The organism is Luteolibacter rhizosphaerae (assembly GCF_025950095.1).
Taxonomy (GTDB): Bacteria; Verrucomicrobiota; Verrucomicrobiia; order Verrucomicrobiales; family Akkermansiaceae; genus Haloferula; species Haloferula rhizosphaerae.
In genome coordinates this window covers 114591-172261 of the sequence record NZ_JAPDDR010000009.1, presented here as the reverse complement: position 1 = coordinate 172261, position 57671 = coordinate 114591, and the positions used below count along the sequence as shown (strand labels likewise).

49 protein-coding genes and 1 riboswitch (2 of these 50 cut by a window edge) are annotated in these 57671 nt (G+C 62.1%); of the genes, 25 read left to right on the top strand and 24 right to left on the bottom strand.

Annotation, left to right across the window (positions count from 1 at the left end):
* A protein-coding gene (locus OJ996_RS17790) for a glycoside hydrolase family 32 protein (protein ID WP_264514991.1) crosses the window boundary here: on the top strand, positions 1 to 3603 show its 3' portion. 195 nt of this gene lie to the left of the window's left edge; the window shows 3603 of its 3798 coding nt (coding positions 196-3798); the start codon falls outside the window, past its left edge; the stop codon is at positions 3601 to 3603.
* 65 nt (positions 3604 to 3668) lie between these two features.
* Here the strand turns inward: OJ996_RS17790 and OJ996_RS17785 are convergent, their stop codons facing one another.
* The gene (locus OJ996_RS17785; protein ID WP_264514990.1) at positions 3669 to 4892 is read right to left on the bottom strand and encodes a saccharopine dehydrogenase family protein; all 1224 of its coding nucleotides are present in this window, start codon (positions 4890 to 4892) and stop codon (positions 3669 to 3671) included.
* 150 nt (positions 4893 to 5042) lie between these two features.
* Here OJ996_RS17785 and gspG point away from each other — a divergent pair, with 150 nt between their 5' ends.
* From gspG to OJ996_RS17735, 10 genes are all read left to right on the top strand, one after another.
* The gene (gspG, locus tag OJ996_RS17780; protein ID WP_264514989.1) at positions 5043 to 5483 is read left to right on the top strand and encodes a type II secretion system major pseudopilin GspG; all 441 of its coding nucleotides are present in this window, start codon (positions 5043 to 5045) and stop codon (positions 5481 to 5483) included.
* A complete protein-coding gene (locus OJ996_RS17775; protein WP_264514988.1) occupies positions 5452 to 6042 on the top strand; it encodes a pilus assembly FimT family protein in 591 nt (196 codons plus the stop codon). Before gspG ends, OJ996_RS17775 begins: the two co-directional genes overlap by 32 nt.
* A complete protein-coding gene (locus OJ996_RS17770; protein WP_264514987.1) occupies positions 6043 to 6480 on the top strand; it encodes a hypothetical protein in 438 nt (145 codons plus the stop codon). It abuts the gene before it with no gap.
* Positions 6477 to 7238, top strand: a complete 762-nt coding sequence (locus OJ996_RS17765) for a prepilin-type N-terminal cleavage/methylation domain-containing protein (protein ID WP_264514986.1) — start codon at positions 6477 to 6479, stop codon at positions 7236 to 7238. Before OJ996_RS17770 ends, OJ996_RS17765 begins: the two co-directional genes overlap by 4 nt.
* On the top strand, positions 7235 to 8170 hold the full coding sequence (locus OJ996_RS17760; protein WP_264514985.1) for a type II secretion system minor pseudopilin: 936 nt from the start codon (positions 7235 to 7237) through the stop codon (positions 8168 to 8170). Before OJ996_RS17765 ends, OJ996_RS17760 begins: the two co-directional genes overlap by 4 nt.
* Positions 8167 to 9417: a PilN family protein gene (locus OJ996_RS17755; RefSeq protein ID WP_264514984.1), complete on the top strand. Its 1251-nt coding sequence runs from the start codon at positions 8167 to 8169 to the stop codon at positions 9415 to 9417. Before OJ996_RS17760 ends, OJ996_RS17755 begins: the two co-directional genes overlap by 4 nt.
* A gap of 52 nt (positions 9418 to 9469) precedes the next feature.
* The gene (locus OJ996_RS17750) at positions 9470 to 10027 is read left to right on the top strand and encodes a hypothetical protein (protein WP_264514983.1); all 558 of its coding nucleotides are present in this window, start codon (positions 9470 to 9472) and stop codon (positions 10025 to 10027) included.
* Between the two features lie 44 nt (positions 10028 to 10071).
* A complete protein-coding gene (locus OJ996_RS17745) occupies positions 10072 to 10680 on the top strand; it encodes a hypothetical protein (protein WP_264514982.1) in 609 nt (202 codons plus the stop codon).
* Between the two features lie 72 nt (positions 10681 to 10752).
* Positions 10753 to 13260, top strand: coding sequence for a type II secretion system protein GspD (locus OJ996_RS17740; RefSeq protein WP_264514981.1), 2508 nt, complete (start codon positions 10753 to 10755; stop codon positions 13258 to 13260).
* A 161-nt stretch (positions 13261 to 13421) separates the two neighbouring features.
* Positions 13422 to 14813: a tetratricopeptide repeat protein gene (locus OJ996_RS17735; protein ID WP_264514980.1), complete on the top strand. Its 1392-nt coding sequence runs from the start codon at positions 13422 to 13424 to the stop codon at positions 14811 to 14813.
* A gap of 69 nt (positions 14814 to 14882) precedes the next feature.
* On the opposite strand, the gene OJ996_RS17730 is transcribed toward OJ996_RS17735, so the two are convergent.
* Both OJ996_RS17730 and OJ996_RS17725 read right to left on the bottom strand, forming a co-directional pair.
* Positions 14883 to 16244 (bottom strand): cytochrome-c peroxidase, encoded by a 1362-nt coding sequence (locus tag OJ996_RS17730; RefSeq protein WP_264514979.1) that lies wholly within the window; start codon positions 16242 to 16244, stop codon positions 14883 to 14885.
* A 104-nt stretch (positions 16245 to 16348) separates the two neighbouring features.
* Complete coding sequence (locus tag OJ996_RS17725) at positions 16349 to 17380, bottom strand: alpha/beta hydrolase family protein (RefSeq protein WP_264514978.1); 1032 nt, start codon at positions 17378 to 17380, stop codon at positions 16349 to 16351.
* A gap of 86 nt (positions 17381 to 17466) precedes the next feature.
* On the opposite strand from OJ996_RS17725, the gene OJ996_RS17720 reads away from it, so the two are divergent.
* Positions 17467 to 17889 carry a YlbF/YmcA family competence regulator gene (locus OJ996_RS17720; protein WP_264514977.1) on the top strand — a complete coding sequence of 141 codons (423 nt, stop codon included), beginning with the start codon at positions 17467 to 17469 and terminating at the stop codon, positions 17887 to 17889.
* A gap of 86 nt (positions 17890 to 17975) precedes the next feature.
* Here the strand turns inward: OJ996_RS17720 and OJ996_RS17715 are convergent, their stop codons facing one another.
* The 5 genes from OJ996_RS17715 to OJ996_RS17695 form a co-directional block, all read right to left on the bottom strand.
* On the bottom strand, positions 17976 to 19238 hold the full coding sequence (locus OJ996_RS17715) for a hypothetical protein (RefSeq protein WP_264514976.1): 1263 nt from the start codon (positions 19236 to 19238) through the stop codon (positions 17976 to 17978).
* 93 nt (positions 19239 to 19331) lie between these two features.
* Positions 19332 to 20720, bottom strand: a complete 1389-nt coding sequence (locus OJ996_RS17710; RefSeq protein WP_264514975.1) for a sulfatase — start codon at positions 20718 to 20720, stop codon at positions 19332 to 19334.
* A gap of 60 nt (positions 20721 to 20780) precedes the next feature.
* Entirely contained in the window at positions 20781 to 21266 is a 486-nt protein-coding gene (locus OJ996_RS17705) for a hypothetical protein (protein WP_264514974.1), read from the bottom strand.
* Between the two features lie 82 nt (positions 21267 to 21348).
* Complete coding sequence (locus OJ996_RS17700; protein WP_264514973.1) at positions 21349 to 21615, bottom strand: hypothetical protein; 267 nt, start codon at positions 21613 to 21615, stop codon at positions 21349 to 21351.
* Between the two features lie 60 nt (positions 21616 to 21675).
* Positions 21676 to 22728 carry an Mrp/NBP35 family ATP-binding protein gene (locus OJ996_RS17695; protein WP_264514972.1) on the bottom strand — a complete coding sequence of 351 codons (1053 nt, stop codon included), beginning with the start codon at positions 22726 to 22728 and terminating at the stop codon, positions 21676 to 21678.
* A 153-nt stretch (positions 22729 to 22881) separates the two neighbouring features.
* Here OJ996_RS17695 and OJ996_RS17690 point away from each other — a divergent pair, with 153 nt between their 5' ends.
* The gene (locus tag OJ996_RS17690) at positions 22882 to 23820 is read left to right on the top strand and encodes a class I SAM-dependent methyltransferase (RefSeq protein ID WP_264514971.1); all 939 of its coding nucleotides are present in this window, start codon (positions 22882 to 22884) and stop codon (positions 23818 to 23820) included.
* On the opposite strand, the gene mobA is transcribed toward OJ996_RS17690, so the two are convergent.
* Both mobA and OJ996_RS17680 read right to left on the bottom strand, forming a co-directional pair.
* Entirely contained in the window at positions 23817 to 24614 is a 798-nt protein-coding gene (gene mobA / locus OJ996_RS17685) for a molybdenum cofactor guanylyltransferase (RefSeq protein ID WP_264514970.1), read from the bottom strand. The two genes, OJ996_RS17690 and mobA, sit on opposite strands and share 4 nt — an antisense overlap.
* A gap of 9 nt (positions 24615 to 24623) precedes the next feature.
* Positions 24624 to 25004 (bottom strand): hypothetical protein, encoded by a 381-nt coding sequence (locus tag OJ996_RS17680; RefSeq protein ID WP_264514969.1) that lies wholly within the window; start codon positions 25002 to 25004, stop codon positions 24624 to 24626.
* A gap of 80 nt (positions 25005 to 25084) precedes the next feature.
* On the opposite strand from OJ996_RS17680, the gene OJ996_RS17675 reads away from it, so the two are divergent.
* The gene (locus OJ996_RS17675; protein WP_264514968.1) at positions 25085 to 25447 is read left to right on the top strand and encodes a dihydroneopterin aldolase; all 363 of its coding nucleotides are present in this window, start codon (positions 25085 to 25087) and stop codon (positions 25445 to 25447) included.
* Here OJ996_RS17675 and lipB read toward each other — a convergent pair.
* The 5 genes from lipB to OJ996_RS17650 form a co-directional block, all read right to left on the bottom strand.
* Positions 25444 to 26064 (bottom strand): lipoyl(octanoyl) transferase LipB, encoded by a 621-nt coding sequence (lipB, locus tag OJ996_RS17670; RefSeq protein WP_264514967.1) that lies wholly within the window; start codon positions 26062 to 26064, stop codon positions 25444 to 25446. The genes OJ996_RS17675 and lipB overlap by 4 nt on opposite strands.
* Positions 26065 to 26076: 12 nt before the next feature.
* On the bottom strand, positions 26077 to 26580 hold the full coding sequence (gene ruvC / locus OJ996_RS17665; RefSeq protein ID WP_264514966.1) for a crossover junction endodeoxyribonuclease RuvC: 504 nt from the start codon (positions 26578 to 26580) through the stop codon (positions 26077 to 26079).
* A 39-nt stretch (positions 26581 to 26619) separates the two neighbouring features.
* Positions 26620 to 27816: a DEAD/DEAH box helicase gene (locus OJ996_RS17660; protein WP_264514965.1), complete on the bottom strand. Its 1197-nt coding sequence runs from the start codon at positions 27814 to 27816 to the stop codon at positions 26620 to 26622.
* Between the two features lie 63 nt (positions 27817 to 27879).
* Complete coding sequence (locus tag OJ996_RS17655) at positions 27880 to 28806, bottom strand: hypothetical protein (protein WP_264514964.1); 927 nt, start codon at positions 28804 to 28806, stop codon at positions 27880 to 27882.
* Positions 28803 to 29390, bottom strand: coding sequence for a hypothetical protein (locus OJ996_RS17650; protein WP_264514963.1), 588 nt, complete (start codon positions 29388 to 29390; stop codon positions 28803 to 28805). The genes OJ996_RS17655 and OJ996_RS17650 overlap by 4 nt, the downstream gene beginning before the upstream one ends.
* 222 nt (positions 29391 to 29612) lie before the next feature.
* Between OJ996_RS17650 and OJ996_RS17645 the strand changes: the two genes are divergently transcribed.
* From OJ996_RS17645 to OJ996_RS17625, 5 genes are all read left to right on the top strand, one after another.
* Positions 29613 to 30275 (top strand): RNA polymerase sigma factor, encoded by a 663-nt coding sequence (locus tag OJ996_RS17645; RefSeq protein WP_264514962.1) that lies wholly within the window; start codon positions 29613 to 29615, stop codon positions 30273 to 30275.
* Positions 30268 to 32847, top strand: a complete 2580-nt coding sequence (locus OJ996_RS17640) for a bifunctional serine/threonine-protein kinase/formylglycine-generating enzyme family protein (protein ID WP_264514961.1) — start codon at positions 30268 to 30270, stop codon at positions 32845 to 32847. Before OJ996_RS17645 ends, OJ996_RS17640 begins: the two co-directional genes overlap by 8 nt.
* Positions 32840 to 33247 carry an OsmC family protein gene (locus OJ996_RS17635; RefSeq protein ID WP_264514960.1) on the top strand — a complete coding sequence of 136 codons (408 nt, stop codon included), beginning with the start codon at positions 32840 to 32842 and terminating at the stop codon, positions 33245 to 33247. The genes OJ996_RS17640 and OJ996_RS17635 overlap by 8 nt, the downstream gene beginning before the upstream one ends.
* A gap of 113 nt (positions 33248 to 33360) precedes the next feature.
* A riboswitch (cyclic di-AMP (ydaO/yuaA leader) is annotated at positions 33361 to 33542 on the top strand.
* A 136-nt stretch (positions 33543 to 33678) separates the two neighbouring features.
* Entirely contained in the window at positions 33679 to 35730 is a 2052-nt protein-coding gene (locus OJ996_RS17630; RefSeq protein ID WP_264514959.1) for an SPFH domain-containing protein, read from the top strand.
* Between the two features lie 129 nt (positions 35731 to 35859).
* Complete coding sequence (locus OJ996_RS17625; protein ID WP_264514958.1) at positions 35860 to 37416, top strand: endonuclease/exonuclease/phosphatase family protein; 1557 nt, start codon at positions 35860 to 35862, stop codon at positions 37414 to 37416.
* Positions 37417 to 37436: 20 nt separating this feature from the next.
* Here the strand turns inward: OJ996_RS17625 and purC are convergent, their stop codons facing one another.
* Positions 37437 to 38150: a phosphoribosylaminoimidazolesuccinocarboxamide synthase gene (purC, locus tag OJ996_RS17620; RefSeq protein WP_264514957.1), complete on the bottom strand. Its 714-nt coding sequence runs from the start codon at positions 38148 to 38150 to the stop codon at positions 37437 to 37439.
* A gap of 252 nt (positions 38151 to 38402) precedes the next feature.
* Between purC and OJ996_RS17615 the strand changes: the two genes are divergently transcribed.
* Entirely contained in the window at positions 38403 to 39146 is a 744-nt protein-coding gene (locus OJ996_RS17615) for a hypothetical protein (protein WP_264514956.1), read from the top strand.
* 27 nt (positions 39147 to 39173) lie between these two features.
* On the opposite strand, the gene OJ996_RS17610 is transcribed toward OJ996_RS17615, so the two are convergent.
* The 3 genes from OJ996_RS17610 to OJ996_RS17600 form a co-directional block, all read right to left on the bottom strand.
* Positions 39174 to 41234: a right-handed parallel beta-helix repeat-containing protein gene (locus tag OJ996_RS17610; RefSeq protein WP_264514955.1), complete on the bottom strand. Its 2061-nt coding sequence runs from the start codon at positions 41232 to 41234 to the stop codon at positions 39174 to 39176.
* A 210-nt stretch (positions 41235 to 41444) separates the two neighbouring features.
* The gene (locus OJ996_RS17605) at positions 41445 to 43079 is read right to left on the bottom strand and encodes an NAD+ synthase (protein ID WP_264514953.1); all 1635 of its coding nucleotides are present in this window, start codon (positions 43077 to 43079) and stop codon (positions 41445 to 41447) included.
* 357 nt (positions 43080 to 43436) lie between these two features.
* Positions 43437 to 44345 carry a hypothetical protein gene (locus OJ996_RS17600; RefSeq protein WP_264514952.1) on the bottom strand — a complete coding sequence of 303 codons (909 nt, stop codon included), beginning with the start codon at positions 44343 to 44345 and terminating at the stop codon, positions 43437 to 43439.
* Between the two features lie 86 nt (positions 44346 to 44431).
* Between OJ996_RS17600 and OJ996_RS17595 the strand changes: the two genes are divergently transcribed.
* Complete coding sequence (locus OJ996_RS17595; protein ID WP_264514951.1) at positions 44432 to 45145, top strand: TrmH family RNA methyltransferase; 714 nt, start codon at positions 44432 to 44434, stop codon at positions 45143 to 45145.
* Between the two features lie 78 nt (positions 45146 to 45223).
* On the opposite strand, the gene tal is transcribed toward OJ996_RS17595, so the two are convergent.
* The 5 genes from tal to panC all read right to left on the bottom strand — a co-directional run bounded on the left by tal (position 45224) and on the right by panC (position 52560).
* Positions 45224 to 46183 carry a transaldolase gene (gene tal / locus OJ996_RS17590; protein ID WP_264514950.1) on the bottom strand — a complete coding sequence of 320 codons (960 nt, stop codon included), beginning with the start codon at positions 46181 to 46183 and terminating at the stop codon, positions 45224 to 45226.
* Positions 46184 to 46302: 119 nt separating this feature from the next.
* Entirely contained in the window at positions 46303 to 48642 is a 2340-nt protein-coding gene (locus OJ996_RS17585; RefSeq protein ID WP_264514949.1) for an alkaline phosphatase D family protein, read from the bottom strand.
* A 66-nt stretch (positions 48643 to 48708) separates the two neighbouring features.
* A complete protein-coding gene (locus OJ996_RS17580) occupies positions 48709 to 49551 on the bottom strand; it encodes a hypothetical protein (RefSeq protein WP_264514948.1) in 843 nt (280 codons plus the stop codon).
* Between the two features lie 107 nt (positions 49552 to 49658).
* Positions 49659 to 51272, bottom strand: a complete 1614-nt coding sequence (nadB, locus tag OJ996_RS17575) for an L-aspartate oxidase (protein ID WP_264514947.1) — start codon at positions 51270 to 51272, stop codon at positions 49659 to 49661.
* Positions 51273 to 51714: 442 nt separating this feature from the next.
* A complete protein-coding gene (panC, locus tag OJ996_RS17570; protein WP_264514946.1) occupies positions 51715 to 52560 on the bottom strand; it encodes a pantoate--beta-alanine ligase in 846 nt (281 codons plus the stop codon).
* Positions 52561 to 52670: 110 nt separating this feature from the next.
* Between panC and OJ996_RS17565 the strand changes: the two genes are divergently transcribed.
* From OJ996_RS17565 to OJ996_RS17550, 4 genes are all read left to right on the top strand, one after another.
* Positions 52671 to 53312, top strand: coding sequence for an OmpH/Skp family outer membrane protein (locus OJ996_RS17565; RefSeq protein WP_264514945.1), 642 nt, complete (start codon positions 52671 to 52673; stop codon positions 53310 to 53312).
* A 16-nt stretch (positions 53313 to 53328) separates the two neighbouring features.
* Complete coding sequence (gene lpxD, locus OJ996_RS17560) at positions 53329 to 54360, top strand: UDP-3-O-(3-hydroxymyristoyl)glucosamine N-acyltransferase (RefSeq protein ID WP_264514944.1); 1032 nt, start codon at positions 53329 to 53331, stop codon at positions 54358 to 54360.
* A 301-nt stretch (positions 54361 to 54661) separates the two neighbouring features.
* Positions 54662 to 57268 (top strand): hypothetical protein, encoded by a 2607-nt coding sequence (locus OJ996_RS17555; protein ID WP_264514943.1) that lies wholly within the window; start codon positions 54662 to 54664, stop codon positions 57266 to 57268.
* A gap of 45 nt (positions 57269 to 57313) precedes the next feature.
* Positions 57314 to 57671 carry the beginning of a hypothetical protein gene (locus OJ996_RS17550; RefSeq protein WP_264514942.1) on the top strand. The gene runs 2249 nt beyond the window's last position, so 358 of the gene's 2607 nt are visible here — the first part of the coding sequence; its start codon is at positions 57314 to 57316; the stop codon falls past the right edge of the window.

Here is a 57671-nt window from a genome sequence, read left to right as displayed (position 1 = left end):
TGCGGCGAACAAGGGAACTACTGGATTGGCACCTTTGAGAATTACGACGGGGTCACGGGCAATCCCGGCGATACTCGTGGCGATGGTGCTACCGGCACCTTGACCTCGCAGGAATTCACGATCACCAAGCGCTACATCACCTGCCGCATCGGCGGCGGGAATCATCCCGGCATCACCGGAGCGAAATTGCTCTGCGAGGGACTGGAGTATGCCATCGGCACCGGCCTGAATTCCGAGGCCATGTTCCCGGCCACCTTCGATGCCGCAGCCTTGCAAGGAAAGCTCGCCCGCATCGTCATCTTCGATCAGGCGACCGGTGGCTGGGGCCATATCAATGCCGATGATTTCGCCGCGAATGACGAAACGGCCGTTCCTCCGGACGGCGCCTTCGCCTTCACCCCCGGCATCCCGAAGGCCAATGTCCCGCCCGTCGGCTATGACCAGCCGCTGCGGCCGCAGTTCCACTTCAGCTCGCGCCGGAACTGGCTGAATGATCCGAACGGCATGGTCTTCGATGGCGAGCACTATCACCTCTTCTTCCAGCACAATCCGCTCGGCACCGGCTGGGGCAACATGACCTGGGGCCACGCGATCAGCACGGACATGCTTCACTGGCGCCAGCTCAATCACGCCCTGCTGCCCTATCAGGTGGATGGCCGCAGCGGCACGATCTACTCCGGCAGCGCGGTGGTGGATCACAATAACAGTCTGGGTGCGCAGGTCGGCTCGCGGAAGACGCTCGTCTCCTTCTTCACCTACGCCAGCGAGCCTTTCTATCAGGCCATGGCCTACAGCACCGATGGCGGGGTGACGTGGAAGTATCACAACCACGGTCGTGCGATCGTGCCGAACCAAGGCTTCGATGCGGGCGAACGCGATCCGAAGGTCTTTTGGCACGAGGCTTCGCAGCGTTGGGTGATGGTGCTCTGGGTCCAGAACAATCCGGGCCGGGTGCGCTTCTTCACCTCCACCAATTTGAAGGACTGGACCTTCGCCTCCGATCTCATGCGGAACTGGGCCTTCGAGTGCATGGACATGTTCCCGCTTCAGGTCGATGGGAATGCCGCCCAAACGAAGTGGGTGATCTACGATGCGAACTTCGACTACGAGATCGGCAGTTTCGATGGCACCACCTTCACCACCGAAATGGGACCCTTCCAAGCGGGCCGCGGAAACTTCTACGCAGCCCAGTCCTTCAATCAGGCACCGAACGGTCGGGTGGTCCAGATCGGCTGGATGAACGGCGGGCCGAACTCCGCCGGGGCTTACGGATTGCCTTACAACCAGCAGATGGGCTTTCCCTGCGATTTGACACTGCGCACCACTCCCTCCGGAGTCCGTCTCTGCGTCTATCCGATTCCCGAGATCAGTTCCTTGGCCACCTCGACCCATCAGGTGACCTCCCAGGCGCTTACTCCCGCGAGCAATCTGCTTTCCGGCGCGGGGAATTTGGATCTCGTGGATCTCTCGCTCGAGTTCAGTCCAGGAACCGCATCGCAGGTCATCATCGATCTGCCGCGCACCTCCGTCCGCTATGAGACGGCCACCGGGGCTGTAAGCTTTACCGGGCTCGACGGGAACCAAGCGGTGGCGATGAACGGAAATTTCATGCCCCGCAATGGACGGGTGAAGCTGCGGCTCCTCTTGGATCGCCTGAGCTTGGAGGCCTATGCCTTTGACGGAGAAGCCTTCGGTTCCCACTATCTCAACCCGAACAACGGTGTGGCAACGCCGTCGCTGCGTTCGGTGGGCGGCGATGCCTTTGTGCATTCTCTCACGGTGAATTCGCTCGCGTCCACATGGACGGCAGAGCCACCGCTTTCCACATCGCTTCAGAATCCGGGTTTCGAGGATGGCATGCCGAGCGGCTCCACCTTCCGCACCACCATCCCCGGTTGGAATCAGTTTGGAGATTGGACGGAGGCAGCGGGTGCTCTTGATGATAGCGGCAATGCTCTGTCGCAAGCGGCGGGCTATCCAGACTTCAATGGACTGGGTGCCGCGTCCCTGCGGGCGAGAAATGGCAGCACCGAGAACCGTGCTGGCATCTATCAGTCCCTCGGTCGTGTTGCGCTGTCGGATCTTGGCAAGACTTACACGCTCACCGCGGACCTCGGTGCCAGGATCAACGATGGAACGGGCAACTACTCTCATTCCGGCGATCTCACGCTGGCCTTCCGGAAGGGTGTGAACGGAGGCATCGGCGGTGAACGCGGCACGCTGTTAGGCTCGGCGGGTGTCCGTAGCATCACTGCGGATGACGCGGCCCTGCCTTCGCTTGCCAGCGTGGCCTTCGCGGGCACTACCGCCACCTTCACTCCGGCGATGGAAGACGTTGGCACGGAAGTTTTCGTGGTGATCGATCTCGGGAATACCGCCGCCAGCGCCTCTGCTACGAATGGGCTGAAGGAGTATCTGGTGGACAATGTCTGGGTTCAATCCGAGGCGGTGCCCTTGCCCGCAGGGCCGATGGCTTATGAGGGTTTCGATTACGAGAATGGCACGAATCTCACGGGCCTGTATGGAGGACACGGTTGGGCAGGTGCTTGGCAGACGATCAATGGCGGCACGGCCGATGTCGTCGCTGGCAGCTTGGTGGCGGGATCTGCCTCGCCCGTTGGCTACGATGATCGCTCGGCGGGGAATAGCAGTTCGCTCCCGAATGGCCGTCGTGTGGGCCGGTCGCTCGACACTTCACCGGCAGGGACCTTCGGCGCACGCGGCTATCTGGATACCGCAGGCCGCATCGGCAAGGATGGCACCACGGTTTATCTCAGCTTCACCCAGCAGCCGAATGGCACGAGCTTGTTCTACGAGTTCGAGTTCCACCGCGATGATCTCGGAGACTCGGGACGCATCGCCGGTATCGGGAACGATGCGGCGGGAACGAATGTGAACCTCCGCGCCCCGAATGGCACGCAGACGCTGATCGGACCGGGCAATACGAACGTGAACTTCTATGTCGTCCGCATCGACTTCAAGCCGGGCAATGACGACGTGTTCGTTTACCGCAATCCTACCACCGCTACAGAGCCCGTCGCTCCGACGCTCACCCGGCTGGCCGCGACCGATATGTCCTTCAACGGGATCTCCTTTGGAGCCTTCGTGAATGGCCGGACGGTGAAGCACGATGAGATCCGGATCGGACGCTCGTGGGCGGACGTCATCGGGGTGGGACCCTATCTGGCATGGAGCAGCTCCAAAGGACTCGATGGCTCACCGGGCAAGGAAGCGGGCTTCGAGGCTGATCCGGATCGCGATGGCATCGCCAACGGGCTGGAGTGGGTTCTGGGAGGGGACCCACTGTCCGGCGATGCTTCCAGCTTGATGACGACGAGCGGCAATTCCACTGCGGGTCTCAGCCTGTCTTTCAGTCGTGATGAGACGACGCCTGGCAGCGCCTCTCTCTGGGTTCAATACGCAAGCACTCTCGCCGGACCCTGGACCTCGGTTCCCGTCAGTCAGTCAGGCGGCTCTTATCCGAATGGTGTCACCGTCGTGATCAACGAAACGGCAAGCCCCGACCAAGTGACCGTGACGATCCCCGCAGGCAATGCATTGAACGGACGACTTTTCGCCCGACTGAGGGCGACCACCCCCTGATAAGACAAGAAACGAGATCAGGACTTGGTGGAGCCCTGTCTCGCCGAAGTTGTTCCGGGCGCAGCTCAGGCCACGACGAAGCCCGCGGCTTGTTCCGGTGTCAGTTCGATGAATTGCCAAGGCAGGCCATGGACATTCAGGTCGGCCATGAAGGAGTCCGGATCGTATTGCTCCATGTTCCAGACGCCCGGCTTGCGCCACTTGCCTTCCAGCATCTGCTTGGCACCGATCATGGCGGGCACGCCGGTGGTGTAGGAGATCGCCTGGCTACCGACTTCGGCGAAGCAGGCCTCGTGATCGCAGATGTTGTAGATGTAGATCGCCTTCGGCTGGCCGTCCTTCACGCCGGTGATGACGTTGCCGATACAGGTTTTGCCCTTGGTCGTTTGGCCGAGCTCGCCGGGATCGGGTAGCACTGCCTTCAGGAATTGGAGCGGAATGATCTCCACGCCGTTGTAGACCACGGGGTCGATGCGGGTCATGCCGACGTTCTGCAGCACTTCGAGGTGCTTCAGGTAGTTCGGCGAGAAGCTCATCCAGAACTGCGCGCGCTTGATCGTCGGGATGTGCTTCACGAGCGACTCCAGCTCCTCGTGATACATGCGGTAGATCTCGTAGGTGCCTACGCCTTCCGGGCAGGTGAAAGCCTGATGCTTGGACATCGGCGCGGTCTCGACGAACTGGCCGTCCTCCCAGTGGCGGCACTCGGCCGTCACCTCGCGGATGTTGATCTCCGGGTTGAAATTCGTGGCGAAAGCCTTGCCGTGGTTGCCTCCGTTCACGTCGATGATGTCCAAGGTGTGGATCTGGTCGAAGTGGTGCTTGAGCGCCCAGGCGGTGAAGACGTTGGTCACGCCCGGATCGAAGCCGGAGCCGAGCAGCGCGGAGCGGTCGGCACCGAGCCACTGCTCGTGCAGCGCCCACTGCCAGGAATATTCAAACTTCGCCACGTCCTTCGGCTCGTAGTTTGCGGTATCGAGGTAATCGACACCGGCGGAGAGGCAGGCCTCCATGATGGTGAGGTCCTGGTAGGGGAGGGCCACGTTGATGACAAGGGTGGCTCCGGTCTTCCGGATCAGCTCGGCCGTTTGAATCGGGTCGTCCGCATCCACCTGGGCGGTCGCGATGTCGCGTCCGGTGCGCTTTTTGACCTCGGCGGCGATCGCGTCGCACTTCGATTTCGTGCGGGAGGCCAAGGTGATTTCACCGAAAACCTCGGGGACCATGGCGCATTTGTGGGCGACGACGCTGCCGACGCCCCCGGCGCCGATGAGGAGAACCTTGTTCATGGGATGTTTGCGGGCAAGGGGTGGGGGAAAGGACGCCCGGGCGCAAGGAAGAAGCCCGCTGCGAATGCGACGGAATTTCCAGACAACTTTTGATTCCCGCGGTGTTTTCTCAGGCGTAGTCCTTTTCCCAGCAACCGCATTGCACTATCCATGAAATACCAAAAGTCCATCCGTCAGCGCGTCGCCGCGGGTTTCACCCTGCTTGAAATGGTCATCGTTCTCGGGATCATCGCCGTGCTTTTGGGTGGTTCCATCGCCTTGATCGGTGGCATCGGCGACGGTGCGAAGCTCCAGCGCGTCGATGCCGACTTCAATGCGATCGGCTCCTCGCTGAAGACCTACAAGCTCAACGCGGGTAACTATCCCACTCAGCAACAGGGACTTGAAGCCCTCGTCACCAAGCCGAGCAGCACCCCGGTGCCGCGCCGCTGGACCAAGATCGCCGATCGCGTCCCGACCGATCCATGGAACCAGCCTTATGGTTACAAGTTCCCGGGCACCAAGGATCCGAGCGAATTCGAACTCTTCAGCCTGGGTAAAGACGGCCAAGCCGGCACCGATGACGATCTCAGCAGCCAAGACGGGAAGTAAGCCGACCGCGCCGGGCTTCACGCTTCTGGAGATCGTCATTGTTCTCCTGGCCATCGCCCTCATCGGGGGTGGGGCCATCGGCATGATGGTCCTTTCGCGGGACGAACGCGTGCTGAGCGAGGCTTCGGGCGATGTCGCCCTTTTGGCCAAGCGGGCCCGGACCCTCGCGGCGCTTCAGCAGCGACCCTATGCTCTCGAATTCTACGCTGGCCGCGTGACCCTGATGCCTTTTGCCGAAGCCGTGCTCGAACCCGAGCAGCGCGAAGCCGCCGCCGCTCGGCTCGCGGCGGAAACCGCGGATGGGGAGCAGCCGGTCGGACAGTTCAACAGTGTCCACGACACTTGGGAAGCCGATGAGGAGATGCAGGTCTTCATCCGGCGCTGGGCCAGCGACATCTGGATCCCGGTCGATGCGAAGAACCGCCAGGTGTGGCGCTTCGATGTCGAGGGTACCTGCGAACCGGTGGGTGTCCGCTTCCAACTCGACAAGAGCTGGGAAGAGGCGGAGTTCCACCCCCTGACCGCCAGCATCCGCGATACCTCCAAGGAAATTTACTGAATGAAACTCCATCCACGCCATGGCCGCGGCATGCGGCGAGCGCCCAGGGGCTTCCTGCTCTTGGAGGTGCTTCTGGCGCTTGGAGTTTTCGCGATGGCCGCCACCGGTTTCGCGATCGCCCTGCACCGGACCGCCGATCTTGCGGGCGCCGCGCAGCGCGAGTTGAGGATCAACCGTCTGCTGGAAAGCGCCTTGGCCCGCGAGATGTCCCAGCCGGTGCTCGAGGAAGGCACCAAATCCGAAGCGGTGGACGAGATGGCGAATGAAGGCATGGAGATCGAGACCACGATCGAGCTCATGCCCGAGATCGAGAACGAGGACGGCCAGCTTCTCCAGGAGATGTACCGCATCGAGGTGGTGGCGCGCTGGTTTGAAAGCGGCGTGTCCCAGGAGCAGATGGCCGAAACCTGGCGCTACTCGCGTCTTTACCAGCCATGAAAGTCGCCGCCCCCGGAACTTCCCGTCGCCGCGGCTTCACCTTGCTGGAGCTGGTGCTGGCCCTTTTGCTGATGTCCCTGCTGGTGGGGATGATTTTCAGCACCTTCTCCGCGAACATGCAGCTCGGCAACGCGGTGATGCAGACCCAGAACGAAGAGGGCGAGCGCAAGGCGATGTTCGAGCTTCTCGGCAAGATGTTCGGGACTCTGCCGGGGAATGCCCGCATGGAGCTGTCCTCCAACGATGCCGGAGCCCAGTATCTCTCGGATCTCACGCTTCAGAATGTCCCGCTCGCCTTCACATGGGGTGGCACCGAGAAGGTGGCGAAGGCTGTCCGTCTTTCCACGGTTCCACGCCGCGACGGCTATCTCGATATCGTGCTCCGCTACTACGAGGAGGAGATCCTGCAAGACAGCGATAATCAGGAGACAAACACCAGCTTGGAGCCCTTTGCGGAGGTGGTTTTGTTGGAGGACGTCCGCACCTTTGAGTGGCAGGTTCTCGATGGCCGCACCATGGAGTGGGCCTACGACTGGGATCTCGTCGGTCGTTTGCCTCTTCAGATGGAACTCACGGTCGCCTTCGGTGCGAACGGGGAGTTCATGAAACAGATTTTCTGGATCCCGCCGAAGCAGGACCCCGAGGTGATGATGCGCCAACTCCAGCAGCAGCAACGCGGCGGTGGGGGTGGCGGCGGCCCAGGAGGAGGCGGTGGCGATGGAGATAAGCCGGATATTCCTCCAATCGAAGTAAAATGAGGTCCACTTCCCACAAGCATCGGAATCGTGGCTCCGCGTTGATCGCGGTGCTGTGGCTGGTTGCGATCCTGGCGATGGCCTCGATGGCGGCGATTCGGGTGGTCTCCTTCGATGTCGATCTGGCGACCGCGCAGATCCACGGTTTCCGGGCCCGGCAGTTGGCGGAGATGGGAATCGCCGTGGGATCGAATCCGGCGGTGAAGCGCACCGATCCGCTGCTGCGCCAAATGTCCGAGGAAAATGGCGAGGGTTTCGAAGTCCGCCTGATCTCGGAAGGCGAGAAGTTCAATATCAATGCCTTGGTCCTCAAACAGGATGAGCAGCTGCTGAAGTCCATGTTCATGGACTGGGGGCTGACCTTGGACGAGGCCCAAGCCGTGACCGATGCTCTGATCGACTGGGTGGACACCAACGACGAGGCCGGTCTGAACGGCGCGGAATCCGAGTGGTACACCGAGCAAGGCCGCCTCAACCAGCCTTTCAATCGTCCCTTCTACAATCTCGACGAGGTCCGCCTGGTGAAGGGGATGGATTATGTGGAAGCCCTCAAACCGGATTGGCGGGACTGGTTCACCATCTGGAGCGGCGGCCAGCTCGATCTGAACGAGGCCCCGGCCGAACTCATCGCCGTGGCCGCGGAAGTCTCCGTGGAGGAAGCCGCGGTGATCCCCGAAACGGTCCGCGGACCGGATGGAATCCGCGAGACCGACGACGACGCCCCTTTCCAGCAACTGGAGCAAGCGCTTGCCCTTCTGGGTGTGGACTCCAGCATGCGCCCCGAAATCACCGCCCGACTGACCGTGAACGATGCCACCCAGAGAATTGAAAGCATCGGCACGGTCGCCGGAGCCAAACGCAAAATCACGGTCATCGTGCGCAACCGCACGGGACGACCGGCGGTTTTGGAACGAACCGAGGAGGTAGTGCCTTGAGCAAACAACAGGAAACAACACTGCTCGTCCCCGGTGCCCGGGGTTGGGAGATCTGGAAGCAGTCGAGCGCCGGAGGTTTTAGCCTCCAGACGGCGGACGGACCATCCCGTGCGTCCGATCTGGGGAATCTGCCCGGCGGAAATCTCGCCATGCTCTTCCCGGTGAGGGGGATGCACGCGCTGCCCTTCAAGGCTTCCAGTGCAGATGAGTCACTTTTCGAGGATCTTTCTGCGATGCATGCCGAGCGTCTCGGCGTGCGGGCCGACCCCATGGCCGGCCAGCTCTCCGATACCTTCGTGGTGAGCAAGGAGGGCGACAGCGCCACCCTGCTCTGCGTGGTGCTCAAATCACCCGGGGATGGCGACCTCCCGCCCCGCAGCCCCAAGGAATTCGACGTTTCTCCCCGCGCCTTCCAGGTCCGTGGCGAGGCGATCGCCGCTTGGGTCGAGTTCGGACGCTGGGTCTTCGCATTCTTCCGGAACTCCAAATTACTCTACTCTCAAGCCACCTCCAGCGCCGGTCCGGCTCCGGATGCGGCCTGCTTGCGCGAGATCCAGCTCGCGCTCGGCCAGCTGGCGATCCAAGGCCTGCCGCTGAAGCCGGAGGCGATCCATATTTGGTCCCCGGACGGGGACGCCGGTTCCGCCGGCAGCCTAGCAAATGGTCTCGGCCTGCCCGGCAAGGTGTCGCCCCGGCCCGAGCCGGTGCTGCCGGATCCGCGCAGCAAGCTGCTGCCTGCCGACGTGCGGGCCGCCCGCCGCGCCCAAGTTGCCCGCCAACAAAAGATGGCGGGCGTGGCTGCCGTGGCGGTCGCCTATCTCGGTGTGGCCGGCTGGTTCGGTTACGGGATCTGGCGCGACCAGCAGAAGATCAAAGGCTACAAGACCCAAGCCGCGCAGATCATGCCGCCGGAGCTCTCTGCCGCCGTGGCGGAGCACAAGATCCTGTGGGCGGAGCTGGAGCCGGTCGTGGACTACAACCGGGCTCCGGTGGAAATCATGTCGCGTGTGGCCAAGGCCATCCCGCCGAACAGCGGCTTGCGGCTGAAGACCGCGGAAGTCAATGCGGGGCAGATCAAGCTGGTAGGGGAGGCTCCCCAAGCCGCTCCGGTCAATACGTTCAGCCTGAACCTCAGCCGGGAATCCGGCAATCTGGGGGAATACGATTGGGATACGCCGCCGCCCTCGAACAGCACCAAGGGCTGGGATTTCGTTTTCACCGGCACGCTGCCCGACACAACTCCGTGAACTACCGACAAGATCCCCTCCGGGCGGTTTTCCCTTTCCGACTCCACGATTCATGAGCGACCGCGAAAAGAAATTAGTCCTGCTCTTCAGCGTCGCGATCTTCGTGCTGCTCAATTTCTTCGCCATTTCTTGGTACCGTGGCTACCGCGCTGGCGTGACCAAGGCCTTGGGTAAGGCGAAAACCTCGGTCGAGGACGCCCGCATCATGGATGCGGATCGCGAGACCAACCAAGGTGAGATGGATTGGCTTGCCGACCACTATCCGGAACCGAAAGCCGGACAGACTGTGCAGACCGAGTTGGAGCAATTCGCCTCGAATCAGGCCACGGCCAACTCGCTGGAAATCAAGCGCCGCAAGATCCTGCCCAGCGACGAAACCGGTCGTTTCCACCGTGCCAAGGTTGAGTTCAACGTGACCGGCAACGAGGCGGCCCTCTACCGTTGGTTGGACCGTCTCCAGATGCCCGATCAATTCCGGGCGATCACCTTCATGCGTCTTTCGCCCGATGCGAAAGACGATACCAAGATCGACTGCACCGTGACCGCCGAGCAGTGGTACGTGCCCTCTTCGGGGGAGGAGCCCGAATCGGTGGAAACTCCGGAACCATAAGGTTTTTCACCAATGCCCTCCATCGCTAACCCCTTTCTCGAGCAATGAAAGCGACTCTGATCCATTTGCTTAGCGCCTTTCTCCTGATCGGCCTGACCTCCGCCGAAGTGCCGCGCAAGCCCTCGAACGCGAGCTACGCCCACCTGTGGAATAACTCTCCCTTCACCTCTAAGCCGCCGGTGGAAAAAGGTCCTGAAGCTATTGAAGCTTTCGCTGACTGGTCGCTCGGTGGCGTGTCGGAAGTCGAGGGGGGCTACATGGTCACTCTCCAGCACAAAAAGAACGCGGGTGAAACCCAAGTGATCCGTCCTTCCGGCACCACAAAGTATTATCCGGACCGAATGGAAGATCTCGCCGCCGGAGCCTCCGGCTCCTTCAAGGTGGATCGCGTGGAATTCGGCAAGAGCAGTTGGATGGACACCGTGGTCCATCTCTCCTCCGGTGGCCGTAGCGGATCGGTTAAGTTCGACGAAAAGACGACGACGCCCAAGGCCTCCGCCGCACCGCAGCAGAACAATCGCCAGCCGAATGTTCAACCGGGCCAGCAACCGAATCCGACCATCCAGCAGCAACAGGCCCAACCCCAGCAGCAGCAAGCCCAACCACCCCGGGTCAACCGTCCGCGCATTCCTCAGCCGGCCCCGCGCCGCTGACCCGACTCTAAAAGAACCCGCCCGAGGCTAGCTCGACTCCTAGCAACTCTCCCGTTTCGCCTTCCTTTTCCCATGTTGCCCAAACCGTCCAACATTCTCGCCGGATTGCTCCTTGCCGGCACGGTGCTCGCCCAGAATCCGGCCGTGCCGCCCCAGCCCGGAAATCCCCAGGCGCCAGCCGGTCCTGCCGGTGGCCCGCAGATTCCGGCCCGTGAGCCGGAGGCTGGCCCGATGCCGAAGGCAATTGACCCCAGCACGGTCAAGCAGCAGGGCTACATCGAGCCGAAGATCGACGGACAGCGGCTCGCCGACATTTACACCGAGCTGACCGGACGACGGGTCACTATCAGCAATGCAGCGCTGACCGCGGAGTTCCGCTTCGTCCAGCGCGGGCCAATCACTTACGGGGAGGCCGCGAAACTGTTGAAGGAAGCAGCGTTGCTCGAAGGCTTCGTGTTCGTGCCGACCGGCGAGAATCACGACCGGCTGATCTACTCGCAGTCGCCGCCGAATGTCCCGTCCCAGCCGCTGGAAACGATCACCGATGCGTCCTTGCTTCCCGAGGGCGAGCAGGTCGTCACCTACGTGATGCCGCTGAAGTACATCAAGCCCCAGGAAATGGAGCGGACCTTCACCGCGGTAGTGCGGCAGCTCGGTAGCTACGGCTCGATCGCCGCGGTTCCGAATGCTTCGTCGATCGTGATCACCGAGAGTTCCTCGCTGATCCGCCGCTTGATCCAGCTCCAGCAGGAGATCGACGTGCCTTCGCAGCAGGTCGCCACGCGCTTTATCAAGGTTCAGTACGCGGATGTTCAAGAGTTGTCCGAGACGCTGAACGAAATTCTCAATACGCAGCAGCAGCAGCAACGCACCGCCGGCACCCAGCGGGTGGGTGCGGCGCCAGCAGCTCCTGCCAATCCGATCCTCGCCCAAGCGGGTGGTGCCGCAGCCGCGGCCGCCGGCGGTGCGGATGGCGGTGGCAGCGCTGGAGAAGACATTCCGATCCAAATCGTCCCGGCTACCCGGACCAACGAGATCTTCGCGATGGGGCGTCCGGTGGACATCGTCTTTGTTGAGACGCTCGTTCGCGGCTTCGACTCGCCGACCGACCAGAAGAACTTCCTGCGCCGGAAACTGAAGTTCCTGGCAGTGGCCGACTTCCTGCCGGTGGCCGAGCAGGCGCTGCAGCGAGCCTTCAGCGGCAATGCCGGCGGAGCCGGTGGTGCAAGTGCCGGTGGCGCGGGTGGCGCAGGCGGCAGCGGCGGAGCCCGGGGTGCCAACTTCGGTGGCGGCAACTCCGGCGGTGGCAATTCCCGGACCTCCGCAACGGGCCGGAACGGCTCCAGCGGTGGCAGCGGCAATAGCTCTTTCGGCGGCGGTAGTTCCTTCGGTGGTGGTGGCGGTGGCGGGACCGGCGGTGGAGGATCCGGCGGTGGTGGCAGCTTGGGCGATCCCGACGTGAACAGCGCTCCGGAATCCCTCTTGGTGGGCCGAACCTTGTTGGTGGCGGACAACATCACCAACTCGATCGTGATCCAAGGCCCGCCGGCGAGCTTGGAAATCATTACCAAGCTGCTCGACGAGATCGATGTGAAGGCGGAGCAGGTCATGATCTCCTGCGTCTTCGGCCAGCTCTCGCTCGGCAAGGATCTCAGCTTCGGCATCGACTATCTCCGGACCTTGGATACCCGCGGGGACAATGCGATTGGTGGCCGTGGCGGCAGCGGCGGCAGCGGCACGGTGATTCCTCTCAACGGCTCGACCTTCGATCCGACCACTCTGGCCTCCACGGCACCCGGTCTGGGTATCTACGGGAAGATCGGTCCCTACATGAATGTCTACCTCAAGGCACTTCAGGCGACCGACAAGTTCAACGTGATTTCCCGCCCGACGGTGTTCATGTCGAACAACCAGAAGGGCACCATCTCCAGCGGTCAGCGCATCGCGGTGCCGACGAACAGCTTCAACAGCGGCACGACCGGCCAGAGCACGAACATCGAATACCGCGATGTGGTGCTGACCCTCGAAGTCATCCCGCTGGTGAATTCGAAGGACGAGGTCACCCTGCAGATCTACCTGCTCAATGACGAAGTGCTCGGCACCCAAGTCATCGAAGGGGTAGGCGAGGTGCCGAACATCGCCACCCGCGAACTGGTGACCACCGTGACGGTGCCGAACAACGAGACCATCGTTCTCGGCGGTCTGATCACCACCCGCGACCGCAAGGTGCGCTCGGGCATCCCGATCCTCAGCCAGATTCCTTGGATCGGTCCGGTCTTCGGACAGACCACGAACGCGGCGGATCGCGAGGAGCTCCTGATCTTCATCCAGCCCCAGATCGTGAACGACGGCTCTTCGCTCTACGAAGCCCAGGCGGACATCGATGCCCGCTATAAGATCGACGAGCAGAACCGCGCATTCATCGACGGCCCGGGAGTGTTGCCAACCAAGGAAACCGCGATCGTGGAAACCAAGGGCAAGAACACGGCCACCGTCACGGAAGCGACCGTAGTGGAGGAAACCACCGAGATCCGTAAGGCCAGCGCCCGCCCGCGGAAGGGCTTCGTGAAGAACCGCTGAAGCGGTTCGTATATACATCGCAGCTTCAAAAAGTGCCGCAGAACCCGTTTCTGCGGCACTTCTCATTCCGGGGCTTGCCAAGGCCGCGCATCGGGCTTCACTTAGGTCCGCCGGTCCCCAGAGGTCCGGTTCTTTCACCAAAAACCATCCATTTTCGCTCCATGCCCGAAATCACCGAAGCGGAACTCGCACCGAACGTGAAGGCCCTCTGGTTGAAGGCCCTCAGCGCAGTCCAAACGAATAACCACGGCTACGCCGTCAAGCTCCTGCAGCCCGTGCTCAAGGATGCTCCTGCCTTCCTCGATGGACGCAAGGTGCTCCGCAAGTGCGAAAGCATCGTGCAAGGCGGTCCCAAGAAGGGAGGCTCGATCTTCGGCGTGAAGACGGGCGGCATGGGTTTGATGAAGATTGCCAGCCAGGTGAAGAAGGATCCCGCCTCCGCCGTGCCTCTGATCGAGGCCGAATTGGAGAAGGATGCCTACAATGCCGAAGCCAACGATTTGCTGTTCGAAGCCTTCAATGCGCTCGGCCTGCCCGACAGCGCCGCCTTCGCGCTTGAAACCGTGCGCCAAGGTCATCCGGAGAACTCGAAGCTCCTGCACAAGCTCGCGGACTACTACCAGAGCCGTGACGAGCCCGCCAAGGCCGCAGAGGTCTACCGCGACATCATCAAGCATCACCCGACCGATTCCGCCGCGATCAAGGGCGAGAAGGATTGCACCGCCAAGGCTTCGATGAAGTCCGGTGGCTGGAGCGAGACGGCCAAGATGGCGGACCTCCAGCGCAACAAGGGCGAGGCCGCCGCGCTCGATGAGGCAAGCAAGACGGGCCTTACCCGGGATCAGCTGGAGGATCGCCGCGACCGTCTCGTGATGCGCTATAACGAGGACACCAACAACCTCGCGACGGTGAAGGACCTCGCCAGTATCTACGAGCAACTCGAGGACTGGGAAGGTGCGTTCAATTTCTACTCGTGGGGCTTCACGCTCAGCAACGGGGACGTGGCTCTTCAGACCAAGGCCGGGCACATGAAGGACAAGGTGGCCGACTCGCACATGAAGGAGCTCGAAGAGCGTGCGAAGTCGAACCCCGACGATCCGGAGGTGCAGGCCATGCTTGCCGAGCGCCGTAGCGCACGCATCGCGGAGGCCGTGGAAGAGGCCAAGAAGCGCGTCGAGATCAACCCGACCGACCCGATCTCCCGTTACGAGTTGGGCCAGGCCCTCTTCAACGCCGGTGATCACAGCGGAGCGATCCCGCACCTTCAGCAGGCGAAGCGGAATCCGCACATCCAGTCCAAGGTGCTGCTTCTGCTGGGCAAGACCTTCAAGGCGAAGGGCATGTTCGACATGGCTTCCAAGCAGCTGGCCGATGCCCTCGCCGACATGCACGGCATGGACAACACCAAGAAGGAAGTGCTCTACGAGAAGGGCCTCATCCACGAGCAGATGGGCGACAAGGATGGCGCTCTCGATTCCTTCAAGCAGATCTACGAAGTCGACTACGGCTACCGCGATGTCGCGCAGCGCGTGGAATCGTCCTACGGCGGTTGATCTTCGGATTCAAAGAAAGGCGCGGAGGGAAGCCTCCGCGCCTTTTTCATTTCACTGACTGTCGTCTCACTACTGCGCCTGATAACGGAAGGGGTCGGAGTATTTGGGATGGGTGGTCACGCTGGTGTCCGTGAGGGTCTTGAGAAAGGCGACCAATGCGGTTTTTTGCTGGGCCGTGAGATTCAGGCGACGCGGTTGTGGTGGCGGAGATCCCGGAGGGCCGGGAGGAAGGCGGAGTTGAGGGGAGAGATTGGGGTGGCTGACGACCCCCGAGTTGTAGAATTCGACTACCTGCTCAAGCGTGGCGAAGCGACCGTCGTGCATGTAGGGGGCCGTCAGCTCGATGTTCCTCAGCGATGATACCTTGAAGAAGCCCTCGTCCGAAGTGAGCCCGGTGACTTCCCCCAAACCCTTGTCCACATAGGGATTCTCCAAGCCGTTGTTGAAGATGGCGTTTCCCGGCACGAAATTGTCGCTGCCGTGGCACGCGGCGCAGCCTCCCGCCGGACCTTGGAAAATCTGTCGGCCTTGGTTCTCCAGTGCGGTGAGATTCGAGAAGTTGGTGGGGACACCCAGATCATATTTCGAACTCCCCGAAACGATGGACCGGACGAACTGGGCCAAGGCGCGCGAGATCCGCGTGACATTCACCTCGGGAGTGCCGAAGGCAGCGGTGAATAGCTCGTCGTAGAAGGGCTCGGCATCGATCCGCTGGACTAACAGGTCGAGCGTCATCCCCATCTCGACTTCGTTCTGGATCGGCATCAGCACTTGATCCTCCAGGGTGGCGGCACGCTCGTCCCAGAAGAAGTTCTCCCGCAGGTAGTAGCGCGCATTGGTCAGGCCCATCGAATTTCGGTCGGTAAGACCGCCATCGAAACCGACGCTGAACTTGCGGGGATCGGAGAAGCCGTGCTGCGCTTGATGGCACGATGAGCAGGATACCGTTTGGTTCGCCGACAGCCGCTTGTCATAGAAGAGCACGCGGCCCAAGGCTGCTCCGGCATTGGTGGTCGGATTGGTAACGGGGGTGTTGTTCTGACCTTGGATCTGGGGGGTGAGCAGATGGGCGGGCAGGGCCGCGTTCGCGTAGTTGTAGGGAGATCCGGGGAGGATCAGCGCATTCGCGGCCGACGAAGAGACCTGCCCCGCGACATCCGAATTCAACCGGAACAGACGGCGTGATCCGTCGCGAGGAACCGGGATGCGCAGCGAGCCGTTGAAAACGCGGTGGGTGGCCATATTGGTCCAGCCCGAGCTGTTGTCGGTGCTTTGGAGCATCCACGCGTGGTTGCCCGGATCGTTCACCTCCATGACGAAGCCGTTTCCCTCGGGAGTGAACCGGATGCTGGCGGTCTCGGCGGCGACTTGGAAGGGAACCTCGGCGAGAGCCGGGAGAGTGAGAACCGGGAGCAGGAGGATTGTTTTCACGGTTTCACTCAAGACGCTGATGACGCAAAACAGCGAGGAACTTTACTTTCTCTTAACGCCCGGGAGCCGGGTTTTACGTAGAGCTCACATAGCTCCCATTCGCTTTACTCGGAACGCCCGGACGCAGTGTCTTGAGCGGTGCGAGCCTCGTGGAAAAACTGGCACACGTCGGCATACAAGGCATGCGAGCCCATGGAAAGGACGTGGTTGTGGTCCGCTCCCTCGACCACTCGGAAGCGTTTCCGGGCGGAGGGAAGGGCGTCGAAGATTTCCCGTGCTTGATCGATCCCGATATAGGGGTCCTTGTCGCCATGGCTGATCATCACCGGCATGGTCAGTTTGGAGGCCGCACGGGCAGGCCGGACATCCGCAGGCCAGAACCCGGCCCGGACGCGAGCCCCGCAGCTTACACTGAGAGCCGCCGCCGGACAGCAGAAGTGCAGGCTCGCCGGCGTCATTTCCTGAGCGGAGCGCAGCACGGGCCGATCGAGAGAGCTGAAGGTGGCGATGCTCGCCACCGCCGCCCATTTATCTGGGTTCCGCGCCGCAGTCTGGAGTGCCACCGAGACACCCTGCGAAACGCCGAAGAGAAAGGCGGGCGATGGCTGGAATGCGAAGCGGCTGGAGGCCTCGTCGAGAATCTTTTCCACCAGCGGTGCCTCGCGCAGGCCGAAGGTGCCGTAGAGCGCGGGGTGTTCGCCCTGCCCCGGCAGGTCCAGGACGATGCAGCGAAAACCAGCGGCGCAGAAGCGCTCGCAGATCGGCAGGTGGTCTTCCTTCCTCCCGCCATGCCCGTGCAGCAGGATGACGGTGCCCACTTGCCCGCCCCAATCGGGCAGCTTCACGCCGCGCTTGGCCAATTCGTCGCGGGCGATCAGGGACTTCTTCGCCTCCCCGGGTTTCGCACTCGGCGTGACCAGCAGGCAGGGTGTCTTGCCCGGGCCGGTATAGGCTTCGATCTTCAGGCCGTAGTGGTCGGGATTGGTGAGGATCTCCCGGTGATAGTCCTGAAGTCCGCGCCGCTTCGGGGAGACCAGATGCTCCGATCCAAACCAGCCGATGATGCCGAAGAGCAGGGCGGCGAGCAGTAGCAGGACCGCGGAAGCGCGGAGGACATGGCGGCGGATGCGCTTCATCGGGGCGGGGGAATTACGTGGTCGGGCCGCACGATTTCGCAAGATCGCGTTTGCCAGTCCGGCCTGCTGGGACTAGGGAAGGCCCCATGACTCTGCTGACCGAGACCTCCCCCGTGATGGAGAAGACCCGCGAACTCTGTGCCGCCATCGCTGCAGACGGGCACTTCGCCAAGCTCCAGAAGGACGTGGAGCGTTTCCTGGACGACGATGCCGCACGCCTGATGTATCAGACGGTGCACGAGCGCGGCGAAGAACTTCATCACAAGCAACACGCCGGCGTGAAGCTGGCTCCGACCGAAATCCGCGAATTCGAAGCCGCGCGCGACGAATTGATGCGGAACGAGGTGGCTAGCGCTTTCCTGGATGCCCAAGGCGAGCTGGAGTCCCTGCAACGCACAATCGGCAAGTATGTGAACATGACCCTCGAACTCGGTCGCGTGCCGACTGACAAGGACATTGCTGAAGCGGAGAAGGGTGGATGCTGCGGTGGTGGCGGATGCGGTTGCTAAGCCTACGAAGCTCCAAAGGTTTTTAAACGAGGAAGCCCCGGTCGCAGGACCGGGGCTTCTTCTTTGTGTGAGCTAGGATTCCAACCTTAGCGGGGCGGCGGGTTGAAGCGGGCCACCACCTGCGGCGGCAGGTTCTGGGCGTTCGAGTTCAGCCACTGTCGCGCGGCATTTTCGTCGCGTCGCATCCAGCCACCGAGATAGCGCTGGTAAACGCCGATCTGTGCGCGCTGGTCGCTGAGGTTCGAGACAAACTCAAGCGAGGTCTGGGGCGACCTGCGGAAACTTTCCTCGATGAAGATCTGGCGTGCACCATCGAGATCGGGGTCATTGCCGAGACTTGCCAACCACTTTGCGGCGGCCTCCGGATCTTGGCGGGCGTAGCGCCGCGCAGGTCCCTCGGCAGCTTCCGATCTCACATTCGGTGGCAGGCTTTCCACCCAATCCAGCGCTGCGGTGAGATCGCGTGCAGCCCAGCGGTCGCCCACGGTTTCAGAGACGTCGCGCCGCAGGTCGACATTTGTCATGCCGTTGTTCCACTGGGCAGCTTGGGCAGGATCCGCCTCGGCGAGATCACGCGCCATGTTGCGCGAAACCCGGTTGCGGGTTTCCTCATCGCCCATTCCGGAGATCCACGCCGCGGCGTAGTCGAAGCCGTACTGCATCACGTAGGGGCGCATGGCGTCGAGTGCCTGTTCCCGGGTGCGGCCTTCGAGCTGGGCCAGGAAATCGCGGGCGAGTTCCGGATCGGTCGCTGCGATGCCGCGGGTGGCACCGAGCAGCCAGTTGTTAACGTCGCCCTCGTCTTGGGCAGTCTGAGCCCATGCGAAGGCGGCCTGGGGATCATTCGCCGCCCATGTCGCCACGGTGGTTTCGCGCTCCCAGTCCTCCGCGCCTTTCTCTTGGAGGAAGCCGAGGGCGGAGTGTGGATCGCGCTCTGCCCATGCTTGAAGAATCAGCGACCTCTCGGAACCACGGAGATTCACGCCGGGCATGTTTCGGAACTCCTCATAGACCGAGGCGAACTGCTCGGTCGGCAGGCGATCGAGGAATGCGAGCAGCTTCTGGGTGCGGTCGAGGCGGCTGGTCGTCTCGAAGATCGCCTTGAGATCCGTTTCCACCGGGCGGCTGGCGGTACCGCGACCTTCTTCGGCGCGCTTGCGCTGGACGCGCTCGGCGAGGGTCATTCCGCCCTCCCCGTGATGCGCTCCGTCGCGGGCGGAGAGGGGCGAGCGTGTTCCGTCCGCAGCATCATTCCCGGAGGAGCTGATCCTTCCAATCATTACGCCGGCACCCAAAGCCAAGGCGACACCGCTGGCGCTCCAAACCCACTGGGATTGCTTCGGATTCATGGGATAAACTAAACGTTCCGAAATGCCCGATGTTTCGAGAAATCGGGTCGGGAGACGCAATTGTTTGAAGCGAACTGCCGCCGAGCACCTGTTCTAGCGCGTTTCCCCTTGGAACTCAGCAATCTTGGAAGAGAGCTCTTTGATCACAGCGGCATGGGCTGGATCCCGGACGAGGTTCCGTGTCTCGCCCGGATCGTTAGCGGAATCGAGTAGCACGGCACTGTCTCCGGGATACTCGGTGTAGCGCCATTTCTCCGTCCGGATGGAGATGCCGGTGGCTTCTTTACCATCCTCGCTCCAGATCGTGAATGCCGGATGCTCCCAAGCCGAATTCGGTTCCTTGAGCAGCGGGGACAGGTCCCGGCCTTCGATGCCGGTCGGAGTTGGCAATCCGCAAAGCGCGGAGAGGGTGGGAAAGAGGTCGATCGATTCGACCACGCGCTCGCAACGGGCTCCAGCGGGGCTGATTCCGGGGGCGCGGACAATCATGGGGACCCGTGCCCCAGCCTCGAAGAGCGAGCCGGCCTTCGACCACTTGCCTTTCTCCCCGAGCTGGTAGCCATGGTCGCTCCAGAAGACGACGATCGTGTTCTGCGAGAGGCCCGTGCGATCCAGTTCGTCGAGGACTCGTCCCGCATTCCAGTCGCTCCATGACATGGCGGCATGGTAGGCGTGAATCATCTGGCGTGCTTCTGCCTCGCTGGCATCGCGGCCGATGAAAAGATCGGCATTGGTCTTCCGGATGGAAGATTGCGGGAAGCCCTCGGGAACGATCGGGTGTGGAGCGAAGTCCTGCGGCAAGGGAAAGTCCTCGCTACGCCACTTATCGTAGAAGACGCGGGGGGCAGTGGGCGGGCTGTGAGGCTGGACAAAGCCGCAGGCGAGGAAGAAGGGCTTCTCATGCTGCTTCCGGAGAAAGGCGATGGCCCGGTCTGCTACGGCATTCTCGGGATGCCCGTCGCCGTTTCCTTCCAATACGATGCGGCGGTCGCTGCGTTTGTCTTTTGATAGCGTCTCGTCGCCGGGTTGCGGCCATTGGGTCTGTTTCGGGCGCTTCTCGATCTTGAGGTCCTGCATCGCGCTATCGGTCCAAGAAAGGGGATCGTCGATTCCGCCATGGAAGATCTTACCGCTGCTGGCTGCGACATAGCCGTGCTGCTTGAACCATTGAGGCAGGGTGATCCACCCGGGATGGGCCCCGCGGAACTCGTCACGGTTTCCGAGAACGCCGGTCGATTTCGGATAGCGTCCGGTGAGCATGGATACCCGGGAGGGATTGCAGAGCGGGAATTGGCAGTAGGCTTTGCTGAAGAGGACGCCGGACTTGGCGAGGCGGTCGAGGTTCGGGGTCTTGGCCAAGATGTTACCTTGGCAGCCGAGAGCGGCCTTCATGTCATCCGCCAGAATGAAGAGCACGTTGGGACGCGTGGGCTCCGCTGCCGCGATCTGAACGGATAGGAAGGCAAGAAGAGCGACTTTCATCGCTTGAGGCTCGGGCCTTTGTGCCGAGCTCGCCAGCACCCGAATGTGGTAGTGAAATCCCTAGTTGAGGGATCTGCGGGAGCTCACCTCAAGACCACCCTGACGCTTGTGGGTCAGCACGAACTCCTCGCGTGTGGTGTCGTGCTTGTCGGCGGATCCATATTCGATCGTGACGGTCACGATGCCTGCCTCGTTGACCACATTCGCGAGGCGGAAAACCGGTTCGCGGCGGAGTCGCAGGAAACAGAAGAGGGGAACGTGCTGATGGTTTGCGTTCCAGAGCCACTGGGCGGGCAGGAAATCCGGGACTTGGGCCAAGGCCGAGAAAATCGCCCGCACCCGGCGCTCGCCGTGCCGCGCGGCGAGGCGTGATGCGGTCTTGCGGGCGAGAACCCCTTCCCACCATGCGGCCAAGGGATTCTCCCGTGCCTCCACGACCTCCTCGATCAGATTGCGGGCATGGAAAGCCATTGCCACGTGCAGTTGTTCCCGGGTCATGAGCCCGGCCTCGAAGTCATCGAAGAGCTGAGGTGGAGTACGGAGCATCGGAAGCAGAAGGAAGACCCGCCCGACTATGACGCAGCACGACCATTCCGCCACCGGGAAGTTCGGGGCTTCGGCCCGTGCGCTAGAAGCCGTCCTCGCTCAGGCCCTTGCCCATCTCCTGGATATCGTCCCAGAGCTTCTTGCCGATGGGATCGCCGGCCTTCTCGAAGGCCTGTTTCAGATCGCCCCGCTGCTCCGTGATCCGGTAGAGACCGGCGATCAACCTGGCCCGCGTTTCGCCATCGCTGCGCGGGTAGAGATCGAGGGCTTGGTCGACCACCTTGTCCGCCGGGACCGTGGCCGGAGCCGAGCGTTCAAGGAAGGTTTTGACGCCTTCCACCGATGCCATGGAATACCGGTCGCAGCCTGTTAGAAGGCCAGGAGTGGCAGGAGAGCCTTCATCGGGGAATCATCCCACCGGCAGCTTTGCCCGCATGGCCGCAGCGACTTCTTGGAAGGCAGCAGAAACCGGATGCTCGGCCGCCGGAATGAGGGCCACGGGTGTTCCTGCATCGCCCCTCTCGCGGGTCTGGGGATCGATCGGGATCTGGGCCAGCAGGGGCACGTTCAGGATGGCTGCCTCTCGGACGCCGCCGCCTTCGCCGAAGAGATAGTAGCGCTGGCCGTGGTCGCATTCGAACCACGCCATGTTCTCGATCAGACCGAGGATCGGCACATTCACTTTTGCGAACATCGAAACCGCCTTGCGCGCATCGATCAGGGCCATCTCCTGCGGGGTGGTCACGATCACCGCTCCATCCACCGCGACGGTTTGAACGATGGTGAGCTGGATATCCCCGGTACCGGGCGGAAGATCGAGGACGAGATAATCGAGCTCGCCCCATTCCACCTGGCGGAGGAACTGCTGCGTATAGCGGGTGGCCATCGGGCCACGGACGATAACGGGCGAGCGGTCTTCGAGCAGGAAGCCCATCGACATCAGCTTCAGCCCATAGGCCTCGATCGGAATGATCTCGTCCCGTTCGTTGGCCATCGGGCGTTCGTGGCTGCCGAACAGTTGTGCGACGGAAGGGCCGTAGAGGTCGCAATCGCAGAGGCCGACCTTGGCGCCGCTCTTGGCGAGCGCGACCGCGAGATTGGCAGCGACGGTGGATTTGCCCACGCCGCCCTTGCCGGAAGCCACGGCGATGATGCGCTTCACTCCCGGGATCGACGACTTTCCTTGGAGCGCCTCCGAGGAAGCCCCTTGGGCTCCCTGCGGGTCCTTCACCGTGATTTCCACCTTCACGCTGCCCACGTCCGGCAGGTGGTCGAGAGCCGCATGGCAGTCCTTGAAGATCTGCTCGGGAATTTTCGGATCCTTCGTCGCCACTTCGAGTTGGACGTAGAGGCTGCCGTTTTCGTGACGGACCTCCTTCACCAGGCCGAAGGAGACGATGTCCCGGGAGAAGCCGGGGTAGCGGACATTGCGGAGGGCTTCCTTGATGAATTCGGGACTCACGGCGGCGGAAGCAATGGCGGGATCTGCCGCGCTGTCAACCCGGGGTACACAGGAGATCCCTCGTAAAAGTGAAGCTTTGAACAGTGCACGGTTGAAAATCCCCCCAGCTCTGTTTGCATCCTGACGCCCTTCCGGCCGGGAGATGTTTTTTCCATGAGCGAAACCAGACGAAATGCCTTCGGGTTACTGTGCGATTTCATCACGCCGCGCATTCCTCTGCCGCTTGTGAAGCGGTTCTTGGATGGTTTCAACCGCAGCTTGGAATTGAGGAACTGGTCGCAGTTTCACGTCCGCCCCTACAATTTCGCCTGTCCCATCGTCGATCCGACGGAAGTCGATCCGGGCAAGCTCAAGGCGCGGGGTGCTTTGGGCGACACGCTTCTGGATTATGGCAAGATCGAACCGCTGGTGCGGGTCATCCAGCCCTATGCGAAGGAGATCCATCACTTCCCCGTGGAGCCGGACGGCAAGTCGCCGTATTGGTTCAAGAACAACGCCTACGACGCCTACGATGCGACCATCCTCCACGGGCTGATCCGCCATCTCAAGCCGAAGCGGGTGGTGGAGGCCGGTTCGGGCTTCAGCTCGATGGTCATGACCACGGCGGCGAACATGAATGCGGCGGAAGGTCATCCCGTGGAGATCCTCCACATCGAGCCCTATCCTTCCGAGCGCCTGCTGAATTATCCCTTGGCCGGAAAGTTGCTGAAGGAGAAGATTGAGGATCTGGACACGAGTCTCTTCCGGAGTTTCTCGGCAAACGACATCCTCTTCATCGATTCCACCCACGTGCTGAAGACCCAGAGTGATCTGGTTTACGTCTTCAACTACGTCTTACCTCTTCTGCCGTCCGGGGTTTACGTCCATTTCCACGACGTGTTCACGCCCTACGATGCGGACGAGCACATGCTGTTCGAGATGCAGTGGTCGTGGAACGAACAGTATGCCTTGGAGGCAATCCTGCTGAATTCGGATCGTTTCGAAGTCATCGTTCCGTCCTTTGCTCTGGTGAAGGAAAATCCGGAGCTGATGAAGCAGTTCGTGCCTTGGGAGACCGCGATTCCGAAGGGCTTCTGGATTCGAACCCGTTAAGGGGATCCTGAGAGTTCACCTTGAATGAGGATCTGATCCCCGCTCCGGATCAGTGCGCCCGGTGACAGAAGCTCGCCGTTCCGGATGATCTCCAAGCTTTCCCATGGACCCTTCCATCGGTGGATGAAGGCCAATTCGGCCAGAAGGCCGCCCGTCGTGGTGGCTAGTGAGACATAGCTACGTTCTCCCGGAATGCCGCAGAGGTGGATCGTCTTGGGTGAGACACCGGCTCGCAGTTTGCTGAAGGCCTCTTCCAGATCCAGCGGGGAGTTCACATTGTCGAGTGCCGCTGGATGCCTGAGCCGCAGCTTGTGGGGATCGAGGCCGGCCAGGAAGTGCCTGGCTCCATACTCGTGCTGCTCCAATCGATCCGCCAAGGGTAGAAGGGCTCGCGATTCAAAGATCGTGCAGAGCGGCTCGGGTTTGTCATCCAGCCGGTTTGCATAGCAGGTGGCGGCATTTCTTGGAGAACGAGCGGCGAGCAAATCCTCCAAAGTCACGCGGTTCATCAGGAAAAGATCTCCCCCGAGAAGGAGAACAGGCTCCTGCGGGTAACGTCGATGAAAGGCATCGAGTGCAGACAAGGGGCCTGCATCCGCGAAGTGATCCTCAATGACGGGAAGACCGATCACGGGCCGGGCTCCCCGACGCTGCGAGAGCATGGGCTCCAAGCCGGCCTCCCGTACCAGTTGGGCCAACCAGTCGATCTGCCGCTGCCCGTCAGGTCTTTCGATGAGCAGCTTGTCGCGGCCCATGCGCCTGCTTCTTCCGCCGGTCAGGATCAGCCCGATCATGAGAGAGCGTCAGGGCTGGGGCGGCGGAGTGGCGGCACCGGCCGGGATCAGGGCCAGTGCCAGGAAGGCACAGATGGCGAGGGAGACGCCAATGTAGACAGGCAAAGACATCGTCTCCTTCAGGTAGAGGAGCCCGATCACGTTGCCGATGATGATGGAGCCTGCACCAAAGAGGGCGACCGTGCGGCCGAGTTCCATCGTGGAGTAGATGTAAAGCTGGCCGAAGACGGCAATCTGCCGGATGAAAGTGTAGATCAGGAACCACCAGGTGAAGAAGGAGGCCAGAGTGAAGCCCTGCGACTTCATGTGGGTCCGCCCCATCACGTCGGAGATGGAGAAAAGGATCTGGGACCCTATGATGATGAAGGCGGGAGATTTCAGGAAGGCCACGGCATGGTGATGGGCGAGGGGACGGTGGGGGTCAAGCGCGGCCTTGACGCGGGCCCGGCGACGCGTTCCGCTCCGCCGGTATGGAGAGCGAGGCCCGGATCGAGATCCGCCGCTTGAGGGTGAAGACCTTCATCGGCGTGCCGGATGAAGAGCGGGCGGATGCCCAGGAACTACGGGTGAGTCTTTTGATCGAGCCACGCGTGGGCTTTGCCGCGATGGAGGATGAGATCGACCGCACAATCGACTACGCGGTGCTTGCCGCCGGCATCCAAGAACTCGCTTTGGCCCGACCGAGGAAGTTGATTGAGACCTTGGCTTCCGACATTGCCGTCCTCGTGTTGGAGAATCCGCAGGCTGCGAGCGTGGAGGTCGTCTTGGAGAAGTTCATCCTCCCCCAAACCGATTGTGTGGCGGTGCGCCTGAAGGCTTCCAAGGATGCCTAGCGGGCGAAGATCCGCTCGAAGTGCGGCTGAAAGGCACTGGCGAACTCATCCACGGATACGGGACGTTTCGCCTCTTGGGCGACGCAGCTCATCACGACCCCGTCGATCCCGCAAGGTGTGATGGCGAAGAAGGGCAGAAGCGACTCGGCTGTGATGTTGATCGCGAAGCCGTGCATGGAGATCCACTTGCGCACCCCCACGCCGATCGAGGCCAGCTTGCGATTCTCCACCCAGACTCCGGTGAGCCCTTCGCGGCGACCGGCATCAATCCCGAGATCCCTGCACGTGAGAATGAGAGACTCCTCGATGTTGCGGAGATGGGCGTGAAGATCCCGATTCCGCTCCCGCAGGTCGAGAATGGGATACCCGACCAACTGGCCCGGGCCATGATAGGTAGCTTGGCCGCCGCGGTTGGTTTCAAAGACAGGGGCGGGCAGGGAAGCCATGTTGCCCAGCGAGGATTGATCGCGCAGGCGCCCGATGGTGTAGACAGGGGCGTGTTCGAGCAGGAGCAAGGTCTCGCTTCCGCTTCCATCAAGGATGGAGTCCACCGCGGCATTCTGCTGCTTGAGGCCGTCTTCATAGCTAATGCCTTTACCGAGATGGAGCGTATTCATAGCGGACATGGTTCAAACTTGGCGTCGCTCCAGCATCTTCGCCTTCAGCGGATCGGATGCCTGCAAATGAGCCAGCCCGATGGCTAAAGCATCCGCTGCATCGTGAGGAGGAGTCTCGGCGAGTCCTAAGAGGGCTCGCACCATGAAGGCCACTTGTTGCTTGTCCGCCTTGCCCTTGCCGACCACCGCCATCTTCACCTTCATCGGCGCGTACTCATACACGCATAAACCGGCATCCGCCGCTGCGATCAGGGCCGCGGCTCGGGCCGCCCCCATCGAGATCGCCGTGCGGTGGGATTGCACGTAGATGATTCCTTCCACCGCCACCTCGTCGGGCTGGTGCTTCTCGATGACATTCCGCAAATGCATCCGCACCGCCGATAGAGCGGCAGATTGAGGCAGCCGATCCGGGATGGAGATAACATCGTAAGCGAGTACCTTTGCTTCGCGACCGATTCCCTCCAACACGGCGTAGCCCGTGTTGCGGACAGCAGGGTCGATGGAGAGGACGCGCATCCTGAGAAGGCTGTGGGTCTCACCGAAGGGTGACCGGAATTATCTCCGCTTCTTCTTGCCGCCCGTCGGCTTCTTCCGGATCGACTTGGCCGGGGAATCATCCAGCAGGGCGGTGTAGATGTAGTCGAAACCTTCCAGCTTCTTGCGCTTGATCTTCTGGTCGATGAAGACTTCCACCGACTTCGCGAACTCCAGCTCGTCCGCCGTGAGGATTGTGAAGGCATCGCCTTCCGCTTCCGCACGACCGGTACGACCGATGCGGTGCACGTAGTCCTCGGCATTTTCCGGGACGCGGTAGTTGATCACGTGCGAGACGCCGGAGATGTCGATGCCGCGGGCTGCAACGTCCGTTGCCACCAGCACCTCGTATTCGCCGCTCTTGAAGCCGGCCAAAGCCTTCATGCGATCCACCTGACTGATGTCGGAGTGCATCGCTGCGACTTTCTCGTGGCCTTCGCGCTTCAGCAGGGCGCAGACTTGGTCCGCCTCCTTGCGGGTGCGGGTGAAGACCATCACCGAGTGGTAGTCGGTCTGGTTCAGCAGCGCGATCAGAAGCTCGTCGCGCTGGTCCATCGAGACCGGGTAGAAGGCATGCGTGACGGTGGAGGCCACGGCTCGGCGCGCGATCTCCACGCTCACCGGATTGATGAGACACCACTGGGCGAAGGTCTGGATCGCCGCCGGCATGGTGGCCGAGAAGAACAGCGTCTGGCGGCCGTCCCAAGGGCAGAGGTTCACGATCTTGCGAACCTGCGGGAGGAAGCCCATGTCGAGCATGCGGTCCACTTCATCGAGGATCAGAATCTTCACCTCGTTGAAGCGCATGGTGGCGCGGTAGAAATGGTCGACCAATCGCCCGGGAGTGGCGACGACGATGTCGGCACCGTTCTGGAGAGCCTTGAGCTGATCGCCGAAGCCCACGCCGCCAAAGAGCAGCGCGACTTTCAGGCCGGTGTGCTTGCCGTATTTCTCGAATTGCTCCGCCACCTGGTGGGCGAGCTCGCGAGTCGGCTCCAGCACCAGGATCTGTGGCTTGCCCAGCGGCTTGATCTTGCTAAGGGCGGGCAAGGCGAATGCTGCGGTCTTGCCGGTGCCGGTTTGGGACGCACCGATCACGTCCTGTCCATTGAGGATCAATGGAATGGCCTGCGCCTGGATGGGCGTCGGGTTTTGATAGCCGGACTCCGTGACGGCTTCGAGGACGGCTTCGGAGAGGCCTAGAGTGTCAAATCCCATGTGCGGGGGAGGCGTAGGGCTCGCAAGCCCCATGGTCAAGGTATCACTTGCCTTTGATCTCACTCAGGTTCCGGCGGGAGCGGCGGGCGAGTGGATTAGCAGACACTCTTCCAGCAGGGGTTGCAGTTCCTTGAGCAGGGGGTGGCCTTGGACGAAGGGCTGACGGTAGCGGGTTTCGATCCGCTTCAAGGCGAAGTCGAGGTCGGCCTTCACGATGTCGTTCACCTCGCCACGGACTACGGCCACCATGTAGCAGAAGCGCCCGGCCCTGACGAAGGTGCGACGCCCCTCTCCCAACTCGAATCCGAGTTGGAGGGCCCCGGTCTCATCCCGCATCCGCAGGGCCAGTTGGCGGGAGAAAGGTCCCACTCGCCGGGGATTCGAGTGCCGGACCGGGTCGGAGCTGGCGTAGGAAACGAGCGAAAGCCGGTCGCGGTCTAGCAGGTAGACCTCCTCCACGTGGAAGCGACGGATCTTTTCCGCCAGCACTTCTTCGTAGCTGCGGCTGCTGAAGAGCGCCTGCATGCGCCACAGCATGCGGTGGCCGAAGTCCGGGTCTTGGAAGGGACCACTCTGGTGCTCGGAGAGAGCACGGCGGAAGGTGGCCCGCAGGATCGCCTCGAAGGAGGCGTCGTCGTGCAGGGAAAGGCCTTGGCCGCCACCGGCAGCCGCCAGGAGAGGGGCGAGCGCCGCGGTGAGATCGGCATCGGTGAAGTCCGTCTGCTCGCCTGTCCCGGGCGTGGTCGCTGCCGGTGCCGGGGCTAGATCCTCTTCCGGCTGCTTGGCGGGTTTCTCCGGCTCCGGCCCGGAAGCAGGCGGTGGATTGGTGGGCTGGGTTCCCAGCATGGGGAGGGAGAAGGGGACACGGCGGCTCGTGGGCTCGTCCGAGGGGATCGGGAATTCTCCGAGAGGGAGCTGGCTGCCGCGACCCTCCGTCTGCATCGACGAGGAGGGGAAGGGGAGGGGTAGCGGGGGGAAGATCGCGGTCATCGGATTCCTCCGCTTGGGGTTGCGTGCTGGGCTGCGGCGTCCGCAATGGCGCGGGCGGCTTCCGCCAGTTGGGCGAAGGAAGCCTGCATCCTGCTCACCCGCGCGTCGTCGGTGGATTCGAGCCGTGAGTTCACCCAAGCCTTGGTCTGCTCCAGTTCCGAGCGCATTTCGGAAATCAGATGCGTCTCGCGCTGCTGTAAATACTGCCGGAAGCCTTGATTCCAGCTTTCCAGCCAACGGGTGACGCGCTGCTCCAGTTCGGCTTGGGCTTCCAGCCCCGAAGCCTCGCGACCGCGCGCGGCCGCTTGAATCTGACCCGCCAGACGGTGGGTTTCTTCCACCCGGCGCGCCTTCTCCGCATCGATCTCATCGCGCAACTCCTGCAATTTCAGGTCGTGACGCTGCTCATAGTTTGCGAGCCGGATCTCGAAAACGTCATCGGGTGCCTGCGTCGGCATCGGGCGCAAATTCGCCTCGAGCCGCTCCAGGCGGCGTTCCACGCTATCCATCTGGCGGCCCACGAGAATCTCGCGGATCCGTTCGACTTGGCGCGACGGATTAATGTCGGGGGGGGCGGGGGGCATGTGGGGGGACTTGCTCCGTGGGTGGGGCCGGACGGGGTGATCCGGATGGAGAAAGTTATTGAAACAGCAGCAGAGGCTATGCCGCAGAAAGGGTGGATGTAAATGCGAAGATTGTTAGTTCGGTTTTCTTAACTATCCGGACGACGAAAATTCCCATGGTGCAGGCGGGGTGCGCGAACTCCGTGAAAGACACCCGGGTGCGGTTGTGGTAAGGGGAGGCCGATGTCCGACCAAGACTACGACAAGGAGCGCGACCAAGTGCTCGCCGCCGCCTACGAAAAGACGCGCAAGAGCTTGATCGCGCGGTTGGACAATTGGGAGGACCAAAAGACCTGGGACGAGTTCTACCAGACCTACTGGCGCTTGATCTACGCCGTGGCCATCAAGGCGGGCCTGCGGCCGGACGAGGCCCACGACTGCGTCCAGGAGACCGTTCTTTCGATCGCCAAGCAGTCGAAGAAGAAGCTCTACGATCCCGAACAGGGCTCCTTCAAGACCTGGCTGATGAACATGACCCGCTGGCGGATCAACGACCAGTTCCGCAAGCGCAAGAAGGACACCGCCATGGCCGGCGGCGAATGGGAGGACGACCGCAAGACCGCCGTGATCGACCGTTTCGAGGACCCGAAGGGTGACCTGCTGGCCCGCCTGTGGGATGTGGAGTGGAAGAAGAACGTGGCCGACGCCGCGCTCGCGCGGGTGAAGGCGCAGGTTTCACCGAAGCAGTATCAGATTTTCGACTGCTACGTGGTCCGTCAGTGGGATGCCAAAAAGGTGCAGGATCACTTGAATGTCAGCATGGCACAGGTTTACCTCGCCAAGCATCGCGTGGGAGCCGTCCTGAAGAAGGAACTCGCGCGCTTGGAAGAGGAAGTCGATGAATAGAGCTCGCCCCGATCCGATCATCCCCGACCACGAGGTTCTGCGGAAAATCGGTGGTGGTGCGTACGGCGAGGTGTGGCTTGCCCGCGGCGTGACGGGCGCGCTCCGCGCCGTGAAGGTGCTGTGGCGCGACGATTTCGAGGACGAGCGCAGTTTCGAGCGGGAGTTCGAGGGGATCCTGAAGTTCGAGCCGATCTCGCGGGATCACCCGGGGCTCGTGAACATCCTCCATGTCGGGCGCAGCCCGGACGGGAAGGCTTTCTATTATTATGTGATGGAGCTCGGCGACGACGTGATCGCCGGTCGCGACATCAACCCGGTGGAGTACGAGGCACGGACCCTGCGCAGCGACACCAAGCGTACTCCCGGTAGCAAGCTCGATACCGGCTTCGTCATCGACGTGGGCGTGCGTCTCGCCGAGGCGTTGCGGCACCTTCACGACAACGGTCTGGCTCACCGCGACGTGAAGCCGGCGAACGTGATCTTCGTCGCCGGTCGGGCGAAGCTCGCGGACATCGGCTTGGTGGCAGCACGCGGGCAGAGAACCTTTGTGGGCACGGAAGGCTTCGTGCCGCCGGAGGGTCCGGGCTCCGCGCAGGCGGATGTCTACAGCCTCGGCAAGGTCCTCTACGAGATCGCCACCGGCAAGGACCGGATGGAGTTTCCGGAACTGCCCGATGAATTGCCTCCCGGTTCGGAGCGCAAGCGCTGGCTCGCGCTCAACCAGATCATCTGCGATACCTGCGAACCCCATCTCTCGAAACGCCGTCTTTCGACGGCAGGAGATCTCGCTGAAGCCCTGCGCCGCCTCCAGGAAGGGAAGCGTCGTCGCCGCCGCCGTCCTGTCGGTGCCTTCATGGCCCTGGTGCTTTGTGCCGCGGTGGTAATCTATGGCGGCTGGGATCATCTCCAGACCCTGCTGCCCCCGCGCCTTCCCGATAAGCCGGAACTGCAGCCGGTGAAGATCAAAGTGAGCAGCACCCCGGCTGGTGCGACCGTGATCGACGAGTCGACCGGCGAGACGATCGGCTCCACGCCCACCGAGTTGATCGAGTCCCACGTCGGAGAGCGCATTCGCTTCAGCCTGAAGATGCTCGGCTACGAACCCTGTCCGATCGACATGGTGGTGCCGGAGTCCGCAGCGGGTGGGACCTTGTTCCTGAGCCCCGAGCTGAAAGTCTACGCACCGCCAGCGATCAACGAGCCCTGGACCGACCAACTCGGCCAGCGCTACATGCCCTTGAATGAGGGCCACGAAGCAGTGAGACCCGTGGGCGAAACGGAATGGCGCCGCTTCGCCGAGGGCAAGCCGGATGCCTACGCGGAGTTCGTCGAGATCACGGAAGGCGATACGAAGCGCAAAGTCGCTCTAACAAGTCATGGCGATGCGCGGGAGTTTTGCTTCTGGCTGGCCACGGAGGGGATCAAGCAGGGCTATCTCTCCGAAGATCACCAGGCGGAGCCGCACATGGTCGAAGGCTTCCAAGCGGAGGGGATCAGCGAGAAGGCCCGGAATGAAGGACTCAAGCCCTTCCGGCCCTATGTCAGCAAGATACCCTTCGGCACCCTGAGCGTGCGGGCCGAACCTTCCGGTGCCGAAGTGATCGTGAAGGTAGGCGATGTCGAAGTCCGACGGAGCGAGGTCAGCGGCATGGTGGAGCTCAGCGGGATCAAGCCCGGGGAGATGGAAGTCAGCGTCTGGATGGAAGGCTACAAGCGGAGCGTCCAGAAACTCACGCTCAAGCCGAACGAGACTCGCGACCTGTTCTTCAAGCTCGAGCTCAATCACAGCGTGGTCATGGACCGGCCGTGGACCAACAGTCTGGAGATGAGCTTCGTGCCGGTGATGCCCGGCGATTTGCAGGCCTGCATCTGGGAGACGCGGGTGAAGGACTTCAGCGCTTTCCTGCGGGCCGCCCATCCCGAAATCTATCAGGTAGAGAAGCCGGGAGATCATCCGGTGGTCCATGTGAAGCGCAGCGATGCGATGGAGTTCTGCGCTTGGCTTACCAAGGTCGAACGGGAACAGGAGCGGCTTACCGATGCCCACGAATATCGCCTGCCGACCGACTACGAGTGGAGCTTCATGGCCGGCTTGAAGAGCGAGCTGAAGGTCTCGACCCCCGATCGCCGCGAACAGCAGATGCTACAGATCTTCCCGTGGGGTGTCGCATGGCCGCCGATCGCGAACGGGGCGAACCTCGGCAACTTCGCAGGCTCTGAGGCGGCGACCAATCCCGGCATGAGTCCGGAGCGCGTGATCTTCGGCTACAGCGATGGCTTCGCTACGACTTCCCCCGTTGGCTCCTTCCCGCCGAACGCCATCGGTCTCTACGATATCTCCGGCAACGTGCTGGAGTGGGTGCAGGAGGATTACATTCCGAACAACGGCTTCGGCGTCATGCGTGGCGGTAGTTGGAAGAGTTGGCGCCAGCAGGATCTTTACACGGGCTTCCGCTACACGCTCACTCCGGATTTGCCGGACGATGCCTGCGGCTTCCGCATCGTGCTTGCCAAGGTTCCGCCGAAAGAAGACACCGGTCCTGCTGAATCCGCGATAGACGAAGATGGTTGAGATCAAGATCGATTACCAAGGGGACCTCCACTGCCAGGCGGTCCACGGGCCCTCCGGAACCGTGCTCGAAACCGATGCCCCGGTGGACAACAACGGCCGCGGCGAATCGTTCTCGCCGACCGATCTGGTCGCCACCGCACTGGGGGTCTGCATGGCCACCGTCATGGGCATTGTCTCGAAGCGGAAGGAGATCGATCTGGAAGGCATGAAGGTGGATGTGAAGAAGCACATGTCCACCGATACGCCACGGCGCATCTCGAAGCTGGAGGTGGATATCCACATGCCGCTCTCCGGTGATCATCCCGAGCGCAAGATGTTAGAGGCGACCGGTAACGGTTGCCCGGTGCACCAGAGCCTGCATCCGGATGTGATCCAGGAGATCCGTTGGCACTGGCAATAGCCGCGTGCCGCTTAACGGCTCGAAGGAATACTACACTGTGCAGGGGCTGTTATAAACCAGCCCGTTGTCCTCGCGGCGGCATGCCCCTAACATGCCGCCAAGTTCTTTGAGAACGAAACCGTCAGCCGAGTGCACCGGACGCGTTGTCCGGAGCAACGGGGGAACCAATCCCGACCGTGATTTGCAGGCCCGTGGCCTGTGGTCCGGTCTTCGGGGCATACGGTGCCTGCGGCACCGGGAGCACGTGGTGGCTCCAGCCCGACAGCTAACCTCGTAGGCATCACCGCGGGGCGCGGATCGTTCGCTTGTCTCTCCAGAAACAAGGGACAGGCCGAAGCCGCCGCCGCTTCGCCAGTTCCAGAAAAATCGCCGGCCCCCGCCTTCCCGCAGGCGGGCGGGACCGGCTTCGAAAGAAAGAAAAGGAGAACAACATGATTGCTGACATCCTGTTCAGCGTGGGGATCGTCGTGGCCGGTATTCTGGTCATCGCGATCGGGGTCTATCTCTTCCTGGGCGTGCGCTACATACCGCACCGCCGGGTGGGGATCATCGAAAAGCTGTGGTCCGCCAGCGGTTCGCTGACGGAGGGCCGGATCATCGCCTTGAATGGCGAGGCCGGTTATCAGGCCAAGGTGCTGCGAGGTGGCCTCTACTTTGGCTATCCCTTCTGGAAGTTCAATATCCACAAGGTGCCTCTGGTAACGGTGGCGGAAGGCCGTATCGGCTACGTCTATGCCCGTGATGGACAGCCCTTGTTGCCGATTCAGACGCTGGGGCACATCGTCGATTGCAACGGCTTCCAGGACGCGGTCGGATTCCTTGAACACGGAGGCCAACGCGGTCGCCAGCGGGGCATCCTGCGCGAGGGTGTCTATGCCATCAATACGGCCGTGTTCATGGTAATCACCGAAACCGGCGTGCACACCGGCCCGATCTCCACCGAGGAGAGCCGCATGGCCCAGTTCTGGCGCGAGGAGCTTCAGAACCAGAACGGCTTCACGCCCGTGATCGTGGGCGATCCGAAAGGCAAGCAGAACGAACCGCCGAAGCCGAATGGTCTGGCCGAGTCCGACAACGTCGGCGTGGTCACGATTCACGATGGCCCCTCACTTGAAGCGGGTGATGTGATTGCTCCCGAGGTCCGCGATGGCCAAGGCGGCTCCGGCCACAATTACTTTCAGGATCCCGAGGTTTTCCTGAAGCTTGGTGGTCGTCGCGGCAAGCAGCTCCAGGTGCTGACGGACGGCACCTATTTCATCAACCGCTGGTTTGCCACGGTGGAACTCAAGCCGAAGACCCTGATCCCAATCGGCTACGTGGGCGTGGTGATCGGCTATTTCGGGGGCGATGGGACGGACGTGACCGGCGCGAATTTCCGCTACGGCGAACAAGTGGAAAGCGGTCGCCGCGGGGTATGGAAGCAAGCCCTCACCCCTGGCAAGTATGCGCTCAATCCCTATGCCCTGAAGGTCGAGCTGGTGCCTACGGTGAACTTCGTACTTCGCTGGATCAGCGGGCAGACGGAGACCCACAAGTATGACGAGAACCTCGCGAGCATCCCGATCATCACCGCGGACGGCTACGAGCCCCTGCTGCCGCTCAGCCTGGTGCTGCACATCGATTACCAGAAGGCACCGCGCGTGGTGCAGCGCTTCGGCGATGTGAACCGCCTGATCAGCCAAACCCTCGACCCGATCCTTACCGCTTACTTCCGGGATGTGGCCCAGAGCAGTAATATGCTCGACCTGCTGACCCAGCGCGAGGAGATCCAGCGCCTCGCTACCGAGGAACTCGGCCGCCGCTTCGAGGGCTACGACATCAACTGCGTGGCCGTGCTGATCGGCCGACCGGAGAGCGTTCATCGCAGGGATGGGGAAGACCCCATCGACGCCCTCTTCGATCAACTGCGCCAGCGTCGTTTGGCCGAGGAACAGAAGGAAACCTTCGCCAAGCAGCAGGAAGCTGCCGCCCGTCTGAAGGAGCTGAATCAAGCTCAAGCAGAAGCCGCGCGCCAGACCCACCTGACCGAAACCCAGATCGAGATTCAAGTCGCGGCGAACCGTGGCTCGGCCCAACTCGCGGAAGCCGAGCGCCTCGCCAAGCGCGAGATCGCCATGGCGGAGGGCCAAGCCCGCGTGGCCGAGCTCGTGGGCCAGGGTGAAGCCGCGCGCATCCGCCAGATCGCGGAGGCCGAGGCCGGGAAGATCGCCCGGGTGGGTGAGGCGGAAGCCGAGGTCAGCCGCCAGAAGGTGGCGGCCTACGGTGATAACCGTCTCTATGCGCTGAACCTCGTGGCCAGTGAGTTGGCCCACAGCCAGCAACCGCTGGTCCCGGAGAAGCTCGTGATGCTCGGCGGGGAGGGGCGCGATGCCGCCCAAGCCGGAGTTTTTCAGGCCATGATGGGATTGCTGACCGCTTGGGACAATCTGAAGGACACCACGGAGGTCGAGACGGTGCCGATCGATCCTTCCAAAGCGGCGTGAGGTCTACCCGATGGAGGAGAGGCGGCGGGTGTCGGTCGCCTCTCTTCCTGTCCGGCGATTCTGCCCCATCCTCCGGCGATTGTGCCCCTTGAATCACTTTCCGGAACCGCCGAACGATGGGATGCCATGATGAAAACCCAAATCTCCGGCAGCCTTATTGCCGTCTTTTGTTGTGCGGCGCTCCATGCCGCGCCGAAGTCCATCACTCTCAACTCAAGCTCCTATCCCGCGGGAAGCCCGATCACCGCGACCTTCAACGGCGGGCCGGGGAACGATGACGACTGGATCGGGATCTTTCCGGCGAGCATCACGAATCCTTCCACCGGAACCTACCTCGACTGGCGTTACACGAACGGGACCCAGACGGCGGGCGGTAACCTCAAGAGTGGCAGCATCACCTTCGCCAATCCCACGCTGGCACCGGGCAACTACAAGGTCTGGTTCCTGGCTGACAACGGATACTCCAAGATCGCCGGACCAGCGCAATTCAGCGTGACCCCTGCGGGTGGACCGGGACGACCGCAATGGGTGGTGCCATCCTTCATCCAGCGTCATGCCGTCGCGGGCCAAGCCTACAGCGGCAAGGTCCATGCCTACGCTTACGATCCGGATCTCGGGGATGTGCTTTCGTTCTCGAAGATCTCCGGCCCGGCATGGCTCCAAGTCGGGGCCTCGGGAGCGATTTCCGGTACGCCGGCCGGATCCGACGCAGGGCAGGCTTCCTTCGTGCTGCGGGCGACCGATCTGTTAGGCAATAACCGGGATGTCACGATGACGATTCCGGTGTTCCAATCGGGCCAGGAGCAAATCTCCAGCGTCCGCGTGATGTCTTACAATCTCTGGCACGGCTGGGGCCAGGTAGATCAGGGCATGACCAAAGGACTCCGCTCGATCATCGAGGCGGATGTGGATATCATCGGCACTCAGGAAACGGTGGGTTCGGGTGGCTACTGCGTGCAGACCATCGCGAACGAACTAGGCTGGTTCTACAGCCCTACCGGCTCGGGCGATAGCGGCATTGCAAGCCGCTACCCGATCACCGCCACCTACACCGCGGGCAATGGAATTGCGAAGGGCGCCCGAATCCGGCTTTGTAGCCAGCCCCTGCGCGAGGTCGTGATCTTCAATACCCATCTGGACTACCTGCGCTACGGTCCATACGAGGCGAAGCGAGCGGGGTCCACCAACGCCAGCGTGCTGGCGGAAGAACTGGCCTCGCAGCGCGACGAGCAGATCGCGGCCGTGCTCAGCGGAATGTCCAGCCACCTTTCCTCCGCGGATAGCGTGCCGGTCTTCCTCACCGGAGATCTCAATTGCCCCTCCCATCTCGATTGGACCGCGGCCAATTCCGCCGCGCACTACGGCAAGGTGGTGCAATGGCCGGTCACGGTGGCGGTGGCAAATGCGGGCATGACCGACTCGTTCCGTCAGTTGTTCCCGAATCCGGCCCAGACTCCGGCGATCACTTGGTCCCCGCTCTACAGCAGCCCGAACGAGCCGCAGGACCGGATCGACTTCGTCTTCCACAAGGGCGCGCCAGTCACTCCCGCGAGTGCGGAGATCTTCACCAATGGCGTGCAGAGCAACGGCTACGTCTATGGTGACGATATCAGCGGCGCGCGCGGCAATACCTGGCCGAGCGACCACGCCGCGGTGGTCGTGGACTTCAATCTCGCCTGGCCCTGAGACGATCCGGAGCTGGCGGCTTACTTCACCGCCAGCTTCACCCGCTCGAGCACCTCGGCGTAGGCTTCCATGACCCCGCCGAGATCGCGGCGGAAGCGGTCCTTGTCCATCTTCTCGCCGGTCTTGAGATCCCAGAGGCGGCAGCCGTCCGGGCTGATTTCATCGGCGAGGACGATGGTCTTCGGATTGATGGCAAGGCGGCCGAACTCCAGCTTGAAGTCGACGAGCTTGAGCCCGCATTCGGCGAAGAACTTGCCGAGGATGGAGTTCACCTTGAGCGCGGATTCGCGGAGGAAGGCGAGTTCTTCCGGTGCCGCCAGCTTGAGCTCCCGGATGTAGTCGTCGTTGATGAGGGGATCGCCGAGTTCATCGCTCTTGATGCAGAACTCGATGATCGGCTGGGAGAAGGGGACGCCTTCTTCCATGCCGGTGCGCTTGCAGAAGCTGCCGGCGGAGAGATTGCGGATGATCACCTCAACCATCAGGATATCGACCTTGTGGACTTCCACGTTGGTGTCGTCGATCTGGCGGACGAAGTGGGTCGGCACGCCTTCCTTCTCAAGGAAGCCGTAGATCAGCGTGCTGATCGCGTTGTTGAGCCGCCCCTTGTCCTCGAACTGCGCCTTCTTCTCGCCGTTGAAGGCGGTGGCATCGTTCTTGAACTCCATGCGCAACACGTTCGGGTCTTCCGTGGCCCAAAGTCGCTTCGCCTTTCCCTCGTAGAGCGGTTCCATTCCGGAGAGGTACGGAGGCCCGGCGCGGGGGTCAAGCGGACGCGCTGGGGATTGGATAATTTCTCGTCACCAGCCGAAAACTCCCGCTCTACCCGGGAGGGGCTGGCAGCGATGGGGCTCCTGAGAGGCCGGTCGTTCCGGGAAGTCGGAAGTTCAATTTCCGCTAACTTCTTTCTGGGTCTGTCCAAGGGTGGTCGTTAACGTGGCTTCATGAAGGGTCGCGGCGCTTTATCGCTTATCTCCACGGTATTGATGTTATGTTCCTGCGACGAGCTTCTCAAGAGCTCGTCGAAACGGGGATCGATCGCGGACGAGGTGAAAATCACTTCCGCATCCAAGCAGGAAATTGTCGCCGCCTTCGAGGCCATTGGTAGTGCTGCCAATGAGCACAACCGGGTGCTGCTTCAAAACATCAGCGGTTCCGGCCCGGTCAACGGCCCTGCCTACAGCGCGGGTATGGCCCATCTTGATCGCTCGGCCCGCCAGCACAGCGGCGTGGCGAAGCAGGTCATCGATGCCATCGCCAACACATGGGTGTATGAGAAGACGCTCTTCGTCCCCTTTGATACGAGCCGGGGACAGGCCGCCGGGATGCAAAATTGGTCTGCCGATCAAGCCCTGCAACGGCGCGGCTACGTCCAGATCATGGAGCAAGAGCTTGCGACCTACGATCAAGCGGTGGCCTATCTCGAACGTGGCGAGAAACCCCTGCTGCGACAGAATTTCGAGAAATACCGGGTGCCCAAGGATGTTGCCGAGGAATTCATCCGGCTGCGCGATCTCTATGGCACGGAGATCGCCGGATATGAACTCGGGATGTTCCGGGAGCATAGGGAGGCGCTCCAGAGTTACCGCGACGCCATGACGGCGGCCAATCCCACCCAAGCGAACGAGTACATCGCGCAGGGGAACAAGCATCAGCAGCTATCCGATCAATTCAAGAGCAAGATGATCGCGGCGCTCCGCAGCCAGCTCGGCGCGGAGGGCTTGCTTTGAGCGGCTCCCGCCCGGGTTTCCCGGCGATTACTCGCCGCTCGAGAAGTCGGCGTTCGTGACCGTGTTTTTCCCGCCGGCGTTGCCGTCCGCCCGGTTGGTGGCGTAAGCGGGCTCGCTCAGGCCCCGCTCAAGGGCGAGTCCGGGACCATGGTTCTTCTGCAAGCTGTTGTTCTCTATAGTCACCCGCGTGGCGGCGAAGCGGACTGCGATGCCACCGAGAAGGTTCTCGCGGCACTGGTTGCCATGAATCCGGCCCGAACCGGCTGAGGACACCACGATCCCGTATTCACGGTTCGCGCGGAGGTCGCTGTTGGCCACCACCACGTTCTCCGCGGTGGTTTCCACCAGAATGCCATTCGCGCTGTTGTCGCGCGCCACGCATTCGTGGATGGCTCCCGCACCGCCTTCCCAGAGATCGAAGCCGTGGCCGAAGTTCCCGACCGACTCGCATTGGGTGAACTCGATCCGGCTCCCGGCCCCGCGGACGGCCACGCCGTCCCAGCCGTTGTTCTCGAAGACGCAGCGGGTGGCTGCCACCTGTCCGGCCTCCACGACCGCCAAGCCGTGCCCGGAGGAATCCGCGATCCGGCAGTCATTCATCGTGACCTCCGCCCCGCGGACCATCAGCGCGGAGAAGCGATCCTCGCCGGAATCGAAGCCGCGATGGCGGAAGGTGATCCCGCTGATCCGCGAACCGCTGGATTGCCGGCCGAAGGTCGCCGTGGTGCTGGTGGCCGCCTCAACTTCGAGGATCGTCTTCTCACGCCCCGCGCCTTCCAAGGTAACCGCCTTGTCCACCACGATGGGCCCGGCCCAGACGCCCTCGGCCACCACGATACGGTCGCGATCGCGCGCGGAGGCGAGTGCTTCGCTGAGCGAAGAGTAATCTCCCGGTACCTGCAGGGTGCGGGTATAAGACGCCATCTTCTGGTAAAGCGCGTCGATCTCGGGATCGCCGGGCGCTAGGGCCACGGCCTCGCGGAGCCACTCCAAGGCATCCCGATCAAAGCGTCCTTGGTCGCGCACCTTGGCAGCGGCGAAGAGTTCCTTGGCCCGCAGGCGGTCCTTCGCGTCCTTCTCGCGTCCGGCTGCGATTTCCCCGAGCAGTTGCTTGGCCTGGACATCGCCCGGGAAAGCTTCGGAGAGTTCCTTGGCCCGGGATTCCGCTTCGTCCCAGCGCCGCTTCTGGATCGCGGTGCTGGCGGCATTCACCAGCGTCTCCCGCGCCTGCGTGCTGCGCGCCAGTTCGACCTTTTCCAAAAGATCCGCGACTTCCTTTTGGTTCGGATACTTCTCCAGCACCTTGCGGGCGGCATTCGCGGCGTCTTCCAACCGACCCAGCTCAAAGGCGGCGATGGCTTCGCCGGACCAGTAGCCTACGAACTGGCGCTGCTCTTCCTCCATGCCGGCCTCGATGCTGCGGCGACCGAGCACGGCGGGCTTGGAGCCGGGAGCGAGTTCCTCGATCTCCTTGTAAACGGCATCCGCCTCCGGCCACTGGCGGGAGTCGATCATCTTGGCTCCGAGGCCTTCCAGAAAGGCGACGCGCTCCATGATGTGGAGGTGGTGGCGCTCCTCGTTCTGCTGGTAGAGATACCATGCGGAACCTCCGCCGAGCACCAGCAGTGCGAAAACTGCACGCCCGACTCCGCTGCGGCGACGGGTGAGGACAGGCTCCGGGTCTTCCGACGGCAGTTCGCGGACCGGTGCTTCGGGCAGGGGCTGGGTCTTCGCTGCTGGCCGTGCCGTGACTTCGGGAGCGGGGGCTGTCGTCGGAGGCTCCGGCAAAGGTAAGTCCGGAATCTCCCCGGCCCGCTTGGGCTCCTCCACCTGCACGCCGGTGGCGGCGGACATCCATTCCTGGCGCTTCTTCGCCTCCCGATCCCTCTCCGCTTGCTCTTCGAGCACGGCGAGCGCGCGTTCGAACTCGATCAAGCCGTCTTGATAGCGCAGGGCGATGGTATCGTTCGGTGCCGTGCGTACGAGCTCCGCGATCCGATTGCGCGCGGCTTCAAGCTCGGCCAAACGGGGGGAGATATCTTCGTCTGCAGACAGTCCGAGCGTGCGCCGTGCTTCCTCCAAAGTCATGCCGGGACGCGTGTATCAGCAGGGGGCCATATGGGGAAGGGGACATTACGGAAAATCCCCTAACAGTCGCCGGGAGTTTTTTGGAAATCCGGCCGCTCGTTCGAGCTTCGGTCCGCGATCGCAGGGCGGTTGTCGCAGCGTTTCTCGCAGCAGCAATGATTTGTGGTGCGAGACCGCTTCAAAAACTTTCCGTGAGCGGATCGATCCCTCTCAGAAGCGCTGGACGATCGGCATCCGCCGGCCCATTCCGAACGCTTTCGAGGTTACCCGTAGGCCGGGGGCGGCTTGTTGGCGCTTCCACTCGTTCAGGTCGACTCTCCGCTGGATCCAGCGCACGATGCTTTCTTCGTAGCCGTGCTCCACGATCTCTTCCGCGGAGAGGTGGCGTTCGACATAGAGTTCCAGAATGCCATCAAGCACCTCATAGGGTGGCAGCGTGTCCTGATCCTTTTGGTCAGGGCGCAGTTCCGCGCTCGGCGGCTTGTCGATCGTGTTCCAAGGGATGATCTCGCGCTCGCGGTTGATCCAGCGGGAGAGCTCGTAGACGCGCATCTTCGGGAGATCCGAGATTACGGCGAGGCCGCCGCACATGTCCCCGTAGATCGTGCAATAGCCCACGGCGAGCTCGCTTTTGTTGCCGGTGGTGAGCAGCAGGTGGCCGAATTTGTTCGAGAGTGACATGAGATAAAGGCCGCGAATGCGCGCCTGCATGTTCTCTTCCGTCACGTCTTCCTTGGTTCCAGCGAAGAGAGGTGCCATGGCCTCCTTGACCGAGGTGAAGGTGTCCTTGATCGGCACGATATCGCATCGGATCCCGAGCGTTTCGGCCAAGGCGACCGAATCGTCCACGCTGCCGCCGGATGAGAAGGGGCTCGGCATGGTGAGCCCATGCACATTCTCCGCGCCCAAGGCATCGGCGGCCAGAACGGCGGTCAGGGCCGAATCAATGCCGCCGCTCAGCCCCAGACAGACGCTGCGGAATCCGCACTTGGTCACATAGTCCCGGAGGCCCAGCACAAGGGCATCATACAGTTGTCCGGCAGCGACGGGTTGTGGCAAGTCCGCTTCACCGGCGGGCAGGGAATCAAGATCCACCGTCACGCAGCTTTCGCTGAAGCCCGGCATCTGCACGGCGATCCGGCCATCCGCGGAAGCGACGAGGGAATGGCCATCGAAGACAAGCTGGTCATTCGCGCCCACCGCGTTGGCATAGATCACCGGGACGCCCGCTTCCTTGGCGACCTCCGCCATCATCTCGCGGCGTAGCTCGGGCTTGCCGAGATGGAAGGGGGAGGCGGAGAGGTTGAGCAGGAAATCCACTCCCTTTCCGCACAGCTCGCGAACGGGATCACGATCGTAGAGCGGGCGATGCAGGAACTCCTCGGTCCAGATATCCTCGCAGATCGTCACGCCGAGGCACAGCCCATTCCAGAGGATGGGCTCGCAGGATTCGCCGGGTTCGAAGTAGCGGCGCTCGTCGAAGACATCGTAGGTCGGTAGCAGGGTCTTCCAGATCTTTGCACGGATCTCGCCTTTGTGGAGGAAGGCGGCGGCATTGCGGAAGGGCTTGCCCGGTTTGCCACTGTCATTGTGGTCCACATACCCGACGAGGAGCGGGATCTCCTTCACCTCGCCTGCCAGATAGTCGAGTGCTTGCAGACACTTCGGGACGAATTGGGATTTGAAGACCAGATCGCGCGGCGGGTAGCCGACCAAGGATAGCTCCGGCGTCACGACGATGTCGGCGCCTTGCTCCAAGCATTCGCGATAAGCGTGGAGCAGCCGCTTCACATTGCCGGGGAAATCCCCGATCACTCCATTCACCTGCGCAATGCCAACCTTCATCCGCGGCGAAGCAATCATGCCGCCGGACCTTTCGGAAAGCCCGAACTCGATTCTTGCCCCAGCGCTTCGCGGGGAGAAATAGAAAGGCGCGAATCGCAAGTCCCCCCGGAATCACAATTCGCGCCTTTTCTTTGACCTGAGAAAACCTTGGCAGGTTGATTGGCCGAAATCCCCCCGGATCGAGAACCAATCGTAAATCCTGTAGATCTTACTTCAGGTTGGCAGCGGCACCGAAGCGCTGCTGCATATGGAAGAAGTTGTCAGATAATCAGGCTTTGGAAAGGATTAAGTGGGGTGAAAAATCGCCATTTGTTCCCAAAATCGGAAGTTTTGCGCAGTTTTACGCCAAGCGGAGGCTCATGAGCTCTTCGCGAACTCCAAGGTTAGTCGCTTGCTTTTCCAGAAGCGGGTGAGGGCCTCTTGGATTTTAAAAGAGTCTTCCGGAACGAGCAGGGCGGGAGCTCCGTCATTTTCCAGATGCTTGCGAAGAGCCGCCATGCGGAGTTGACCGCCGTGAATCTGGTAGTGAGCAAGCAGCAGGGCGGTGGCGTAGGCTTGGTAGCGGTCCTCCGGAGCCATGCCCTCAACATATCGCAGCCATCCGCGGCCACGGATCGCTGCGATATCTGCCACGGGCACCAAGGGGATGCTGGGGTCGTCGGGACTCAGACGGCTGCGAAGGTGATCTCGGACTGCATGGTCGATGTCCGCGAAAGAGAACCGCCCGCCGCCTTGATGGACACATGCGAAGTATTCGGCGATCCCCTCGATCAGCCATTGGGGCAGCCGCGGATTCACACGATGCATGCAGAGATGCACGAGCTCATGGACCAGGATGTCCTCGTCGTAATGAGGCGGCAGGAGTCTCTTCTCGGGCCCCTCCGTAAAGAAATCGCCCCGCAGTAAAACCTCCGCTTGAGATGCCACGTAGAAGCCCGCGGTGCCATGGAATCCTCCGGCCCGGACGTAGTCGGCAGCATCGGCATGGATCGAGATGCGGGAGCGTTGGCCGCGGGGTGGGGCGAAGAAAGGCAGCGGGTGAGCTTTCAGCACGGTGGCCGTGGTATCCGCCACTTGAGCGAGTGAAGCCAGGTCGTTCGGCCTGATCTCAAGATCGGAATCGATTCGGAAAAAGCGGGTGTGCCAGACCTTGCGCCCGGCCTCTTCGGGCTGGGCCTCAGTCACCGCAGCTTGGGGTTCCACCCGCGGGGGCAGGGGATCGGCCACCGCATGAGCGATCAGCAGCAGACACGGGAATAAGCGCACGAGGAGCTATTCCTACACCGCGTGCGCAGAATCGTGAATCCGGAATTCCCGTTTGCCCCGGAGCCTGACGCTGGTAACCACAGGACGTGGAACCCGAATGGCTCTCAGTCCTGATCACCCAAGCCGGAGAACGCAGCGACCCGTGGGTGCTGCTGGAGGGCCAAGCCAGCGTGGAGGCGGCTCTGGCCGGATGGTGGGAGGTGCCCGGGGTGCTGGTAGCGGAGGACCATCCGTGGGAGGCTCCGGTCTGGTCGGGCATGGAATTGCTCCGCAAACGCCGTGGGGAGATCGATGAACTCTCCGATGCTGGAATTCACGGCGGAGTCCTTGGCTTGGGGAAGATTCCGGGGGAAACCGGGGAGGTCGCAGCCTTCCTGAAGAGTCTGCCTGCCGAAGCTCTGCTGGTGGTGTGCACGCGTCCGGGTGATCCGGAAGCGAGCGGAGGAATCCTGCGCGGTGCAGACGCGTTCGATGCCGCCGGAGTCTTGTTCGGAGTCGAGGGCAAGTCGCCATTCGAGCCGGAGGTGATCCGGGCGGCTGGAGAATCGGTCTTCAAACTCGCCGTGCGAATAGCGGATGGAGGCCTGATCCTGCGTTGCTTGCTTGCTACCGGATTCCAGTTGATCGGACTCGATGAGGAAGCAGGCTCCAGGAAACCCGGGGATCTTCCGGATCTGGCAGCGCGCCGGGCCCTGATCATCGGGGATGAAGCGGAAGGCTTGGGCAAGTTCTGGCGATCCGCCTGTAACTTCCGCGTTAGTGGGGATGTCGATGAAGTGCTCAGCCATCTGGCGCTCTAACAGCTCGATCATGCCGTGACGAAAAAGCCCGCATGTCTTTCGACACGCGGGCTTGTCGAATTGAGTGCACCGAAGGCTTCAGAGCAGACCGGCCACGAGCTTCTCGAGCTTCACGATATCTGCCGCGAAGGCGCGGATGCCTTGAGCGGTCTTCTCGGTGGCCATGGCGTCCTCGTTCAGCGCGAAGCGGAAGGACTTCTCGTCGAAGCTGACCTTGGTGAGATCGGCGGCAGCGGAAGCTTCCGGGGAAAGACGGCGCTCGACCGCTTCCGTGGAAGCCTGGAGTTCGCCGAGCAGGCCCGGGCTGATGGTGAGCAGGTCGCAGCCGGCAAGCGCGAGGATTTCGCCCTTGTTGCGGAAGGATGCACCCATCACCTCGGTCTTGTAACCGAACTTCTTGTAGTAGGTGTAGATCTGCTTCACCGAGATCACGCCCGGATCTTCGTCACCCTCGTAGGTCTTGCCGGTGGAGGCCTTGTACCAGTCGAGGATACGGCCCACGAAGGGCGAGATCAGCTGCACGCCGGCCTCGGCACAAGCGACAGCTTGGGCGAAGGAGAAGAGCAGGGTGAGATTGCAATGGATGCCTTCTTTCTCGAGGATCTCGGCGGCCTTGATGCCTTCCCAGGTGGAGGCGATCTTGATTAGCACGCGGTCCTTCGAGATGCCTTCCTTCTCGTAAGCGGCGATAAGCTGATGAGCCTTCGCGACGGTGGCTTCGGTATCAAAGGAGAGGCGGGCGTCGACTTCGGTCGAGACACGGCCCGGAACGATCTTGAGGATCTCAAGGCCGAAAAGGATGAGGATGCGGTCGAGCACGGCATCGATCTGCTCTTGGCCGGAAAGCGAGCCGCCCTTGAATTCGGCCACGGCCTTGTCGACGAGGTGTTTGTAGGCCGGTTTTTCGGAAGCTTGGAGGATGAGCGACGGGTTCGTGGTCGCGTCCTGAGGCTGGTAGGCCTTCATCGACTCGAAATCGCCGGTGTCGGCGACGACGGTGGTGAACTGCTTGAGTTGGTCGAGTTGCGTGGCGCTCATGGCGGGGGCGGGGTAGGGCCGAATGAGGGAAATGGCGAGGGTAAAAAGTGTCCGCAGCGGGGAATCATACCATCGTGGCGGATTCGTCAAAAGCCCCTCATGGCCTTAAGAAACGTGTTTCATTCCAAGCGCTTGCCGCTGGCCGGATCGATCACGATGGGCCAACCGTCATAAGGCTTGTTGTCAGGTGCCGCCTTCGCAGGAGATGCCCAGTAAGGCCAGTTCTCGATCTTCACGTGACCGCTGGAAGGTTCCCAGGTGGTGATGGTGTAGCCCGGAGCGCGATCGTAGAGATGTGAAGGCTCCCGGGAATCGTCATGCGGATTCGCCACGGCGTGGATGGTGATGGCGTTGCCAAAGCCATCTGAGAACTCGCCGGTGTATTTCGGCGCGCCGTCCCTACGGTGTTTGCCCTCTTCAAGTGGCATCCAGCGTCGCGGCCAGATGTTCGCGATGGCAGGCGAACAGACCCACCAAGGTCCGTCGTTCCATCCGCTCACTCCGTACTGGCCCGTGCTTCCCAGATGCTGGTCGCCGGTGAGATGGACCGCATGGGCTTCGGCAAGCAGCTTGAGGGCTTTCAGACGAGGGGCTTGGGGCCAAGCGTTGGTGTCGAAGTCCGGCTTCGGTTCATCATTCTGGGCATAGCCTCCGGCAGGATAGATCTTGAGATTCGGCACCTCGCTATCGTCCTCCACGGTTTTTGGTAAGGTTTGCGGAGCGCAGAAGGGGGTCTGCGAGAGTGCGATGCGGAACTTCGCATCCTTCGCCGGAGACTTCGCCCAGCGTGCGAGATAGTTCTCCTGTCGGATCCCGAGAAGGTCTGAATCCGCCGCGACCGAATCGGTCTTCGGATTCCACTCCGCATCCGTGCTCCAACCGTTCTTGATCTGGGCCTGCGGAAAGAGCGGGGCTGGCGCGGACTTGAACTGGCGGTCGGCCAGAATCACGAAGTCCAACGGGCCCCAAGCGTGACGCGTGAAGTAAACCGAGATGCCGCTGCGGCAGGGTGCCGGGTCACCCGGATCGGGCAGGTTTCCCGTCTGGGTGCGGTGCACCGAATTTACGAACTCGGGGGACATCTTGTAGCCGCCGGAGTCTTGGGCCGGTCCCGAATATCCATGAGAGACCTCCGCGGCCTTTCCTCCCGCACCCCAGAGATTGCCGTGGAAGACATCGTGATCATCCGGGAGCGTGATCGAAGGGCGATCGCGGAGCAAATCACGCCACGTCCAGCCATGCAGGGCATACTTGCGGAGATAGCAGACGATGGCGCGGTCGTTCGGGCGCTGGTCGTAGAGCAGACCGTAGCCGCCGATCTCCTCGTAGATCTGATCCCCGAGAAAGGCCAGCAGGTCGGGCTCCTGGGCCCCGACATTTGTCACGAGATCGTGGTGTGGGAAACCGACCGCGTCGTTGCAGGATAGGGATGCCACCTTCACCGGACGACCTCTTGGCGTAGCGCGCACGATACCCTTGTAAACATCCCCCGCCAAAGTGACTTGGAAAGGGTGGTCCTTGGTGGGGTCGACCTTGAGCAGTCGAAAGCGGAGCGTGCGCGAAGCGGCGTCCAGATTCGCTTTCTGCGGATCCCTGCCTTCCAAGGTCAGCTCTCCTTCCAGTTTCTCGTTACGGGCGAAGGGCGCTGCCTGTGCGAGCAGGCAGAGCGTTCCATCGTTATCAAAGGTATAAGTGGTCCAGAGGACGGGTCCGAATGCTTGCTCGGGACGGAGCTCGAATTTCTCGCCCGCAAGAACCAGCTTCGAGAGAGCGAAGCGCCCTTCTCCATCCCGTTGCTGCGAGATCGGAGGGATCTGCGCCGGGCGTGCAGTAGTGAGATCCACTTTCGGCGGCGCTTGGGTCGAACTCGTCAGGGAGATCATGCCTTGCAGCCAACTCCGCTCGGCAGTGGCCTTCGCGACCGACAACACTTTGCCTGATTCATCCAGCGCGGTCAGTTGGAGTTCGTAAGTACCGCTTGCCTGGGGTTCGCCCTTCAACTCCAAGGTAATGCCGCGCAAGGGCAGAGGCAGGGCGGTGGCCTTGCCTCCGGGATTCCCGATGAAGGGGCGGCCCTTGAAATCGATACCCGCACCGAAGCCGGTTCCGGAAACCGCGGTTTCCCGGTAGTCGCCGGACGGGCTTTGCAGTCCGGCTTGGAAGCCCACGAAACCATCCCCGAAGAGTTCAAAGGAGATTTGTTCGAGGTTTACCTTGGCGCTAAAGGGTTCCGACTTGGAGCCCATCTCCGCGGTGAGCAGCACGATGTTCCTGTTGCCGCCGGAGAAGGTGTTTTCAAAGCGACCTTGGGAGAGGTTCCAGTCTTCGGCAGGGTTGGACCAGAAGTCCTTGCCGGGCCATGGACGGGTGGCATTTCCGGCGATATCCGGGACAAAGGGCTCGGCCGCGTGAGAGATCACGACGGCAGCAAGAAAGGGGAGGAGAAAACGGAGGATCACGACCGGGGTGCTATGTATTCATAAGAGCCGGTCCGTGAGTTGTTTTGGGGAGGCCAAGGAGCGGGTTCAGCGTCCGCTCTCCATCTCCGTTTTCGATTTCCGCTGGTATTGCTCGTCGCGGAGCTTGCGGAGGTATTCGAGGTAGCGGCGTTGGGCGTCGGCTTCAGGACCGGCGGCTCCGCCTTCCTGACCATACTTTTTCCAAGGGCCGTAAGGCACCTGAGAGGCTTCCACGAAGCGCCAGTGGCACTTCTGGCCCGATTGCAGGTCGAGGTAGTCCCGGACCGAGGGAGAGATGTCGATGCCGGCGGCTTTGTTGGAAGTGTTCTTCGGCGGTTTGCCTTGGAAAACGTACTCCCAATCGTCCGTGACCCACGGACCGCAGTCTTCCCATTGGGCGTAGCAACTGCGCTTGCCGTTATAGATCTGGATCCAGCGGCCCTTCAGCACGGTCTTGCCCGGATCCGGCTTCATGCGGGCGAACCACGGGATGACCTTGCAGGCCTCCGGCTTGTGGGCGGCCCATCCGGCCACGTCGTTATAGGGCAGGGCGACGTAGAAGGGATTCAGCCGCGGGGTGAAATTCTTGGGGCGGAACTCGCCGCTGCGATGGTCGGCAATGCGGGAGCCGGGGTCCGGATTGTCGTAACCGCCGAAGTTCTCCGCCCACTTCTGGTCCCAGGAGGACTTGTGATTCGGGGTCGGATTGTTCTGGGTAGGCATCTCGCCGACCCAGAAAACCGTGGCGGTGATATTCTGCCGCCATGGGTAGAGGATCCCTTTGGCGGGACCGCTCGGTCGGGTCGGTGCGACGTTGCGGTTCGTGGTGGTGGGGATCACCACACGCGGCAGGGCCGCATTCGTCGTGGTCGCGGTTTGAGCTGCGGACGGCGACGAAAAGGAGAACAAGACGAGCAAAACGGGAAGAGACGACCACGCCACACCACCGGACTTGGGCCGGGCGGGTGAGCTTTCTGAGCGGGGGGTCTCGAATCTTCCCATCTTTCGTTTGCTTTTTAAAATCGCCGGAGGACGGTATCTCCGAGAAATCTTTCGTCCGGTCCGGGGTAGTCCAAGGTATGATGGAGTCCCCGCGATTCCCGGCGTCGTATCGCGCAGTCGACCACCAGAGAAGCGACTGCGACGAGGTTGCGCAACTCTAGAATGTCCGCGGTTACGCGGTGTCCCCAGTAGAACTCGCGGACCTCTTTTTTCAAATTACGCAAACGCGTGGCCGCACGGCGGAGGCGATTATCCGTCCGCACGATCGAAACGTAGTCCCACATCAGGCGGCGGAGCTCGTCCCAATTGTGGTAAATGACCACCAACTCGTCCGGCACGGCGACGTCGCCATGGTGCCAGCCGGGGATATCCACGAATTCCGGGCCGTTCTTCTCCACCCCGTAGTGGTGAAGGATATCCTCCAAGGCTCGTCGGGCAGTGACGTTTCCTTCGAGCAAGGAGTTGGATGCCAGTCGGTTGGCGCCGTGGAGTCCGGTGCAGGCAACCTCGCCCACGGCGTAGAGTCCGCGGATCGAAGTCTTGCCGTTCACGTCCGTGACCACCCCGCCACACTGGTAGTGGGCTGCGGGGACGACGGGAATCGGCTGCTTCTCGCAATCGAGGCCGAAGGCCAGCAGCTTTTCGTGGATGAAAGGAAAGCGCTCCCGCATGAAGCCCGGGGGCTTGTGCGTCACATCGAGGTAAACGCAGGGTGCGCCGGTGCGCTTGATCTCCCGGTCGATCGCCCGGGCGACGATGTCGCGGGGGGCGAGTGAGCCCCGCGGGTCCGCCTTTTTGGTGAAATCCTCACCCCGGGAGTTGATCAGGATCGCGCCCTCACCACGGACCGCCTCGCTCACCAGGAAGGAGCGGGCCTCGGCGCCCACCGCCGCGGGATTGTAGAAGCAGGTGGGGTGGAACTGGATGAACTCCATGTTCGCCACGTTGGCCCCGGCCCGCCATGCCATGGCCACCCCGTCGCCGGTGGAGGAGTCCGGATTTGTGGTGTAGAGGTAGACCTTGCCGCAGCCGCCGGTCGCCAGCATCACGCGATCCGATCGGAAAATCTTCACCTCGCCGGTTTTGGTCTCAAGCACGTAGGCCCCCAGCACGCGGTCCTCCGTGACCATGCCCAGCTTGCCGGTTGTGATCAGGTCGATGGCGAAGTGGTGCTCCAGCAGCGTGAGATTCGGCGTGCGGCGGGCGACTTCTACCAAGGACTCGGCGATCTCCCGCCCGGTGGTGTCGCGCGCATGGAGGATGCGGCGTTTCGAGTGGCCGCCTTCCTTGCCCAGTTGATAGTGACCGTTCTCGCGATCGAAATTCACGCCGTGACCGACGAGGTCGTCGATCGTGGCCGCTCCTTCCGTGATGATGGTGCGGACAACCTCCTCGTTACAGAGCCCGGCCCCGGCATCCAGGGTATCGGCGATGTGGAGTTCGACTGAGTCTCCCTCGTCCCGGAGTCCTTCCGGAAGCACCGAAGCGATGCCTCCCTGCGCCCAAGCGGTGTTCGAGTCGTAGGCCGTGCCTTTCATCAGCACGATCACGGAGCCGTGGGCTGCCGCCCGGATCGCAAAGGAGAGACCGGCGATGCCCGCGCCGATCACCAGAAAGTCGCACGTCATGGAGGCGGGGAGGATGGCGACATGAAACGTGACGAAAAGGGCAAAAACCGTCAGGGCATCATTGGCCTACAGTGAGACTCCCGACGCAAATCGTGCTTCTACGGTCCCTCCCCTGTAATAGGGTTGGTTGTGATCACGATGCGGTATGGCATTTGGAGATGGATCAACAATCTCGGCAGGTTGCTCATCGCGATCTCTTTTGCAGGAATAATCTTTCTGACTCAGGAGAGGCTTCAGACGGTTGCGGAGGTTTTGTTTTGGGTCTCGGCCGCGTTGGGAGTCGGGTTCAACGTCGGCGTCGCGATTCTTCGAGCACGGGGAAGGCTGCGATTTGTGTACTCGGAAGCAGATCGCTTCAGCTACAGCCGCAATGCGGAGAGTCTGCATTCCGAGTTGGCGAAGAACCGCGAGAGGAAAGGCCGTTGACCCGGGGCTAATATTCTTAGGGCAGCAGCCCCACATGATCGATAAGCCGGACGTCCCCATAAAACACCGCCGTTGCTAGAACTGCTGGCTTTCTGATCTGTCCCACGGGCTGGAGGGTCTCGGCGTCCACCAGCTCCAGGTAATCGATCCGGAGGGACGGGGATTCTTCCAAATGCTTCCGTGCGGCCGCGAGGAAGGGGGCGGCGGCGCGTTCGCCGAATTGAAGCAGCGAGCGGGCGCCTTCCAGCGCGCGGCGGATGCGCGGGGCATCGTTGCGGTGCTCCGGGCTCAGGCGGACATTGCGGGAGGACATGGCGAGGCCGTCCGACTCCCGGACGGTGGGGTAGCCGATCATCTCCACCGGCACATCGAGATCCCGGACCATGCGCCGCAGGATGGCGAGCTGCTGGACGTCCTTCTCGCCGAAGACTGCGGCATCCGGCTGGAAGAGATTGAAGAGCTTCAGCACCACCGTGCAGACCCCGTCGAAGTGGCCGGGCCGGGTGGCCCCGCAGAGGTGGGTCGAAAGCAAGGACTCGGTGACCGTGATCGAGCGGTCCGGGAAATACATCGATCCGGCTTCCGGGGTGAAGACCAGGTCCACGCCCGCTTGGCGGCATTTTTCGAGGTCGTCCTCCAGTGGCTTCGGGTAGGCCGCCAGATCGCCGGGCCGGTCGAACTGGATCGGATTCACGAAGATCGAGACCGCCACTGTGCCGGAATCCCCGGCCGCCTCCCGGGCACGGCGGACGAGGGCGAGGTGCCCCTCGTGCAGGGCTCCCATGGTCGGGACGAGGACAAGCGGGCGGGGCAGGGAGGCGATTTCGCGGCGGAGATCCGGGGCGGTGGCTGCGGTGCGCATGACGGCGGAAGATGCTGCGCCGGACCTGTCACCGCAAGGGCCGGATGGGGCGTTGACGCTCCGGGAATTTCGGTTCAACGTCCTTTCAATCCCAAGGGGAACCTCCATTCATGACCATCATTCGCCGTATCACCGCCCTCGTAGCCGCCACCGCCCTGTGCGGAGCCGCCGCGGCTCAGGAAGGCAAGCTGAAGATCGCCACGGTCGACATGCAGCAGCTTTTCAAGGAATACCATCGCACCAACGAGGCGCAAAAGGAGATCAACGTCGAGCGCGCCAAGATCCAGAAGGACAACAACGAACGCCTTGACCGCATCCGCCAGCTCGACACCGAGCTGCAGACGATGCGCAAGCAGTTCGAGGACCCCTCGATCGCGGACTCCAAGAAGCAAACCGTTTTCAACGAGTGGAACGTGAAGCAGCAGGAGGGCATCGCCCTCGACCGTGAGCGCCGCGAGTTCCTCCAGCGCCGCAACCAAGGCCTCAACGAGAAGATGGTCCAGCGCATGAAGGGCATCCTTGAAGAGATCCGCAAGCTGGTGGAAGAAAAGGCCAAGGGTGAAGACTTTGACTACGTCTTCGACAAGTCCGGCCTCAGCACCTCGCAGGTTCCCTTCTTCCTCTACACCAAGGACGCAACGGACATCACCGCCGTGCTGCTCAAGGAGCTGAACAAGGACGCTCCGGCCGAAAGCAAGCCGACCGAAGGCGAAGCTCCCGCTCCCGAGCCAGCTCCGGCACCGGGCGAGTGATTCCAGCTCTACTCTGGTGGCCCTGACTCTTTCCGAGCTCGCCCGTTTGGTCGATGGAGACATCGTCCGCGGCGAGCTCGATCTTTTGGTGGATGGCATTGCTTCACTGGATGAAGCGGGAGCCTCCGAGTTGTCCTTCCTCGGCAACGAGAAGTATCGCGCCCTGTATCTGGTGACGCGGGCGGGCGCGGTGATCGTGCCGCGCGGAGTGGAGGAAGGGCCCGAAGGCTGCGCCTTGATTGCCGCGGAGAATCCGTCCTTCGCCTTCGGGCTGGCGGTGAAACACTTCGTCGCTTCGGTGGAGCGGACCTTCACGCCGGGGATTCATCCCAAGGCAGTGGTGGACGATTCCGCGAAGCTGGATCCGGCCAAGGTTCGGATCCATGCCGGTGCCGTGATCATGGCGGGTGCCGAGATCGGCGAGGGCTCGGAGATCGGGCCGAATTCCGTGGTTGGCGAGAATGCCAAGGTAGGCCGCGATTGCCTGCTCTACGCCAACGTTTCCGTGCGGGAGCGCTGCCTCGTGGGCGATCGGGTGATCATCCAACCCGGCGCGGTGATCGGTTCAGACGGCTACGGCTATGAACTCGTCGAGGGCCGCCATGTGAAGGTCGATCAAGTCGGGATCGTGGAGATCCAGAATGATGTCGAAGTGGGTGCGAACACCACCATCGACCGAGCTCGCTTCGGTCGCACGGTGATTGGCGAGGGAACGAAGATCGATAACCTCGTGCAGATCGCGCACAACGTGCAGATCGGGAAGCACTGCCTTGTCGTGTCCCAAGCCGGAATCGCCGGCAGCGCTCGCGTCCAGAACTACGTGGTGGTGGCCGCGCAGGCCGGGGTGGGGGGGCATGTCACGATCGGCGCAAAGTCCGTGTTGGCTGGAAGAGCCGGTGCGACCGCAGATCTGGAAGGCGGGCAGACCTACAGTGGAATGCCGGCACGCCCCTTCATGGAAGAACAGCGCTCGCGGGCCCTGATTCGCCAGTTACCGAAGTTGGTGGAGCGGGTAAAGGCCTTGGAGAAGAAGACGGCTCCGGAGTGAAGTGGAGTTCTGGCTATTCGGAGGGCGGTTAGTCATCGCTACAAAAACGGCAGGGATGAGGGGGCAAGAGGCCGGGGCTGGCCCTGATGGCGAGGGAATCTCGGCTGCGCAATCAGATGTCTGGTGGGTGAGCAGCACTTGGTGCAGCACTCTTCGATGGAGAGAATAGTCGAAAAAGCGCACGCAATTTTCACAAAAGGGAGGTGGACCGCGTTCATATCTTTCTGTTGTCTTTGTAGGATAGGTTGGATCATAGGCTCACGGGCTGGACCCCGGCGTCCTTTGCCGCCTACCCCTCTCGATGAAAACCCTCCTTTCCCTTTTTGCCGGGTCTCTAGGAATCGTCTTGGCCAATGAGGCTACCCCGATTGTGCCTGAAGGTGTGGCGCCTTCCGACTGGGCGGGTATTCGGGCTGCCTATGAAGCGGCCCGGCATGCTCCGAAACCTCTGGAGAGCGGTCGTATGGTCGCTCGTAATCCGGGGCAGCAGTGGTCCACGGAATTCGATGGCAGGGGCTTCACCATCACGCCGGATCACGGGGCATGGAGCTGGGGGCTGGAACTGACCCGCTACGGCGAGCTGGAACTGCCGCCAGAGGTTTCGCCGCTCCGATCCGACGGAAAACGGATCATCTGCCAGCGGGATGAGAACCTCAGCGAGTGGTTCATCAACGACAGCCGCGGCCTTGAGCAAGGATGGGATATCAAGAAGCGTCCGGAGCGGACCAATCTGTCGGAGCCGCTGCGGCTTCAGTTAGCAAGCCGCGGGAATGTCCATCCGCAGGTCTCCGCGCGGGGGGACAGTGTTTTCTTCCAAGATGGGGAGGGCGAGAGCGCCTTGACTTACGGCGGGCTTAAGGCGTGGGATGCGGACGGCAAGAAGCTGGAGGTAAGTTTCGAGCAAACCGGTGGGAGAGAGATCCACATCTTGGTGGATGACCTGAGCGCTCGTTACCCGATCACCATCGATCCGGTCGCCCGGCAGGCCTATCTGAAAGCGAGTAACACCGGTCCGGGTGATAGTTTCGGGTCCGCGGTGGCCATCTCGGGCGACACGGTGGTTGTGGGTGCTCCCGATGAGGGTAGCGGAGCCACCGGGGTGAATGGAGACCAGGCGAATGGTGATGCTCCCGAGTCGGGCGCTGCCTACGTCTTTACCCGCAGCAGCAGCGGGTGGACCCAGCAGGCCTATCTGAAGGCTAGCAACACCGGTCCGGAGGATGAATTCGGGTCCGCGGTGGCCATCTCGGGCGATACGATCGTGATCGGTGCCTGTCGCGAGGATAGCAATGCCTCCGGCGTGAATGGCGATCAGAGCAACAGCAGCTTTTCCGACGCCGGTGCCGCCTACGTCTTTCACCGCGAGGGCAGCACCTGGAGTCAGCAGGCTTATCTCAAGGCCGGCGCTAGCGGCGCGATCAACTACTTCGGGCGTTCCGTGGGGATTTCAGGCGATACCGTCGTGGTGGGAGCTCCCCAGCGGCAGTATGCCTATGTTTTCACCCGCACCGGTGCGGAGTGGACGCAGCAAGCGGCGCTCCAAGCGAGCAATCCCGATCCCGGGGACGAATTCGGATATAGCGTTGCCATCTCCGGGGACACGGTGGCCGTCGGAGCGTGGCACGAACGCAACCCGGGCAATACCGCCGTGAACGCCGGGGCTGTCTACGTTTTCACCCGCGGCGGCACGACTTGGAACCAGCAGGCATATCTTAGCAGGGGATACCAGCATCAGCTCTTCGGCTGTGCCGTGGCGCTCTCCGGCGACACGCTGGTGGTGGGAGCGATGGCTGAGGACCAGAACAACACCGTGGCCGGTAGCGCCAGCATCTATGTCCGCAGCGGAACGACATGGGCTCCGCAGGGAGCCGCTCTCCAGGCGGATATCCCGACAGGAGCCGACGCGTTCGGCGCTTCCGTGGCAATCTCCGGGGACGCAGTGGTGGTCGGGACTTTGCGGACCGGAACCGCTCATCTTTTCACCCGCAGCGGTGGCACGTGGACGCGGCAGCCCAAGCTGGCCACCAGTTATCCGGGAGAGAGCGATGCCTTCGCCTCCGCGGTAGCGATCTCCGGCGATACGGTCGTAATCGGGGCCAGAGATGAGAGCAGCAATGCGACCGGCGTGAACGGAGACCCGGAGAATAACAGCTCCGGTGGCTCCGGAGCTGCCTACATTATCAATCTCAACCCGCCACCTCCTAGCATCGCCGCGGTGACAGGTGGGATCAATCTTCAAAGCGGTTCGATGATGTCGTTGGGGCCTATCCACCTCGGTGGTGCCATCGAGATCGCCTTTAATCTTCTCAATAATGGCGGGTCACCCCTGATCCTGACTGGTGAGCCCAAGGCCTACATGACAAGCGGCAGTGACTTCACCGTGACTGCCCAGCCTGCCAGCCCCCTTGCCGGTTCCGGAGGCAGTTCCTCCTTCAAGGTGCGCTTTAGCCCCACCGGCCCGGGCCCCAAGTCCGCATATCTTTATATCCCCACCAACCGGGTGGATGAGAGCCTCTTCGTCCTCTCTCTGACGGGAACCGGTGTGGCCTTCGCTCCCGACAGCGATGGCGACGGATTGAGCGACGCTTGGGAGATCAACATGGCAGCGCTGGGATTCAATTGGCAGGTGAATCAGCCCGGCTTGGTGAAGACTTACCTGAACAACACGGCCGCTGCAGGCCTCATGAAGGTCCAGGCCCTTGGTGTGGAGAAGACGTCGGTCGCCAGAGATGCAGCTAACGGCCGGGTCAAGCTCACCACGCGGTGGAAGAAATCGATGAACCTTGTCGACTTCCTCGAGTTCCCCGCTCCCGTCGGATCATCCGTATCGGTCAACCCTGCCGGCGATATCGAGTTCGAGTTCTCGTATCCGGACGACGCCACATTGATCAGGATCGAACCCGACTGAAACCCGGACCTCAGACTTCCTCGATCACCACCTCTCTCATCCGCGATGAAATCCCTGATTTCCCTCCTCGTCCTCGCTTTGACCGGTCTTGTAGCAGCCGCACCCTTGGGGGCTGGCAAGGTGCCCGAAGGCCTGTCCCCCGCCGATTGGTCCGCGATCCGTGCCGCCCATGAGGCCGCGCAGCATGCGCCGCAACGCGCGGACGACGGTTGCCTGCGTGTCCGCAATCCCGGTCAGCAGTGGCACACGGAGTTCGATGGCAAGGGCTTCACGGTCACGCCGGATGACGGTGCGTGGACCTGGGGTCTTGATCTAACAGGATATGGGGATCTTGGCTTCTCCACCTCGACCGCTCCATCGCAACTCACTCACGAGGGGGGACGGATCTCCTGCCAGCGGGACG

Excerpts from the sequence above, each read along its gene's own strand:
- OJ996_RS17785 (WP_264514990.1), bottom strand. The coding sequence starts at position 4,892 with ATGAACAAGGTTCTCCTCATCGGCGCCGGGGGCGTCGGCAGCGTCGTC.
- gspG (WP_264514989.1), top strand. The coding sequence starts at position 5,043 with ATGAAATACCAAAAGTCCATCCGTCAGCGCGTCGCCGCGGGTTTCACC.
- OJ996_RS17775 (WP_264514988.1), top strand. The coding sequence starts at position 5,452 with ATGACGATCTCAGCAGCCAAGACGGGAAGTAAGCCGACCGCGCCGGGC.
- OJ996_RS17770 (WP_264514987.1), top strand. The coding sequence starts at position 6,043 with ATGAAACTCCATCCACGCCATGGCCGCGGCATGCGGCGAGCGCCCAGG.
- OJ996_RS17765 (WP_264514986.1), top strand. The coding sequence starts at position 6,477 with ATGAAAGTCGCCGCCCCCGGAACTTCCCGTCGCCGCGGCTTCACCTTG.
- OJ996_RS17760 (WP_264514985.1), top strand. The coding sequence starts at position 7,235 with ATGAGGTCCACTTCCCACAAGCATCGGAATCGTGGCTCCGCGTTGATC.
- OJ996_RS17750 (WP_264514983.1), top strand. The coding sequence starts at position 9,470 with ATGAGCGACCGCGAAAAGAAATTAGTCCTGCTCTTCAGCGTCGCGATC.
- OJ996_RS17745 (WP_264514982.1), top strand. The coding sequence starts at position 10,072 with ATGAAAGCGACTCTGATCCATTTGCTTAGCGCCTTTCTCCTGATCGGC.
- OJ996_RS17740 (WP_264514981.1), top strand. The coding sequence starts at position 10,753 with ATGTTGCCCAAACCGTCCAACATTCTCGCCGGATTGCTCCTTGCCGGC.
- OJ996_RS17735 (WP_264514980.1), top strand. The coding sequence starts at position 13,422 with ATGCCCGAAATCACCGAAGCGGAACTCGCACCGAACGTGAAGGCCCTC.
- OJ996_RS17725 (WP_264514978.1), bottom strand. The coding sequence starts at position 17,380 with ATGAAGCGCATCCGCCGCCATGTCCTCCGCGCTTCCGCGGTCCTGCTA.
- OJ996_RS17720 (WP_264514977.1), top strand. The coding sequence starts at position 17,467 with ATGACTCTGCTGACCGAGACCTCCCCCGTGATGGAGAAGACCCGCGAA.
- OJ996_RS17715 (WP_264514976.1), bottom strand. The coding sequence starts at position 19,238 with ATGAATCCGAAGCAATCCCAGTGGGTTTGGAGCGCCAGCGGTGTCGCC.
- OJ996_RS17710 (WP_264514975.1), bottom strand. The coding sequence starts at position 20,720 with ATGAAAGTCGCTCTTCTTGCCTTCCTATCCGTTCAGATCGCGGCAGCG.
- OJ996_RS17705 (WP_264514974.1), bottom strand. The coding sequence starts at position 21,266 with ATGCTCCGTACTCCACCTCAGCTCTTCGATGACTTCGAGGCCGGGCTC.
- OJ996_RS17700 (WP_264514973.1), bottom strand. The coding sequence starts at position 21,615 with ATGGCATCGGTGGAAGGCGTCAAAACCTTCCTTGAACGCTCGGCTCCG.
- OJ996_RS17690 (WP_264514971.1), top strand. The coding sequence starts at position 22,882 with ATGAGCGAAACCAGACGAAATGCCTTCGGGTTACTGTGCGATTTCATC.
- mobA (WP_264514970.1), bottom strand. The coding sequence starts at position 24,614 with ATGATCGGGCTGATCCTGACCGGCGGAAGAAGCAGGCGCATGGGCCGC.
- OJ996_RS17675 (WP_264514968.1), top strand. The coding sequence starts at position 25,085 with ATGGAGAGCGAGGCCCGGATCGAGATCCGCCGCTTGAGGGTGAAGACC.
- lipB (WP_264514967.1), bottom strand. The coding sequence starts at position 26,064 with ATGAATACGCTCCATCTCGGTAAAGGCATTAGCTATGAAGACGGCCTC.
- ruvC (WP_264514966.1), bottom strand. The coding sequence starts at position 26,580 with ATGCGCGTCCTCTCCATCGACCCTGCTGTCCGCAACACGGGCTACGCC.
- OJ996_RS17660 (WP_264514965.1), bottom strand. The coding sequence starts at position 27,816 with ATGGGATTTGACACTCTAGGCCTCTCCGAAGCCGTCCTCGAAGCCGTC.
- OJ996_RS17655 (WP_264514964.1), bottom strand. The coding sequence starts at position 28,806 with ATGACCGCGATCTTCCCCCCGCTACCCCTCCCCTTCCCCTCCTCGTCG.
- OJ996_RS17650 (WP_264514963.1), bottom strand. The coding sequence starts at position 29,390 with ATGCCCCCCGCCCCCCCCGACATTAATCCGTCGCGCCAAGTCGAACGG.
- OJ996_RS17645 (WP_264514962.1), top strand. The coding sequence starts at position 29,613 with ATGTCCGACCAAGACTACGACAAGGAGCGCGACCAAGTGCTCGCCGCC.
- OJ996_RS17640 (WP_264514961.1), top strand. The coding sequence starts at position 30,268 with ATGAATAGAGCTCGCCCCGATCCGATCATCCCCGACCACGAGGTTCTG.
- OJ996_RS17635 (WP_264514960.1), top strand. The coding sequence starts at position 32,840 with ATGGTTGAGATCAAGATCGATTACCAAGGGGACCTCCACTGCCAGGCG.
- OJ996_RS17630 (WP_264514959.1), top strand. The coding sequence starts at position 33,679 with ATGATTGCTGACATCCTGTTCAGCGTGGGGATCGTCGTGGCCGGTATT.
- OJ996_RS17625 (WP_264514958.1), top strand. The coding sequence starts at position 35,860 with ATGAAAACCCAAATCTCCGGCAGCCTTATTGCCGTCTTTTGTTGTGCG.
- purC (WP_264514957.1), bottom strand. The coding sequence starts at position 38,150 with ATGGAACCGCTCTACGAGGGAAAGGCGAAGCGACTTTGGGCCACGGAA.
- OJ996_RS17615 (WP_264514956.1), top strand. The coding sequence starts at position 38,403 with ATGTTATGTTCCTGCGACGAGCTTCTCAAGAGCTCGTCGAAACGGGGA.
- OJ996_RS17610 (WP_264514955.1), bottom strand. The coding sequence starts at position 41,234 with ATGACTTTGGAGGAAGCACGGCGCACGCTCGGACTGTCTGCAGACGAA.
- OJ996_RS17605 (WP_264514953.1), bottom strand. The coding sequence starts at position 43,079 with ATGAAGGTTGGCATTGCGCAGGTGAATGGAGTGATCGGGGATTTCCCC.
- tal (WP_264514950.1), bottom strand. The coding sequence starts at position 46,183 with ATGAGCGCCACGCAACTCGACCAACTCAAGCAGTTCACCACCGTCGTC.
- nadB (WP_264514947.1), bottom strand. The coding sequence starts at position 51,272 with ATGACGTGCGACTTTCTGGTGATCGGCGCGGGCATCGCCGGTCTCTCC.
- panC (WP_264514946.1), bottom strand. The coding sequence starts at position 52,560 with ATGCGCACCGCAGCCACCGCCCCGGATCTCCGCCGCGAAATCGCCTCC.
- OJ996_RS17565 (WP_264514945.1), top strand. The coding sequence starts at position 52,671 with ATGACCATCATTCGCCGTATCACCGCCCTCGTAGCCGCCACCGCCCTG.
- OJ996_RS17555 (WP_264514943.1), top strand. The coding sequence starts at position 54,662 with ATGAAAACCCTCCTTTCCCTTTTTGCCGGGTCTCTAGGAATCGTCTTG.